The organism is Streptomyces sp. NPDC047061, assembly GCF_040643955.1.
GTDB lineage: Bacteria > Actinomycetota > Actinomycetes > Streptomycetales > Streptomycetaceae > Streptomyces.
In genome coordinates, this window is record NZ_JBEYVI010000025.1 from 113,414 (window position 1) to 168,116 (window position 54,703).

Annotated in this window: 56 protein-coding genes and 3 pseudogenes (2 of these 59 cut by a window edge); 31 read left to right on the forward strand and 28 right to left on the reverse strand. The window is 69.9% G+C overall.

Features of this window, described 5'->3' with window-relative positions; all coding sequences use genetic code 11:
• Both ABZ887_RS30790 and ABZ887_RS30795 read left to right on the forward strand, forming a co-directional pair.
• On the forward strand, positions 1-1,126 hold the 3' portion of the coding sequence (locus tag ABZ887_RS30790) for an alpha/beta hydrolase (protein WP_361296171.1). It extends 92 nt beyond the left edge of the window; 1,126 of the gene's 1,218 nt are visible here — the last part of the coding sequence; its start codon lies beyond the left edge, outside the window; the stop codon is at positions 1,124-1,126.
• A gap of 67 nt (positions 1,127-1,193) precedes the next feature.
• The gene (locus ABZ887_RS30795) at positions 1,194-2,045 is read left to right on the forward strand and encodes a DUF4429 domain-containing protein (protein ID WP_361296174.1); all 852 of its coding nucleotides are present in this window, start codon (positions 1,194-1,196) and stop codon (positions 2,043-2,045) included.
• Positions 2,046-2,155: 110 nt separating this feature from the next.
• Here ABZ887_RS30795 and ABZ887_RS30800 read toward each other — a convergent pair whose 3' ends face one another.
• The gene (locus ABZ887_RS30800; RefSeq protein ID WP_361296177.1) at positions 2,156-2,623 is read right to left on the reverse strand and encodes a MerR family transcriptional regulator; all 468 of its coding nucleotides are present in this window, start codon (positions 2,621-2,623) and stop codon (positions 2,156-2,158) included.
• A 97-nt stretch (positions 2,624-2,720) separates the two neighbouring features.
• Between ABZ887_RS30800 and ABZ887_RS30805 the strand changes: the two genes are divergently transcribed.
• Together ABZ887_RS30805 and ABZ887_RS30810 are read left to right on the forward strand one after the other, a co-directional pair.
• Positions 2,721-3,191, forward strand: a complete 471-nt coding sequence (locus ABZ887_RS30805; RefSeq protein ID WP_361296180.1) for a GNAT family N-acetyltransferase — start codon at positions 2,721-2,723, stop codon at positions 3,189-3,191.
• A 19-nt stretch (positions 3,192-3,210) separates the two neighbouring features.
• Positions 3,211-4,035, forward strand: a complete 825-nt coding sequence (locus ABZ887_RS30810; protein ID WP_361296183.1) for a serine hydrolase domain-containing protein — start codon at positions 3,211-3,213, stop codon at positions 4,033-4,035.
• 177 nt (positions 4,036-4,212) lie between these two features.
• On the opposite strand, the gene ABZ887_RS30815 is transcribed toward ABZ887_RS30810, so the two are convergent.
• Positions 4,213-4,866, reverse strand: a complete 654-nt coding sequence (locus ABZ887_RS30815; RefSeq protein WP_361296342.1) for a pirin family protein — start codon at positions 4,864-4,866, stop codon at positions 4,213-4,215.
• Between the two features lie 88 nt (positions 4,867-4,954).
• On the opposite strand from ABZ887_RS30815, the gene ABZ887_RS30820 reads away from it, so the two are divergent.
• The 5 genes from ABZ887_RS30820 to fabF all read left to right on the forward strand — a co-directional run bounded on the left by ABZ887_RS30820 (position 4,955) and on the right by fabF (position 9,890).
• Entirely contained in the window at positions 4,955-6,145 is a 1,191-nt protein-coding gene (locus ABZ887_RS30820) for a helix-turn-helix domain-containing protein (protein WP_361296345.1), read from the forward strand.
• A gap of 89 nt (positions 6,146-6,234) precedes the next feature.
• Positions 6,235-7,155 (forward strand): ACP S-malonyltransferase, encoded by a 921-nt coding sequence (locus ABZ887_RS30825; RefSeq protein ID WP_361296186.1) that lies wholly within the window; start codon positions 6,235-6,237, stop codon positions 7,153-7,155.
• Positions 7,156-7,172: 17 nt separating this feature from the next.
• Complete coding sequence (locus tag ABZ887_RS30830) at positions 7,173-8,204, forward strand: ketoacyl-ACP synthase III (protein ID WP_361296189.1); 1,032 nt, start codon at positions 7,173-7,175, stop codon at positions 8,202-8,204.
• 89 nt (positions 8,205-8,293) lie between these two features.
• Positions 8,294-8,542, forward strand: a complete 249-nt coding sequence (locus ABZ887_RS30835) for an acyl carrier protein (RefSeq protein ID WP_046425089.1) — start codon at positions 8,294-8,296, stop codon at positions 8,540-8,542.
• Positions 8,543-8,627: 85 nt separating this feature from the next.
• Positions 8,628-9,890 carry a beta-ketoacyl-ACP synthase II gene (gene fabF / locus ABZ887_RS30840; RefSeq protein ID WP_361296192.1) on the forward strand — a complete coding sequence of 421 codons (1,263 nt, stop codon included), beginning with the start codon at positions 8,628-8,630 and terminating at the stop codon, positions 9,888-9,890.
• Between the two features lie 201 nt (positions 9,891-10,091).
• Here the strand turns inward: fabF and ABZ887_RS30845 are convergent, their stop codons facing one another.
• Positions 10,092-10,586 (reverse strand): DUF3145 domain-containing protein, encoded by a 495-nt coding sequence (locus tag ABZ887_RS30845; RefSeq protein ID WP_093503479.1) that lies wholly within the window; start codon positions 10,584-10,586, stop codon positions 10,092-10,094.
• A 253-nt stretch (positions 10,587-10,839) separates the two neighbouring features.
• Between ABZ887_RS30845 and ABZ887_RS30850 the strand changes: the two genes are divergently transcribed.
• The 3 genes from ABZ887_RS30850 (at position 10,840) to ABZ887_RS30860 (ending at position 14,291) form a co-directional block, all read left to right on the forward strand.
• Positions 10,840-11,739 (forward strand): SGNH/GDSL hydrolase family protein, encoded by a 900-nt coding sequence (locus ABZ887_RS30850; RefSeq protein WP_361296196.1) that lies wholly within the window; start codon positions 10,840-10,842, stop codon positions 11,737-11,739.
• A 22-nt stretch (positions 11,740-11,761) separates the two neighbouring features.
• Positions 11,762-12,736 (forward strand): aldose epimerase family protein, encoded by a 975-nt coding sequence (locus ABZ887_RS30855; RefSeq protein WP_361296199.1) that lies wholly within the window; start codon positions 11,762-11,764, stop codon positions 12,734-12,736.
• A 262-nt stretch (positions 12,737-12,998) separates the two neighbouring features.
• Positions 12,999-14,291 carry a pyroglutamyl peptidase gene (locus ABZ887_RS30860; protein ID WP_361296202.1) on the forward strand — a complete coding sequence of 431 codons (1,293 nt, stop codon included), beginning with the start codon at positions 12,999-13,001 and terminating at the stop codon, positions 14,289-14,291.
• Here ABZ887_RS30860 and ABZ887_RS30865 read toward each other — a convergent pair.
• Positions 14,281-15,069 (reverse strand): EI24 domain-containing protein, encoded by a 789-nt coding sequence (locus ABZ887_RS30865; RefSeq protein ID WP_361296205.1) that lies wholly within the window; start codon positions 15,067-15,069, stop codon positions 14,281-14,283. The genes ABZ887_RS30860 and ABZ887_RS30865 overlap by 11 nt on opposite strands.
• Before the next feature lie 185 nt (positions 15,070-15,254).
• Between ABZ887_RS30865 and ABZ887_RS30870 the strand changes: the two genes are divergently transcribed.
• Positions 15,255-16,415, forward strand: a complete 1,161-nt coding sequence (locus ABZ887_RS30870) for a serine hydrolase domain-containing protein (protein WP_361296208.1) — start codon at positions 15,255-15,257, stop codon at positions 16,413-16,415.
• Positions 16,416-16,579: 164 nt separating this feature from the next.
• Here ABZ887_RS30870 and ABZ887_RS30875 read toward each other — a convergent pair whose 3' ends face one another.
• Positions 16,580-17,578 (reverse strand): NADP-dependent oxidoreductase, encoded by a 999-nt coding sequence (locus ABZ887_RS30875; protein WP_361296211.1) that lies wholly within the window; start codon positions 17,576-17,578, stop codon positions 16,580-16,582.
• A 91-nt stretch (positions 17,579-17,669) separates the two neighbouring features.
• Between ABZ887_RS30875 and ABZ887_RS30880 the strand changes: the two genes are divergently transcribed.
• Complete coding sequence (locus ABZ887_RS30880) at positions 17,670-18,119, forward strand: MarR family transcriptional regulator (protein ID WP_361296214.1); 450 nt, start codon at positions 17,670-17,672, stop codon at positions 18,117-18,119.
• A 37-nt stretch (positions 18,120-18,156) separates the two neighbouring features.
• Here the strand turns inward: ABZ887_RS30880 and ABZ887_RS30885 are convergent, their stop codons facing one another.
• Positions 18,157-18,630 (reverse strand): carboxymuconolactone decarboxylase family protein, encoded by a 474-nt coding sequence (locus ABZ887_RS30885; protein ID WP_361296217.1) that lies wholly within the window; start codon positions 18,628-18,630, stop codon positions 18,157-18,159.
• Between the two features lie 176 nt (positions 18,631-18,806).
• Entirely contained in the window at positions 18,807-19,664 is an 858-nt protein-coding gene (locus ABZ887_RS30890) for a hypothetical protein (protein WP_361296220.1), read from the reverse strand.
• 201 nt (positions 19,665-19,865) lie between these two features.
• Between ABZ887_RS30890 and ABZ887_RS30895 the strand changes: the two genes are divergently transcribed.
• The 8 genes from ABZ887_RS30895 (at position 19,866) to ABZ887_RS30930 (ending at position 30,331) form a co-directional block, all read left to right on the forward strand.
• Complete coding sequence (locus tag ABZ887_RS30895; protein WP_361296223.1) at positions 19,866-21,023, forward strand: mandelate racemase/muconate lactonizing enzyme family protein; 1,158 nt, start codon at positions 19,866-19,868, stop codon at positions 21,021-21,023.
• On the forward strand, positions 21,020-22,042 hold the full coding sequence (locus tag ABZ887_RS30900) for an alcohol dehydrogenase catalytic domain-containing protein (protein ID WP_361296226.1): 1,023 nt from the start codon (positions 21,020-21,022) through the stop codon (positions 22,040-22,042). Before ABZ887_RS30895 ends, ABZ887_RS30900 begins: the two co-directional genes overlap by 4 nt.
• Positions 22,043-22,155: 113 nt before the next feature.
• Positions 22,156-23,133: a hypothetical protein gene (locus ABZ887_RS30905; protein ID WP_361296229.1), complete on the forward strand. Its 978-nt coding sequence runs from the start codon at positions 22,156-22,158 to the stop codon at positions 23,131-23,133.
• Between the two features lie 163 nt (positions 23,134-23,296).
• On the forward strand, positions 23,297-24,406 hold the full coding sequence (gene chvE / locus ABZ887_RS30910; RefSeq protein ID WP_361296232.1) for a multiple monosaccharide ABC transporter substrate-binding protein: 1,110 nt from the start codon (positions 23,297-23,299) through the stop codon (positions 24,404-24,406).
• A gap of 44 nt (positions 24,407-24,450) precedes the next feature.
• The gene (gene mmsA / locus ABZ887_RS30915) at positions 24,451-26,001 is read left to right on the forward strand and encodes a multiple monosaccharide ABC transporter ATP-binding protein (protein WP_361296235.1); all 1,551 of its coding nucleotides are present in this window, start codon (positions 24,451-24,453) and stop codon (positions 25,999-26,001) included.
• Positions 25,998-27,242: a multiple monosaccharide ABC transporter permease gene (mmsB, locus tag ABZ887_RS30920; RefSeq protein ID WP_361296238.1), complete on the forward strand. Its 1,245-nt coding sequence runs from the start codon at positions 25,998-26,000 to the stop codon at positions 27,240-27,242. Before mmsA ends, mmsB begins: the two co-directional genes overlap by 4 nt.
• A 52-nt stretch (positions 27,243-27,294) precedes the next feature.
• The gene (locus tag ABZ887_RS30925) at positions 27,295-28,455 is read left to right on the forward strand and encodes an aldose epimerase family protein (protein ID WP_361296241.1); all 1,161 of its coding nucleotides are present in this window, start codon (positions 27,295-27,297) and stop codon (positions 28,453-28,455) included.
• A 217-nt stretch (positions 28,456-28,672) separates the two neighbouring features.
• Positions 28,673-30,331: a histidinol-phosphate transaminase gene (locus ABZ887_RS30930; RefSeq protein ID WP_361296244.1), complete on the forward strand. Its 1,659-nt coding sequence runs from the start codon at positions 28,673-28,675 to the stop codon at positions 30,329-30,331.
• A gap of 333 nt (positions 30,332-30,664) precedes the next feature.
• Here ABZ887_RS30930 and ABZ887_RS30935 read toward each other — a convergent pair whose 3' ends face one another.
• From ABZ887_RS30935 to ABZ887_RS30945, 3 genes are all read right to left on the reverse strand, one after another.
• The gene (locus tag ABZ887_RS30935; protein ID WP_361296247.1) at positions 30,665-31,510 is read right to left on the reverse strand and encodes a hypothetical protein; all 846 of its coding nucleotides are present in this window, start codon (positions 31,508-31,510) and stop codon (positions 30,665-30,667) included.
• A 173-nt stretch (positions 31,511-31,683) separates the two neighbouring features.
• Positions 31,684-31,842 (reverse strand): hypothetical protein, encoded by a 159-nt coding sequence (locus ABZ887_RS30940; RefSeq protein WP_361296250.1) that lies wholly within the window; start codon positions 31,840-31,842, stop codon positions 31,684-31,686.
• Positions 31,843-32,514: 672 nt separating this feature from the next.
• Positions 32,515-33,048, reverse strand: a complete 534-nt coding sequence (locus ABZ887_RS30945) for a hypothetical protein (protein ID WP_361296253.1) — start codon at positions 33,046-33,048, stop codon at positions 32,515-32,517.
• Positions 33,049-33,309: 261 nt separating this feature from the next.
• On the opposite strand from ABZ887_RS30945, the gene ABZ887_RS30950 reads away from it, so the two are divergent.
• Positions 33,310-33,558 carry a hypothetical protein gene (locus ABZ887_RS30950; RefSeq protein ID WP_361296256.1) on the forward strand — a complete coding sequence of 83 codons (249 nt, stop codon included), beginning with the start codon at positions 33,310-33,312 and terminating at the stop codon, positions 33,556-33,558.
• Positions 33,559-33,783: 225 nt separating this feature from the next.
• On the opposite strand, the gene ABZ887_RS30955 is transcribed toward ABZ887_RS30950, so the two are convergent.
• The 7 genes from ABZ887_RS30955 to ABZ887_RS30985 form a co-directional block, all read right to left on the reverse strand.
• Positions 33,784-34,005 carry a hypothetical protein gene (locus ABZ887_RS30955; protein WP_361296258.1) on the reverse strand — a complete coding sequence of 74 codons (222 nt, stop codon included), beginning with the start codon at positions 34,003-34,005 and terminating at the stop codon, positions 33,784-33,786.
• Between the two features lie 270 nt (positions 34,006-34,275).
• Positions 34,276-35,886, reverse strand: a complete 1,611-nt coding sequence (locus ABZ887_RS30960) for a methyltransferase (RefSeq protein WP_361296261.1) — start codon at positions 35,884-35,886, stop codon at positions 34,276-34,278.
• Between the two features lie 61 nt (positions 35,887-35,947).
• Positions 35,948-37,120: a 4-hydroxybenzoate 3-monooxygenase gene (locus ABZ887_RS30965; RefSeq protein WP_361296264.1), complete on the reverse strand. Its 1,173-nt coding sequence runs from the start codon at positions 37,118-37,120 to the stop codon at positions 35,948-35,950.
• A 302-nt stretch (positions 37,121-37,422) separates the two neighbouring features.
• A complete protein-coding gene (locus tag ABZ887_RS30970; protein WP_361296267.1) occupies positions 37,423-38,361 on the reverse strand; it encodes a UTP--glucose-1-phosphate uridylyltransferase in 939 nt (312 codons plus the stop codon).
• Between the two features lie 128 nt (positions 38,362-38,489).
• The gene (locus ABZ887_RS30975; protein WP_361296270.1) at positions 38,490-39,812 is read right to left on the reverse strand and encodes a CoA transferase; all 1,323 of its coding nucleotides are present in this window, start codon (positions 39,810-39,812) and stop codon (positions 38,490-38,492) included.
• 5 nt (positions 39,813-39,817) lie between these two features.
• Entirely contained in the window at positions 39,818-41,044 is a 1,227-nt protein-coding gene (locus ABZ887_RS30980; RefSeq protein ID WP_361296273.1) for an acyl-CoA dehydrogenase family protein, read from the reverse strand.
• Positions 41,045-41,205: 161 nt separating this feature from the next.
• Complete coding sequence (locus tag ABZ887_RS30985) at positions 41,206-41,805, reverse strand: hypothetical protein (RefSeq protein WP_361296276.1); 600 nt, start codon at positions 41,803-41,805, stop codon at positions 41,206-41,208.
• Between the two features lie 107 nt (positions 41,806-41,912).
• On the opposite strand from ABZ887_RS30985, the gene ABZ887_RS30990 reads away from it, so the two are divergent.
• Together ABZ887_RS30990 and ABZ887_RS30995 are read left to right on the forward strand one after the other, a co-directional pair.
• Positions 41,913-42,596: a TetR/AcrR family transcriptional regulator gene (locus ABZ887_RS30990; RefSeq protein WP_361296279.1), complete on the forward strand. Its 684-nt coding sequence runs from the start codon at positions 41,913-41,915 to the stop codon at positions 42,594-42,596.
• Between the two features lie 205 nt (positions 42,597-42,801).
• Entirely contained in the window at positions 42,802-43,560 is a 759-nt protein-coding gene (locus ABZ887_RS30995; protein ID WP_361296282.1) for an intradiol ring-cleavage dioxygenase, read from the forward strand.
• Between the two features lie 40 nt (positions 43,561-43,600).
• On the opposite strand, the pseudogene ABZ887_RS31000 reads toward ABZ887_RS30995, so the two are convergent.
• A pseudogene (locus ABZ887_RS31000) lies at positions 43,601-44,064 on the reverse strand (ATP-binding protein).
• Positions 44,065-44,248: 184 nt separating this feature from the next.
• Between ABZ887_RS31000 and ABZ887_RS31005 the strand changes: the two are divergent.
• Positions 44,249-45,025 carry a helix-turn-helix transcriptional regulator gene (locus tag ABZ887_RS31005; RefSeq protein ID WP_361296285.1) on the forward strand — a complete coding sequence of 259 codons (777 nt, stop codon included), beginning with the start codon at positions 44,249-44,251 and terminating at the stop codon, positions 45,023-45,025.
• On the forward strand, positions 45,022-45,264 hold the full coding sequence (locus ABZ887_RS31010; RefSeq protein WP_361296287.1) for a DUF397 domain-containing protein: 243 nt from the start codon (positions 45,022-45,024) through the stop codon (positions 45,262-45,264). Before ABZ887_RS31005 ends, ABZ887_RS31010 begins: the two co-directional genes overlap by 4 nt.
• An 813-nt stretch (positions 45,265-46,077) precedes the next feature.
• Here ABZ887_RS31010 and ABZ887_RS31015 read toward each other — a convergent pair.
• Positions 46,078-46,470: a nuclear transport factor 2 family protein gene (locus ABZ887_RS31015; protein ID WP_361296290.1), complete on the reverse strand. Its 393-nt coding sequence runs from the start codon at positions 46,468-46,470 to the stop codon at positions 46,078-46,080.
• A 122-nt stretch (positions 46,471-46,592) separates the two neighbouring features.
• Here ABZ887_RS31015 and ABZ887_RS31020 point away from each other — a divergent pair, with 122 nt between their 5' ends.
• Entirely contained in the window at positions 46,593-47,381 is a 789-nt protein-coding gene (locus ABZ887_RS31020) for a helix-turn-helix transcriptional regulator (RefSeq protein ID WP_361296293.1), read from the forward strand.
• Here ABZ887_RS31020 and ABZ887_RS31025 read toward each other — a convergent pair.
• Positions 47,378-47,848, reverse strand: coding sequence for a pyridoxamine 5'-phosphate oxidase family protein (locus ABZ887_RS31025; protein WP_361296296.1), 471 nt, complete (start codon positions 47,846-47,848; stop codon positions 47,378-47,380). The two genes, ABZ887_RS31020 and ABZ887_RS31025, sit on opposite strands and share 4 nt — an antisense overlap.
• A gap of 332 nt (positions 47,849-48,180) precedes the next feature.
• Between ABZ887_RS31025 and ABZ887_RS31030 the strand changes: the two genes are divergently transcribed.
• Complete coding sequence (locus tag ABZ887_RS31030) at positions 48,181-48,408, forward strand: hypothetical protein (RefSeq protein ID WP_361296299.1); 228 nt, start codon at positions 48,181-48,183, stop codon at positions 48,406-48,408.
• Positions 48,409-48,480: 72 nt separating this feature from the next.
• Here ABZ887_RS31030 and ABZ887_RS31035 read toward each other — a convergent pair whose 3' ends face one another.
• Positions 48,481-49,809 carry an MFS transporter gene (locus tag ABZ887_RS31035; protein ID WP_361296303.1) on the reverse strand — a complete coding sequence of 443 codons (1,329 nt, stop codon included), beginning with the start codon at positions 49,807-49,809 and terminating at the stop codon, positions 48,481-48,483.
• Positions 49,810-50,113: 304 nt separating this feature from the next.
• On the opposite strand from ABZ887_RS31035, the gene ABZ887_RS31040 reads away from it, so the two are divergent.
• Positions 50,114-50,599 carry a peptidase inhibitor family I36 protein gene (locus ABZ887_RS31040; RefSeq protein WP_361296306.1) on the forward strand — a complete coding sequence of 162 codons (486 nt, stop codon included), beginning with the start codon at positions 50,114-50,116 and terminating at the stop codon, positions 50,597-50,599.
• A 65-nt stretch (positions 50,600-50,664) separates the two neighbouring features.
• On the opposite strand, the gene ABZ887_RS31045 is transcribed toward ABZ887_RS31040, so the two are convergent.
• The 4 genes from ABZ887_RS31045 to ABZ887_RS31060 form a co-directional block, all read right to left on the reverse strand.
• Entirely contained in the window at positions 50,665-51,729 is a 1,065-nt protein-coding gene (locus ABZ887_RS31045; protein ID WP_361296309.1) for a helix-turn-helix transcriptional regulator, read from the reverse strand.
• Between the two features lie 302 nt (positions 51,730-52,031).
• A complete protein-coding gene (locus ABZ887_RS31050; RefSeq protein WP_361296348.1) occupies positions 52,032-52,313 on the reverse strand; it encodes a transposase in 282 nt (93 codons plus the stop codon).
• A 109-nt stretch (positions 52,314-52,422) separates the two neighbouring features.
• Positions 52,423-52,605: a hypothetical protein gene (locus ABZ887_RS31055; RefSeq protein WP_361296312.1), complete on the reverse strand. Its 183-nt coding sequence runs from the start codon at positions 52,603-52,605 to the stop codon at positions 52,423-52,425.
• Positions 52,606-52,616: 11 nt separating this feature from the next.
• Positions 52,617-52,877: a hypothetical protein gene (locus ABZ887_RS31060; protein WP_361296315.1), complete on the reverse strand. Its 261-nt coding sequence runs from the start codon at positions 52,875-52,877 to the stop codon at positions 52,617-52,619.
• Between the two features lie 703 nt (positions 52,878-53,580).
• On the opposite strand from ABZ887_RS31060, the pseudogene ABZ887_RS31065 reads away from it, so the two are divergent.
• Positions 53,581-53,758: pseudogene (locus ABZ887_RS31065) on the forward strand (IS1380 family transposase); the annotation flags it as partial.
• A gap of 116 nt (positions 53,759-53,874) precedes the next feature.
• On the opposite strand, the gene ABZ887_RS31070 reads toward ABZ887_RS31065, so the two are convergent.
• The 3 genes and pseudogenes from ABZ887_RS31070 to ABZ887_RS31080 form a co-directional block, all read right to left on the reverse strand.
• Complete coding sequence (locus tag ABZ887_RS31070; protein ID WP_361296318.1) at positions 53,875-54,333, reverse strand: SMI1/KNR4 family protein; 459 nt, start codon at positions 54,331-54,333, stop codon at positions 53,875-53,877.
• Positions 54,334-54,462: 129 nt separating this feature from the next.
• Positions 54,463-54,594: pseudogene (locus ABZ887_RS31075) on the reverse strand (IS5/IS1182 family transposase); the annotation flags it as partial.
• A 98-nt stretch (positions 54,595-54,692) separates the two neighbouring features.
• Positions 54,693-54,703 carry part of the coding region annotated (locus ABZ887_RS31080; RefSeq protein ID WP_361296321.1) for a group II intron reverse transcriptase/maturase on the reverse strand (this coding region is incomplete at its 5' end). 834 nt of the annotated region lie beyond the right edge of the window, so 11 of the 845 annotated nt are shown.

A 54,703-nucleotide genomic window follows, 5' to 3' on the forward strand; every position in this document is an offset into this window, starting at 1 on the left:
GACCGCCCTGCGCGCACACCGCGAGACCACCGCGCTGCAGGCCTCCCTCGCCAAGTGGGAGCACGGCAGCGTGCACGGCCTGCACCTGCCGGACCCGGAGGCGTCGCCCGCGCTCCTCACCCGGTTCTTCGCGTCGCTCACCACGCAGGAGCGCGACCGGCTCGTGCACCGCTACCCGCTCGCCGTGGGCAACATGAACGGCGCGCCGGTCGAACTGCGCTACCGCGCCAACGACATCGCCCTCGACCAGCAGCGCGTCGTCGAGAAGAAACGCATGCACGACCCACGGCTCAGCGCGGCCGGGCAACAGGACGCGGGCCGTCGTATGCACCGCTACGAGGCGCTGCTGGCGAAGGGTCGGCAGATCCTCGCCTTCGATCCGGACGGCAGCGGCCGGGTCGCGGAGTTGTTCGGCGACCTCGACAGGGCCGAGCGGATCTCCGTCGTCGTCCCCGGCGTCGACACCGACCTGCTCACCTTCCAGAAGACGTACCGCCAGTACACCGCGCCGGTCGGCATGGCCAGGGCGCTGTACCGGGCGGAGCGCACGGCGAGCCCCACGACCCGCACGGCGGTGATCGCCTGGGCCGACTACACCGCGCCCGACGGCCTCGGCGTGGGCGCGGCGACCGGGATGGCCGCCGAGCAGGGCGCCGTACGCCTCAACGCGCTGCTGCGCGCGCTGCCCGGCGACGCGCCGGTGTCGATGTTCTGCCACAGCTACGGCTCGGTGGTCTGCGGGGTGGCCGCGCACGCCATGCCGGACCGGGTGGCCGACATAGCGGTGGCCGCGAGCCCCGGGATGCGCGTCGAGAACGCCTCCCACCTGGGCACCTCGGCCCGGGTGTGGGCGATGCGGGACGCCTCGGACTGGATCCAGGACGTCCCCTATCTGGAGCTCGGCGGACTCGGCCACGGCGCCGACCCCGTCTCCTCCGCCTTCGGCGCCCGGGTGCTGTCGGCGCGCGACGCCCAGGGACACGCCGGTTACTTCGAGCCGGGCACGGACAGCCTGCGCAACCTCGCGGACGTCGGGGTCGGCGCATACGGCGCGGTGACCTGCGCCCACGACGATGACGGGTGCCGGGCGGGTTTGTCCGGCACGTTGATGGCCGGACGCGCGTAGAGACAGCAGGAAGTGCGGTATGCGCGGGGATGGGACTGGGAAGCACGTGCCGCATACGATGAGCCGCATGGGTGACGTACTGGCCGGATTTCATGCCGCCTGGGAGTTCGAGTCCGACTCCGTGCTCATCCGCTACGAACGGGGGATTCGAACACCCAAGCTGTTCCAGAGTCTGGGTGAACGCCGGGTGCCGCTCGCCGCGCTGGAGGGCGTGACGCTCACGCCGGGGAAGCGGGGCACGGTCGTGCTGAGGGCCGAACCGCGCCCCGGTGCCGACCCGCTCATCGAGGCGGCGGCCGGGCAGCTGAAGGACGGCAGCGACCCGTACCGGCTGGTGCTCCCGGCCGAGCGGGCGACCCTCGCCGAGTACTACGCCGACGAACTGCGCCCGCTGCTCACCGCGTCCGGCCCGGCGGAAAGGTTTCTCGTCGCCGCGCCCGAGGGTCCCCGGCAGTTCAAGGCCTACGACGGGAAGGCGACGTTCGACGGCAGCGCCGTGCACTTCCGGTGGTCGTGGACGGGCGCCTCCACGGCGAAGTGGAAGGCCGGCGACCAGAGCTTCGCGATCGCCGACCTGTCGGGGGTGGAGTGGCGGTCGCCGGAGGTCTTCGAGGGGCATCTGCGACTGCTGCGGCGCGACCTCGCGGGGGCGACGCCGACGGTCCCGGCGGACCAGGATCCGGCGACGGTGGTGTTCGGGCTGGGATACGGCCCGGTGCACGAGTCACTGCCGTTCGCGGCGGCGGTCCTGGAGGCGGTCCGGGCCAAGGGGGCCGCTGCGGTGCCGGCGCCGGCGGGGCGGCGGGATCCCGCCGACATCGCCGAGCGGATCCGGCATCTGGGGGAGCTGCATCGGGCGGGACTGGTCACCAATGAGGAGTTCGCCGCGAAGAAGGCGGAGTTGTTGGCGGAGCTTTAGCGGTTCTTTCGGGTGCGGGTGCGTGGGGGCTGGTCGCGCCCACGCGGCGGCAGCCGCACATTAAATACAGCCCCGCGCCCCTTACGGGGCGCCTATTGTGAGGGGCGTTTTCAGCTGCCGCCCGTCTCGTAGAAACTGATCTTTCGGTCCAGCACCGACAGGGTGTCGTGCAGTTCGGCGATCCTCGACACGACGTCTCTCCTCGTCTGCTCCAGCAGCTCGCGGCGCTCGGGGTACGTCGTCTCGCCCTCTCGTACCAGTTCCGCGTAGCGCACCATGTCCGCCACCGGCATGCCCGTCAGGCGGAGCTTGGTCACGAAGTCCAGCCAGTCCAGGTCGCGGTTGCTGTAGCGGCGCTGGCCGGTGTGGGAGCGGTCGATGTGGGACATCAGGCCGATCCGCTCGTACCAGCGCAGGGTGTGGGCCGTCAGGCCGGTGAAGGCGACGACCTCGCTGATCGTGTAGCGGTCCTGGCCCTCCGGACGCGGATGCCGCCGGGGTGGGGCGGAACAGACGTCGGCGGGTGTGCGGTCGGGCTGCTCGGTGGGGGCCGCGGTCGTGGTCTGCATCACCGTCATGCGCCAACGCTATGACCTTGGAGTGCACTCGAAGCAAGCGGAACCCGGTAAGAAATACGCGCGACGGGCAGGGTGGGCGGTGGCTAGCGTGCGGCGCATGAGTCTCGTACGCCGTGCCACGGCCGAGGACGCGACGGAAGTGCTGCGTCTGCGCCAGGTGATGATCGACGCGCTGCCCGGTGGGGACGGCTCCACAGAATGGCACGCCCAGGCGCGGCCGGAACTGGCGCGGAGGCTGGGCGCGCCGGACGGGGACTTCGCCGCGTTCGTCGTCGACCATCCGGACCGGCCGGGGACGCTGGCCGCGCTGGCCGCCGGGACCGTCGACTACCGGATCGGGAAGGCGCACAACCCGCACGGCCGCTCCGGGTACGTCTTCAGCGTGGCCACCGACCCGGACGCCCGGCGGCGCGGGTACGCGCGCGCGTGCATGGAGGAGCTGCTGGCGTGGTTCCGTGAGCGGGGTGCGGGCCAGGTGATGCTGACGGCGTCCGCCGAGGCCGAGCCCCTCTACGCCGCGCTGGGCTTCGTCCACAAGCCGGACCCCACGATGACCCTGGTGCTCTGAGCCGCTTAGGGTCGTGGGCATGTCCTTGAACAGCCTCGCGTCGATCGAGAACTGGCCCGTCCCCACCGCCGCGGCGGGTGCCGTACGCGCCGACGGGACGGTCCTCGGTGCGCACGGGCCGGTCGGGCACCGCTTCCCGCTGGCCTCCGTCACCAAGCCGCTCGCAGCGTACGCGGTGCTCGTCGCGTACGAGGAGGGGGCGGTCGAACTCGACGAACCGGCGGGGCCGGAGGGGGCGACCGTACGGCATCTGCTCGCGCACACCTCGGGGCTGGCCTTCGACGAGCACCGGGTGACGGCGCCGCCCGGGGAGCGGCGGCTGTACTCCAACGCCGGGTTCGAGGTGCTCGGGGACCATGTCGCCAAGGCGACGGAGATGCCGTTCGCCGAGTACGCCCGGCAGGCGGTGCTGGAGCCGCTGGGCATGACGGCGACGTCGCTGGAGGGCTCGCCGGCGAAGGACGGCGTGTCGTCGGTGTCGGACCTGCTGCGCTTCGCGGCGGAGTTGCAGGCGCCGAGGGTGCTGGATCCGCGGACGGTGGCGGAGGCGACGCTGACCGTCCAGTACCCGGGGACGAAGGGGGTGCTGCCGGGGTACGGGCACCAGAACCCGAACGACTGGGGGCTGGGCTTCGAGATCCGGGACGGCAAGGCTCCGCACTGGACGGGTTCCTCGTCCTCGCCGCGGACGTTCGGGCACTTCGGGCAGGCGGGGACGTTCCTGTGGGTGGACCCGGACGCGGGGCTGGCGTGTGTCGCGCTGACGGACAGGGCGTTCGGGCCCTGGGCGGTCGAGGCGTGGCCGACGTTCACGGACGCGGTCCTGACGGAGCTGCGCGGCTGAGGGGGCTGGGGCCGGGGGGTGGGGACGCTTACCGGCGCTGGCAGGGTGCCGCTGCGCCCACCCGTGCCGCCCTGCGGCACGCCTGCCCGCAGCTGAGTAGCCGTGAAGCGCCCCGTCAGGGGCGCGGGGAACTGCGCGAGCAACCCCCACCGGCCCGCGGCCGGACAACGACCGTCGTTACCCCGCCATTTCCCACAGCAACAACTCCGCCTCCGTGATCCCCGACGCGTCCAGGTCCTTCGCGTCAGCGATCCGTACGGAGTCTCCCGGCCCCAACGCCTCCCCACCGACCCGCACTTCCCCCCGCACCACGTGGACGTACACATACGCCCCGTCCGGCACCGCCGTCCGCTCCCCCGCCGTCAGGCGGCGGACGTGCAGCATCGCGGCGGCCTCCGGGACCGCGTACGGGGTCGAGTCGGCGATGCCGCGGACGATCTCGTACGACGGCTCGCCGCCGGGACGTACCGGGGCCAGCCACATCTGGACGAAGGTGAGGGGCAGTTCGCCGTCGTTGCGCTCCACGTGGCGCACGCCCCCCGCCGAACTCAGGCGCTGTACGTCCCCGTGCCGGACCACCGTCTCGTTGCCCGCCGAGTCGCGGTGCGTGAGCTCGCCCTCGACCACCCACGTCACGATCTCGGTGTGGCTGTGCGGGTGCTCGTCGAAGCCGGCGCCGGGGGGCAGGTGCTCCTCGTTGCAGGCGATGACCGCCCCGAAGCGCAGGTTGTCGGGGTCGTAGTGCGGGCCGAAGGAGAAGGCGTGCGACGACTCGATCCCGGTCGCCGGGTCGCCTCCCGGGTAGCGCTGCGCCGCGCGCCGTACGTCCATCACGGAACCACGGTAGACCGCAGTCGGCACCCGGCGGCGCACGCTCCCGTCCGGATAAGGCAGTCTTGTCCCCGTGCCCGAACCCGTAATGCGCAAGTCCGACCCCTCGGCTCGTCAGGTCCACCCGCACTCCGCGACCCTGAAGCGGCTGGAGAAGTCGTCCGGCAGCCTCGCCGCCCAGGCCATCGCACGCATGGACGAGACCCTGTCGTGGTACCGGGCCATGCCCCCGGAGAACCGCTCCTGGATCGGGCTCGTCGCCCAGGCGGGTATCGCGGCGTTCACCGAGTGGTTCCGGCACCCGGACGCCCCGCAGGCGATCTCGACGGACGTGTTCGGGACCGCGCCGCGGGAGCTGACCCGGGCGATCACCCTGCGGCAGACCGTGGAGATGGTGCGCACCACCATCGAGGTCATGGAGAGCGCGATCGACGAGGTCGCGGCGCCGGGCGACGAGGGCGTGCTGCGCGAGGCGCTGCTCGTGTACGCCCGGGAGATCGCCTTCGCCACCGCCCAGGTGTACGCCCAGGCCGCCGAGGCACGCGGTGCCTGGGACGCCCGGCTGGAGTCGCTGGTGGTCAATGCCGTGCTGAGCGGAGAGGCCGACGAGGGCGCGGTGAGCAGGGCCGCGGCCCTGGGGTGGAACTCGCCCGACCATGTGTGCGTGGTGCTCGGGACCGCGCCCGAGGGGGACAGCGAGCTGACCGTCGAGGCGATCCGGCGGGCCTCCCGGCACGCCAAGCTCCAGGTGCTGACCGGGGTGCTCGGGGACCGGCTCGTCGTCATCGCGGGCGGCAACGACAATCCGCTGGCCGTGGCCAAGTCGCTGATCGGGCCGTACGCCGCGGGACCGGTCGTCGCGGGGCCGGTGGTGCCGGATCTGCTGGCCGCCACGCGGTCCGCGCAGGCCGCCGCCGCGGGGCTCAAGGCCTGTTCCGCCTGGCAGGACGCGCCGCGGCCGGTGCTGGCGGACGATCTCCTTCCGGAGCGCGCCATCGCGGGCGATCCGAGCGCGCGCGAGCAGTTGGTGGAGGAGATCTACAGACCACTGGAAGAAGCCGGTTCGGCGCTGCTGGAAACGCTGAGCGTCTATCTGGAACAGGCGAGCAGCCTGGAAGGCGCGGCCCGGATGCTCTTCGTTCACCCGAACACCGTGCGCTACCGGCTCCGACGTGTGACTGACGTCACCGGATGGTCGCCGTCCGATGTACGATCCGCCTTCACACTGCGGATCGCGCTGATCCTGGGGCGTCTGGTCGATGGAGATCTCCAGCCATAGGATTTTGTCGAGGGTCCACAAAACCCCCTCGTGTTCTTCGTCCCTGTCCCCACGGGCGGCCGTGGCCGTCCCCAAGAGAGAGTGTGAGAGTGCTCGTACTCGTCGCTCCCGGCCAGGGCGCCCAGACCCCTGGCTTCCTGACCCCCTGGCTCGACCTTCCCGGTGTCGAGGGCCGTCTGCGTGCCTGGTCGGACGCCATCGGTCTCGACCTGGTGCACTACGGCACGGACGCCGACGCGGACGAGATCCGGGACACCGCGATCGCCCAGCCGCTGCTCGTAGCCGCCGGACTCGTCTCCGGTGCGGCACTCGGTGACATGGCGAACATCGCCCCAGGTGCGGTCGCCGGGCACAGCGTCGGTGAGATCACCGCCGCCGCCTTCGCGGGCGTCCTGGACGACACCGCCGCGCTGACCCTGGTGCGCAGGCGCGGGCTCGCGATGGCCGAGGCCGCCGCGATCACCGAGACCGGCATGTCGGCGCTGCTCGGCGGCGACCCGGAGGTCTCCGTCGCGCACCTGGAGAAGCTCGGTCTGACCCCGGCGAACATCAACGGCGCGGGCCAGATCGTCGCGGCGGGCACCCTGGAGCAGCTCGCGGCACTCAGCGAGGACAAGCCCGAGGGCGTCCGCAAGGTCGTCGCCCTCAAGGTCGCCGGCGCCTTCCACACGCACCACATGGGCCCGGCCGTCGAGAAGCTGGCCGAGGCCGCCGGGGAACTCGCCCCGCTCGACCCGAAGTTCACCTACGTCTCGAACAAGGACGGGCAGAGCGTCGCGTCCGGCGCCGAGATCGTGGAGCGCCTGGTCGGCCAGGTCGCCAACCCGGTCCGCTGGGACCTGTGCATGGAGACCTTCAAGGAGCTCGGCGTCACCGCCCTCCTGGAGGTGTGCCCCGGCGGCACCCTGACCGGCCTCGCCAAGCGCGCCCTGCCCGGCGTGCAGACGCTGGCCCTGAAGACCCCCGACGACCTCGACGCGGCCCGCGAGCTCATCGCCGAGCACAGCTGAGTTAGGAGCCCACTGCGATGTCGAAGATCAAGCCCAGCAAGGGTGCCCCGTACGCGCGCATCCTCGGTGTCGGCGGCTACCGCCCGACCCGCGTGGTGCCGAACGAGGTGATCCTCGAGACGATCGACTCCTCCGACGAGTGGATCCGGTCGCGCTCGGGCATCGAGACCCGGCACTGGGCGGGCCCGGACGAGACCGTGGCCGCGATGTCGATCGAGGCCTCCGGCAAGGCGATCGCCGATGCGGGTATCTCCGCCGAGCAGATCGGCGCCGTGGTCGTCTCGACCGTCTCGCACTTCAGCCAGACCCCGGCCGTAGCCACCGAGATCGCCGACAAGCTCGGCACGAACAAGGCGGCCGCCTTCGACATCTCCGCCGGCTGCGCGGGCTTCGGCTACGGCCTGACGCTCGCCAAGGGCATGGTGGTGGAAGGTTCCGCCGAGTACGTGCTCGTGATCGGCGTGGAGCGGCTCAGCGACCTCACCGACCTGGAGGACCGGGCCACCGCCTTCCTGTTCGGCGACGGCGCGGGCGCGGTCGTGGTCGGCCCCTCGCAGGAGCCGGCGATCGGCCCGACGGTCTGGGGCTCCGAGGGCGACAAGTCCGAGACCATCAAGCAGACCGTGCCGTGGGACCGTTTCCGGATCGGCGACGTGTCCGAGCTTCCGCTCGACAGCCAGGGCAACGTCAAGTTCCCGGCGATCACGCAGGAGGGCCAGGCGGTGTTCCGCTGGGCCGTGTTCGAGATGGCGAAGGTCGCCAAGGAGGCGCTGGACGCCGCCGGACTCACTGCGGACGACCTGGACGTCTTCATCCCGCACCAGGCCAATGTGCGGATCATCGACTCGATGGTGAAGACTCTCAAGCTGCCGGAGCATGTCACGGTCGCCCGTGACATCCGCACCACCGGCAACACCTCGGCCGCCTCGATCCCGCTCGCTATGGAGCGGCTCCTGGCGACCGGCGAGGCGAAGAGCGGCGACACCGCGCTCGTCATCGGGTTCGGGGCGGGTCTCGTCTACGCCGCCACTGTCGTTACCCTCCCCTAGGCACTCCGTGCCGGATCATGCATCCGGTGCGGGACGCCGCCAGCACCACCGCAGCAACCGTCTGGAACATCTAAGAAGGAGCGCCTGACATGGCCGCCACTCAGGAAGAGATCGTCGAAGGTCTCGCCGAGATCGTGAACGAGATCGCCGGCATCCCGGTTGAGGACGTCCAGCTGGACAAGTCCTTCACCGACGACCTGGACGTCGACTCGCTGTCCATGGTCGAGGTCGTCGTCGCCGCCGAAGAGCGCTTCGACGTCAAGATCCCGGACGAGGACGTCAAGAACCTCAAGACCGTCGGCGACGCGACCGACTACATCCTCAAGCACCAGGCCTGAGGCGATTAACTAGCCTCCGGCTGCAATGCCCCGCCACCCGGCGGTGGCGCCGTCGAATCCCGTATCCGTTGGAGAAAGAATTCCCGTGAGCCCGACCAATCGCACCGTGGTCGTCACCGGTATCGGCGCAACCACACCGCTGGGTGGCGACGCAGCTTCGTTCTGGGAGGCCCTGGTCGCCGGCAAGTCCGGCGTCCGCCTCCTGGAGCAGGACTGGGCGGCCGAGCTGCCCGTCCGTATCGCGGCGCAGATCGCCGTCGAACCGGGCGAGATCATCCCCCGTCCGCAGGCCCGCAAGCTGGACCGGTCCGCGCAGTTCGCGCTGATCGCCGCCAAGGAGGCCTGGAAGGACGCCGGTTTCACCGCCAAGGCCGGTGAGGACGCGTCCGCCGACCCCGACCGGGTCGGCGCCGTCATCGCCTCCGGCATCGGCGGTGTCACGACCCTGCTGGACCAGTACGACGTGCTCAAGGAGAAGGGCGTACGCCGTGTCTCCCCGCACACCGTGCCGATGCTGATGCCCAACTCGCCGGCCGCCAACGTCGGTATCGAGCTGGGTGCGCGGGCCGGTGTGCACACGCCCGTGTCGGCCTGCGCCTCCGGCGCCGAGGCCATCGGGTACGCCATCGAGATGATCCGCACCGGCCGTGCGGACGTCGTCGTGGCCGGCGGCACGGAGGCCGCGGTGCACCCGCTGCCGATCGCCGCGTTCGGCAACATGATGGCGATGTCCAAGAACAACGACGACCCCGAGGGTGCGTCGCGTCCCTACGACTCCGGCCGTGACGGCTTCGTCCTCGGTGAGGGCGCGGGCGTGATCGTCCTGGAGTCCGAGGAGCACGCGAAGGCGCGCGGGGCGCGCATCTACGCCGAGGCGGTCGGCCAGGGCATCTCGGCCGACGCGCACCACATCACGCAGCCGGAGCCCTCGGGCAACGGCATCGCGCACGCGCTGCAGAACCTGCTGGACAGCACGGATCTGAAGCCGGCCGAGATCGTGCACGTCAACGCGCACGCGACGTCGACGCCGCAGGGTGACGTGGCCGAGATCAAGGCGCTGCGGAAGGTGTTCGGCGACGACGTCGACCACATGGCGATCTCCGCGACCAAGTCGATGACCGGTCACCTGCTGGGTGGTGCCGGCGGTATCGAGACCGTCGCGTCGATCCTGGCCCTGGTGAACCGGACGGCTCCGCCGACCATCAACCTCGACGACCTCGACCCCGAGGTCAACGCGGACGTGGTGCGGGGTGAGGCCCGGCAGCTGCCCGAGGGGCGGATCGCCGCGCTGAACGACTCGTTCGGCTTCGGCGGACACAACGTGGTGCTCGCGTTCAGGACCGTGTGAGAAACGTTGCGCTAACGCTTGTGGCCCGGACTCCCTTGGATGGAGTTCGGGCCACAGTGCGTTTCGTTGTCGGCCGACGGCCCGGTGGGGGCTGGTCGCGCAGTTCCCCGCGCCCCTAACGGGGCGCGGCCGAGCGCCCTGCTTTTAGGGGCGCGGGGAACTGCGCGACCAGCCACGACGGCGCCGCAGATGACACGGTGCTCAGACCACCTGGTGGAGCCACCGCACCGGCGCGCCCTCGCCCGCGTAGCGGAACGGCTCCAGTTCGTCGTCCCACGGCTTGCCGAGCAGCTTGGCGATCTCGGCCTCCAGGGCCGTCTCCCCGCGCTGTGAGCGGGTCAGGGCGGCCCTCAGGCGGTCCTCCGGGATGAGGATGTCGCCGTGGATGCCGGTGACCGCGTGGAAGATGCCGAGGTCGGGGGTGCAGCTGTAGCGCTCGCCCTCGGCCTTCGCGCAGGGCTCGGCCGTGACCTCGAAGCGGAGCAGGTGCCAGCCGCGCAGCGCGGACGCCAGTTTGGAGGCGGTGCCGACCTCGCCCTGCCAGGAGAACTCGGAGCGCCAGGTGCCGGGTGCGGCCGGCTGGCGGATCCAGTCGAGGTTGACGCGCGTGCCGAGCACCCCGGCGACGGCCCACTCGACGTGCGGGCACAGCGCGCGCGGCGCGGAGTGCACGTACAGAACTCCACGTGTCGTCACCGGAACCTCCGGGCAGAGCGGGACATCTTGCTGACTGGCTGGCGGCAGTGGCACGACGGCCGCGTTGATGGCGAGGCTACCGTGCGGTGGCGCAAGGAGTGTGACGTACCGTCGGTCCCACTGCCAGGAAACCCCCGCCATTCACCCAGGGGGACGCTTGTACGGGGGTCGTCCGTTGCAGCGCGCGGGGCGGGAACTCCCGTGCGTTGTTATGAAGGGGGACGAACAGGACGACGGAGAGGACCGACGGGGTATGCGCAAGCAGCGACGCCGGCGTTCGCGTGCCCTGGCAGGCGCCGTCGCCGTCACCGCCGCGCTGGGGGTGGCCGGGTGCGATGCCCTGGGGGGTTCCTCGGGCGCGGCCGGGAGCGGGAAGACCCGGGCCGCCCGGACCGTGCAGGTGTGGGACCGCAGCCCGGCCTCGATCGCGGCCGTCGGCGACTCCATCACGCGCGGTTTCGACGCCTGCACGGTGCTCTCGGACTGCCCGGAGGTGTCCTGGGCGACCGGCACCAGCGACCAGGTGGACAGTCTGGCGGTACGGCTGCTGGGCCGGGCGAAGGCGGCCGACCACAGCTGGAACTACGCGGAGACCGGTGCCCGGATGGCCGACCTGCCGGGGCAGATGGCCGACGCGGTCGCGCGCAGGCCGCAGTTGGTGACGGTGATGGCGGGGGCGAACGACGCGTGTCGTACGTCGGTGCGGGCGATGACCTCGGTGGCGGACTTCCGCAGCGAGTTCGAGGACGCGCTGGGCACCCTGCGCAAGGCGCTGCCGAAGACCCAGGTGTACGTGTCCAGCGTGCCGAACCTGAAGCGGCTGTGGTCCGAGGGGCGGACCAATCCGCTGGGCAAGCAGGTGTGGAAGCTGGGCATCTGCCCGTCCATGCTGGCCGACGCGGACGATCTGACCAGTGCGGCGACCGTGCGCCGGGACAAGGTGCAGCAGCGGGTCGAGGAGTACAACAAGGTGCTGGAGGAGGTCTGCGCCAAGGACCGGCGGTGCCGGTTCGACGGCGGGGCGGTGTACGCGTACCGCTTCGGGACCGACCAGTTGAGCCACTGGGACTGGTTCCATCCGAGCACCGACGGCCAGTCGAAGCTCGCGGCGATCGCCTACCGGACCATCACCGCCAAGGAGCCGGTGGACTAGACCCTTGGCTTAGGGTTTCCCCATGAGCGAACTTTTCGGCACACTTCCCGACGGCACCGCGGTGCACCGCTGGACGCTGGAGCGCGCGGGGACCCGGGTGCGGGTGCTGACGTACGGCGGGATCGTGCAGTCGGTCGAGGTCCCGGACCGGGGAGGGCGGCCGGCGGACGTGGTGCTGGGGTTCGCGGGTCTGGACGGCTACCTGGAGAACCCCGGGCCGTACCTCGGTGCCCTGGTCGGCCGGTACGCCAACCGCATCGCGCACGCCCGCTTCCCGCTGGACGGCGTGACCTACGCCCTGGAGCCGAACAACGGGCCCAACTCCCTGCACGGCGGCGCCCGCGGCTTCGACAAGCGGGTGTGGGAGGCGGTGGCCGTCGAGCACGGGGTGCGGCTGTCGCGGGTGAGTCCGCACGGGGAGGAGGGGTTCCCGGGCCGGCTGGCGGTCACCGTGACGTACACGCTGGACTCCTCCGGCGCGCTGCACATCTCCTACGAGGCGGTCACCGACGCGCCGACCGTCGTGAACCTCACCAACCACAGCTACTTCAACCTGGCGGGCTCCGGGAACGCGGGCGGCCACGAGCTGCGGATCGCGGCCTCGCGCTACACCCCCGTCGACGGGGACCTGATCCCGACGGGAGAGCCGGCGGACGTCTCCGGCTCCCGTTTCGACTTCCGTACGGCCCGCAAGGTCGGCTCCGGCTACGACCACAACCTCGTCCTCGACAAGGGCGTGACCGCGGCTCCCGTGGAGATCGCCGAGCTGCACGACCCGGCGTCCGGCCGCACCCTCACCGTGGCGACCACTGAACCCGGCGTCCAGCTGTACACCGCCGAGCACCTGTCCGCGCCCTTCGCCCCCGGCGACGGTGTCGCCCTGGAGACCCAGCACTTCCCGGACTCCCCCAACCGCCCCGGGTTCCCGAGCACGCGGCTGGACCCGGGCGGGACCTACCGCTCGGAGACGGTGTACGGCTTCGGGGTGCGCGACTGACGCCACCGGCACGCAAGCCCCGGTCCAGGGGTCAGGTCCCGGACCGGGGCTGCTCAAGGGGGACTCGTCCCGCCTCCGACCTTAGCCGTGGCTGTGCGCCGACGGCCGATCATCGGGCGCCGCGCCGCGATCTCGTACGAACCCTTCACAAACACCCACGGGTCCGCGGGGGCGGTTCATGGTGTAGACCACATCGCGGCTCACACGCGATACTGCGGCCGTCCGGCACCACGCACCCCACTGCGACGGAAGGCCAACTCCCTTGAGTTCCCTACGTGTTCGGATCGGCGTTCTCGGAATCGTGCTGCTGGCCGGGGCGCTCGCGCCCACCGCGGCGCAGGCCACGGCCGCCCCCTCCCCCACCGTCGAGGAGCAGCGGCTGGACCAGGCGGTGCCGCAGGAGATACTCCGGCGGTCCGGGTTCGACGACGTGGCACCGGAGTTCGCACGGGCGCTGCAGAGCGCGCACTCCTACGCCGAGGCCCGGCAGGTCGTGCAGCGGCAGGGGTCGGTGCTGTGGCGGCGGGCCGTGGAGCGGGCGCAGGGACGGGGGCCGGCCGAATCAAAAGGGCGCGAAGCGCTTCCTTACAAGGGTGGTGGCGGGCGACGGGTGGGCCTGAGCCGGGACGACGACCGGCCGCTGTACTGGGCGCGGCTCGGGATGACCCGCCAGGTGCGCACCTGGGAGCCCGGGTTCGGGGTGAGCGAGCGGCAGCGGGCGGCCCTGCTGAACGCGTTGGAGCGGACCTCGCGCGGGCAGACCGACATCCGGTATCCGGGGAAGGGCCTCCGGCGGATCCTCGTCACCGGGTTCGACCCGTTCACGCTGGACCGGGACATCCGGATCTCCAATCCGTCCGGGGCGAGCGCGCTGGCCCTCGACGGGACGGTGATCGAGACCGACGAGGGGCCCGCGCGGGTCGAGACGGCCGTGTTCCCGGTGCGCTGGGCCGACTTCGCGGCGGGCACGGTGGAGCGGACCCTGCGGCCGTACCTGCCGAAGGTGGACCTGTTCACGACGGTGAGCCAGGGGCGGGTCGGGCGGTTCGACGTGGAGCGGACGAACGGGGCCTGGCGGGGCGGGTTCCCCGACAACGACAACATCGGCCGGACCGAGACCGTCCCGGTCACCGACCCGGCCTCGCAGCCGCAGTGGACGACCACCACCCTCCCGTACGCCGCGATCGCGGCGGCGGACACGGGGCGTTTCCCGGTGTACGACCACACCGAGGTGACCGAGATACCCGCGGGCGGGACCGACCCCGTCGTACGGGCGGACGGGCCGACCGCCGGGTCGACGGCGCGGGCCGGAGGGGGCGGGAACTACCTCTCCAACGAGATCGCCTACCGGGCCACCCTGCTGCGCGACCGCCTCGGGCTGCACGACACGCTGCCCGGCGGGCATGTGCACACCCCCGTGCTGCAGTTCGGTGCCGGGAACACCACGGAGGTGACCGACCCTGAGTTCGTGCGGAACCGGGTGGACATCATCGACCAGGTGCGGGCGATCCTGACCGTGGCGGCGGACGCGTCCTTCAGGCCGCTCAGGAAGTGACGGGGTCGCCGGCCCGCTCGTCCTCCTCGGCCGTCTCCTCGCCCAGCAGGTCACGGGCGAGGAAGGTGGCGCCCGCGACCGCGCCCGGCATCAGGAACACCGCGACGAACGGGACCAGGAAGGCCAGGCCCAGCGGGGTGCCGAAGCCCCACACCAGGGTCCTGCGGGAGCGCAGCAGGGCGAGCCGGGCGCGCAGGTCGACGCCCCGGCGCTGGAGGGCGACGGCGGCGAGTTCCTCGGTGAGGAAGAAGCCGGTCACGAGGAAGCCGGCGACGGGCACGGCGGTCTGCCCGACGAGGGGCAGGAAGCCGAGGGCGAAGAGCAGCAGGCCCCAGAGGCAGGCCCGGACCAGGATGCGCAGGCTGTCCCGGGCCGAGATCCACAGCTCGCGCCAGAACGGCAGCCCGGACTCGGGCGCGGTGCCGTCGGGCGAGACGTCCGCGTCGACCTTCTCGGAGAGGTTCTCGTAGAACGGCTGGCCGATCAGCAGCGTCACCGCGGTGAAGGTGACGACGGCCAGCAGGAGGCCGAGAGCGAACAGGACGGCGGTGAGGAGGCCGCGGAAGAGGCCGCGCCAGGGGCTGGACCAGTCGTCGGCGAACGGGGTGGCCCAGCCGACGAAGTCCTGCCCCCATATCGCGAGGGCGACCAGGGCCGCTATGTAGAGGACCAGGGTGATCAGGCCGGGCAGCAGACCGAAACCGAACTGCTTGCCGTGCCGGCCGACCCATCGCTGGCCCTTGAGGAGATATCCGAAACCCGCCCCGAGATCACGCATGGCGAAAACTTTACCGGGGGCCGGGCGGGGCACCGTGGGGCCGGGTACGCCCCCTGTGCCGCTGTTGAGTCGAACGGGTACGTCCCGCCGTACCGATCTCAGGAACCGGCAGACTAGTTCGCCCAGGTGGGTAGGGCGTTGTTCACAGTGGGAGCTGCCCCCGGCGGCTCGGTTGAGGAGAACGGATGACGCAGGAGATCACCGTCCAGGGCACGGTCGCGGAGGGCTTCGAGGCGGTGCGCGAGGAGTTCGCCGCCTTCGTCGCCGGCGAACCGGCCGACTACGAGGGGCAGTTGTGCGCGTACGTCCGCGGCCGGCGGGTCGTCGACCTGTGGGCGGGCGAGGGGGCCGGCGGGGACTCCCTGTACGGCGTGTTCTCGTCCACCAAGGGGGCGGCGCACCTGGTCGTGGCGATGCTGGTGCAGGACGGCACGCTGGAACTGGACCGCAAGGTCACCTACTACTGGCCGGAGTTCGGCGCCGAGGGCAAGGGCACGCTGACCCTGCGGGACCTGCTCGCGCACCGGGCGGGCCTGGTCGGCACCGACACCGGGTTCAGCCCGCAGGAGCTGACCGACGACCGGGCGATGGCCGAACGCCTCGCCGACCAGCGGCCGTTCTGGCGTCCCGGCACGGCCTTCGGCTACCACGCCCTGGTGATCGGGGCGCTCACCGGCGAGGTGGTACGGCGCGCGACCGGCCGTACGCTCCAGGACGTGTACGAGGAGCGGGTCCGGGCACCGTACGGCCTCGACTTCTTCCTGGGCCTGCCGGCCGCCCACGAGCCGCGCTTCCGCACGACCCTGCCGATGCGGCCGACACCGGAGCAGCAGTCCCTGCTCGACTCCCTCCCGTCCGGCCCGCAGACGCTCGCCGGGATCGCCTTCAACGAGCACAGCGCCGAACCCACGGACCTGACGGCCCTCCCCAACGACCGGCTGCTCCGCGCCAAGGGCCCGGCGTCCTTCGGCGGGGTGGCGTCGGCGCGCGGCCTGGCCAGCATGTACGCGGCCCTGCTCAGCGAGATCGACGGCAAGGCCCCGCTGCTGAAGGAGGACACGGTGGCGGAGTTCGGCCAGTTCCACTCGGTGGGGTACGACCTGGTGACCCGCACCCACCGGTCGTACGGCCTGGGCTTCCAGGCGACGGCGGACACCTGGCACCCGTTCCTGGGCGCGGGCACGATCGGCCACAGCGGAGCAGCGGGCTCCCAGGCCTTCGCCGACCCGAGGAGCGGGGTCGCCTACGGCTACACACGGCGACGGTTCGCGTTCCCCGGCGGGGCCGCGCCGGAGAACGACCGCTTGGCGAAGGCCGTGCACGAGGCAGCACGTGAAACGCGCTGAGCGCCACCCACCCAAGGGGCGCGGGGAACTGCGCGACCAGCCACGAAGCACCCGCACCCGGCACTGATCCGGCACCGGGCAGACAAGAGGCCGCACCCCACGTCCAAGGGTGCGGCCTCCGTACAGCGCAACGAGCACGGCAGGGCCGGCGTCACGCGGCAGCGTCAGAGCTTGACGATCATCTTGCCGGTGTTGTCGCCGCGCAGGACCCCGAGGAACGCCTCCACGTTGTTCTCGATGCCCTCGACGACCGTCTCCCTGTACTTCAGCTGCCCGGAGGCCACCCACGGGCCGACCTCGGCGACGAACTGCGGCTGCAGGTCGTAGTGGTCGCCGACCAGGAAGCCCTCGATCCGGCCGCGGGTCTGGATGAGACGGGCGAGGTTCCTCGGGCCGGGGACGGGCTCGGTGCTGTTGTAGCCGGAGATCATGCCGCAGACCGCGATCCGGCCGTCCCGGTTCAGCCGGCCGATCGCGGCCTCCAGGTGGTCGCCGCCGACGTTGTCGAAGTAGACGTCCACACCGTCGGGCGCGGCGGCCCGGAGCTGCTCGCTGACCGAGCCGTTCCGGTAGTTGAAGGCGGCGTCGAAGCCGTACTCCTCGACCAGCAGCTTGACCTTCTCGTCGGAGCCGGCCGAGCCGATCACCCGCGAGGCGCCCTTGAGCTTGGCGATCTGGCCGACCTGGCTGCCGACCGCGCCGGCCGCGCCGGAGACGAAGACGGAGTCACCCTCCTTGAAGGAGGCGGTGCGCAGCAGGCCCGCGTAGGCGGTGAGGCCGGTCATGCCGAGGACACCGAGATACGTCGACAGGGGCGCGGCGTCGGCGTCGACCTTGACGGCGTTCTTCGCGTCCACGACCGCGTACTCGCGCCAGCCGAGGAAGTGCAGGACGTGGTCGCCGGCCGCGAGACCCTCGGCGTTCGACTCGACGACCTCGCCGACCGCGCCGCCCTGCATGGCCTTGCCCAGCTCGAAGGGCGCGATGTACGACTTCGCGGCACTCATCCGGCCGCGCATGTACGGGTCGACGGAGAGGTACTTGTTCCGCACGAGCACCTGCCCCTCGCCCGGCGTGGGCACCTCCGTCTCGACCAGGGCGAAGTCCTCGGGCTTCGGCCAGCCGACGGGACGGCTCTGGAGGTGCCACTCGCGGTTGATCATGACGTGCGCCTTTCCGAAATTACTTCAGTACCTGAAACAACCATGCTCCTGAATATTTCAGGATGTCAAGTAACGCGGTACCCTGGAGTGCATGTCCTCCACACGGTCCACCCCCGCGCAGACCCGCCGCCCCGACGCCCTGACCCTGGAGGTCGTCGAGCTCATCGGGGACGTCGTGGCCCGTTTCTACGCGGACTACGAGGAGGCGGCGGGCGAGCACACGCTCACCGGGGCGCAGGCGCGGCTGCTCAGCCTGCTGTCGCTGGAGCCGCTGCCGATGCGGAAGCTGGCACAGAAGCTGAAGTGCGAGCCGTCCAACGTGACCGGGATCGTGGACCGGCTGGAGGCCCGCGGGCTCGTGGAGCGGCGGCCCGACCCGGCCGACCGCCGGGTGAAGCTGGCCGCGGCGACGGACGAGGGCCGCCGGGTCGCCCGTGACCTGCGCGAGGGGCTGCGCTTCGCGCGCGAGCCGCTGGCCGGGCTGTCGGACGAGGAGCGGCTGTCGCTGCGGGATCTGCTGCGCAGCATGCTGGACGCCTAGGAGGCCGGCACCGACCGGCGCCGGCCTTCCGAGGGGGTTACGCGAACTGGCCGGGGCGGTAGTCGCCGGCCGGGATCTGCAAGGTGACGTTCAGCCGGTTGAAGGCGTTGATGACGGCGATGGTCGCGACGATCGCGATGAGCTGGTCGTCGTCGTAGTGCTTGGCGGCGTTCTCCCAGACCTCGTCCGGCACGCCGCCCGCCGCGTCGGCGATGCGGGTGCCCTGCTCGGCGAGTTCCAGGGCCGCGCGCTCGGCCTCGGTGAACACGGTGGCCTCGCGCCAGGCGCCGACCATGTGGAGGCGCTGCTGGGTCTCGCCGGCCGCAGCCGCGTCCTTGGTGTGCATGTCGAGGCAGTAGCCGCAGCCGTTGATCTGGCTCGCGCGGATCTTCACGAGCTCCAGGGTGGCCGCGGGTACGCCTGCCTCCGCGGTGACCGCGCCTGCGGCGACGAAGTGCTTGATCAGCTTGTTGGCGACGGGGCTGGCGAAGAGGTTCAGACGGGCTTCCATGGTGTGCTCCCTGTGGTGTCTCTCAGTGGGTTACACACCTACGACGGGGTGGACTCGTCGAATGTGACAGGTTTGCTGGATTTGCTTTGGTAGTCGTTCGGGTGCCAGCCGGTGGGGGCGGGTCGCGCCCACGCGGCGGAGCCGCAAATCGACACAGCCCCGCGCCCCTTACGGGGCTACGTGCACCACCACAGGAACCGGTTGCACGTCTCGCTCGGGGACGGGTCCGGGGTCGGGTCCGAGGTCGTCGGGTCCGACGTCGGTGTCGAGGCCGCCGTGGTCGTCGGGGTCGTCGCCGGGGAGGTGACCGTGCCCGAGCCCGTTGTCGCCGACTGTGCCGACGTGTCCTTGGGGGACGCCGACGGGGAGTCGGACGCCTTGTCCTTCGAGGAGGAGGGGGACGGCGAGACGGAGGGGTCGGCCGAGGCGGAGTCCGCCGCGCCCGTGGCGCCGGACGTGTCGTCCAGGGGCTGGGCCGTCGTACCCGGGGACGACGTCGACGTGCCGCCGTCGGTCGTGCTGCCGCCGCCCGCGGCCGCGTCCGGGGTCGTGAACGGTATGGCGTCCGTGCCGAGTTCGGCGAGGCTCAGGCCGCCCGCCGCCAGCACGCACGCCGCGGCCACCAACAGGACTCTGCGGCGCCGCCGCCGATGGGCCGCGGCCTTGCGGTCGCGACGGCTCCCGTCGGGGCCGGACGGCTCCTCGGGATCCTCGGCACCGCTCTCGGCGGCCTGCACCCGGCTCCGGCCGCCGCGCCCGCGCGCCGCCCGTCGCCGCTCGGCCCGGCCACCCGCCGGCGGTTCGCCGTCCGCGTCGTCGGCGTCGGCCGTGTCGCCCGCGTCATCCGGGGCGCCCTGGGGGGCGTAGCCGCCGTCCGCGGACTCCGGTTCCGCGTACGGCGCTTCACCGGGCGTGACCGGTACGGTGGTGGTCGCTTCCCGCGCGGACGCGCGTAGCGTCTCGGCGGCGGTGCCGCACCCCGGGCAGGCGAGGGCGCCGTTGAGGTGCCGTCGGCACGGGTGGCAGTAGTCCATGACGCGGGAAGACTAAGTTCCCCACGGGTCACATAACCAGCCACCCCTGTGAAGGTTCTGTGGGGGACCGAAAAACCTATCGCAAGCCTTGCCGAAACCGTTACCTGTTCGACCCATTGACACCCCTGCCGCCCCGTCCTTACTGTCACGCCAGCATTTCGAACGTGTGACGAAATCTCGAACAGCTGAGGGGCAACTGCCGTGCGCATCACCGGAATCAGCACACACGTGGTCGGGACGCCGTGGCGCAACCTGACGTACGTCCAGGTGCACACCGACGAAGGGATCACGGGAGTCGGCGAGACCCGGATGCTCGGTCACACCGACGCGCTGATCGGCTACCTCCGGGAGGCCGAGGCCAACCACATTCTCGGTTCGGACCCGTTCGCCGTGGAAGACCTCGTGCGCCGGATGAAGTACGGCGACTACGGCCGGGCGGGTGAGATCGTCATGTCCGGGATCGCCGTCGTCGAGATGGCCTGCTGGGACATCAAGGGCAAGGCGCTGGGCGTGCCGGTGTGGCAGCTGCTCGGCGGGAAGGTCACCGACAAGGTCAAGGCGTACGCCAACGGCTGGTACACCACCGAGCGGACGCCGGAGGCGTACCACAAGGCCGCCCAGCAGGTCATGGAGCGCGGGTACAAGGCGCTGAAGATCGACCCGTTCGGCACCGGGCACTTCGAGCTGGACCACGAGCAGACCCTGTACGCCGTGTCGCTCATCGAGGCCGTGCGGGACGCCATCGGGCCGGACGCCGAGCTGATGCTGGAGATGCACGGACGTTTCTCGCCCTCGACCGCGGTCCGGCTCGCGCACGAGCTCGCGCCCTTCAAGCCGGCCTGGCTGGAGGAGCCCTGCCCGCCGGAGAACCTGAAGGCGCTGGAGAAGGTCGCCGCCAAGGTGGACATCCCGGTCGCCACCGGTGAGCGCATCCACGACCGCATCGAGTTCCGCGAGCTCTTCGAGAGCCAGGCCGTGGACGTCATCCAGCCGGACGTCGGCCATATCGGTGGTATCTGGGAGACCCGGAAGCTCGCCGCCACCGCCGAGACGCACTACGTCCTGGTCGCCCCGCACAACGTCGGCGGGTCCGTGCTGACCGCCGCCTCCCTCCAGGTCGGGTTCACCTCCCCGAACTTCAAGATCCTGGAGCACTTCAACGACTTCGCCGACGCCGAGATCAAGAAGGTCGTCAAGGGCGCGCCGGAGGTCGTGGACGGGTACTTCCACCTGTCCGACGCGCCGGGGCTCGGGGTCGAGTTCGACGCCGACGCGGCCGCCGAGTTCCCGCAGCAGCAGGCCCGGTTCGACCTGTGGGCCGAGGGCTGGGAGCAGCGCAAGCCCAAGGGGACCAAGTGAGCGCCGGCGCCGCCTCCGGTTCCCAGGTCGTCGTCGAGGCGCCGGGGGCCCACCGGGTCGAGGACCACACGCCCCGCGAGCCCGGTCCCGGCGAGGCGCTGGTCGCCGTGCACGCGGTCGGGATTTGCGGAAGCGACCGCGAGGTGTACCAGGGGAACCGGCCCGAGGGATATGTGCGCTACCCGTTGACGCCGGGGCACGAGTGGTCGGGAACCGTGTCGGAGGTGGGCCCCGGGGTGCCGGTCTCGCTCGTCGGCCGCAAGGTCGTCGGTGAGGGCTTCCGCAACTGCCAGGTGTGCGACCGCTGCCACGCCGGCGAGACCACCCTGTGCACCGACGGCTACGAGGAGACCGGCTTCACCCAGCCGGGCGCCATGGCCGCCACCCTCACCCTCCCGGCCCGCCTGCTGCACGCCCTGCCGGACGACGCCGACCTCACGGCGGCCGCGCTCCTGGAGCCCGCCGCCTGTATCGCGGCGGCCGCGCTGAAGGGCAACGCCCAGCCGGGCGAGCGGGTCGCGGTGGTCGGCACCGGCACGCTGGGCATGTTCGCCGTGCAGTTCCTGCGCGCGATCTCGCCGAGTGAACTGCTGGTGGTCGGGACCCGGAACGACCGGGAGGCCCTCTCCCGGCAGTTCGGGGCCACCGACTTCCGCACCAAGGACCAGGAGTTGCCCGACGACTTCGACGTCGTCATCGAGACCGCCGGGTCCGCGTCCGCCGCGCGCACCGCCGCCTCCCTGCTCAGGCGCGGCGGACGCCTGGTCCTGACCGGTATCCCGGCCGCCGGTGCCGACGGCCTGGACCCGACCGACCTCGTCGTACGGCAGCTGGAGGTGCACACCGTCTTCGGGGCACCGCCGGACGCCTGGGCGCACACGGTACGGGTCTTCGGGGCCGGTCTCCTCGATCCGCTGCCCCTGATCACGCACGAGCTGCCGCTGACCGAGTTCCCGCAGGCCATCGAGCTGGTGGGGGCCGGTGATCCGAAGGTGGGCAAGGTGCTGCTCCGCCCCTAGTCGTACGTCGGCCGCGGCGTGCCCTGACCTCGCCGTGGCCGGCGTGCCACCAAGCCTTTTCTCTGCCCCGAGCCGCGAACCTTGTCCGAAATACCGAACACGAAGGACAGCTTGTGACGACCGACGCTTCCGTTACGGCGGCCCGCCGACCCGGTGAGCAGGCGCTCGCCGCTCTCGGCCTGGGCGCGCCCGCCCTCGACCCCGCCGACGCCTCCGCGCACAGCTTCCCGGGCGGCGGCAAGTGGCGCACCGAGATCCCCTCCTGCGAGGGCCCCGAGGCGCTGGCCGTCGTCCTCAAGGAGTCCTCGCGCCTGGACGTGCCGATCCACCGGATCAGCCAGGGCAGCGGCGTGTGGATGCTCACCGACGCCGAGATCACCGAGATGGTCGACGCGACCGACGAACGGGACATCGAGCTCTGCCTGTTCACCGGCCCGCGCGGCACCTGGGACATCGGCGGCTCGGTGCGCTCCGACTCGCGGGGGGCCGGGCTGCGCGCCCGCGGCCACGACGCCGTCGCCGGGTGCGTCGAGGACGCGGTCCGGGCGACCGAGCTGGGCGTCAAGTGCCTGCTCGTCGCCGACGAGGGCGTGCTGTGGACGCTGCACCGGGCCCGGCAGGCCGGGATCATCCCGGCGGACACCACGCTGAAGGTGTCCGCGCTGATCGGACCGGTCAACCCGGCCTCGTACTCGGTCTTCGAGCACCTCGGCGCCGACTCCGTCAACGTGCCGAGCGACCTGACGCTCGATCACCTCACCGAGATCCGCCGGGTGTCGGGCGCCCCCATGGACATGTACATCGAGGCCCCCGACGACCTCGGCGGCTACATCCGGATGTACGAGGTCGCCGAGCTGATCCGGCGCGGTGCGCCGATCTACCTGAAGTTCGGGCTGTCCAGGGCGCCCGGCATCTACCCGTGGGGCACGCATCTGCGGGACGTGACGCTGGACACCGCGCGGGAGCGGGTGCGGCGGGGGCGGCTCGCCCTGGACCTGCTCGCCCGGCACGGGGCGGACGGGGGGATGGCGCCGCTGGGGTCGCGGTTGCCGGGTTCTCTCCGCCGGTTCCCCGTCGAGGGTGCCGCCTGACGAACGTTGGGGACTGCGGGTCCGTTGTGGCTGGTCGCGCCCACGCGGCGGAGCCGCAAATCAACTGCAGCCCCGCGCCCCTTACGGGGCGCTGCCCCTCGGGGCGCTTCAAACCGACCTTGCTTGACACATCTCAACGACGAGAAGAACAGGGACGATCACCATGCGCACTCGTAGAAGCGCCCTCACCCTCATAGCCGGGGCCGCCTCGCTCGCTCTGACCCTGTCCGCGTGCGGCCAGAGCAGTGAGGGCGGCAGCAAGGAGGAAGGCAGCAGCGCCAAGGGCGGCACCATCGGTATCGCGATGCCGACCAAGTCGTCCGAGCGCTGGATCGCGGACGGCAAGAACGTCGTCAAGGACCTGGAGTCCAAGGGCTACAAGACCAAGCTGGTCTACGGCGAGGACGACCCGGACCAGCAGGTCTCGCAGATCGAGAACCTGATCACGCAGGGCGTCAAGGGCCTGATCATCGCGGCCATCGACAACAAGTCCCTGAACAACGTGCTCCAGGAGGCCGCGGACGCCAACATCCCGGTCATCGCCTACGACCGGCTGATCCTCGGCACGAAGAACGTCGACTACTACGCGTCCTTCGACAACACGAAGGTCGGTGTCGAGCAGGGCACGTACATCGTGCACAAGCTGGGCCTGGACAGCGGCAAGAAGGGCCCGTTCAACATCGAGCTGTTCGCCGGCTCCAACGACGACAACAACACCAAGTACTTCTTCCAGGGCGCGATGAGCGTGCTCCAGCCGTACATCGACAAGAAGCAGCTGGTGGTCAAGTCCGGCCAGACCGCGCTGAACAAGGTCACCACCCTGCGCTGGGACGGTGCGACCGCTCAGTCCCGGATGGAGGACATCCTCACCTCCTCCTACAAGTCCGCCAAGGTCGACGCGGTGCTCTCGCCGTACGACGGCATCTCGATCGGCATCATCGCCGCGCTGAAGTCGGACGGCTACGGCTCCGGCAGCCAGCCGCTGCCCGTCATCACCGGGCAGGACGCCGAGCTGGCCTCGGTGAAGTCGATCATCGCGGGCGAGCAGACGCAGACCGTCTACAAGGACACCCGGCAGCTCGCCAAGGTCGCCGCGACCATGGTCGACGACGTCCTGAACAAGAAGACGCCGGAGACGAACGACACCAAGACGTACGACAACGGCTCCAAGGTCGTCCCCGCCTACCTGCTGCAGCCGGTGAGCGTCGACAAGTCCAACTACGAGGAAGTCCTCGTCAAGGGCGGCTACTACACCGACGCCGAGCTCAAGTGACCTCTGTCCCCCACTAGTTGTCCTACTGATTGGAAGGCACGACCATGGCGGGACCCGTCCTGGAAATGCGCTCGATCGTCAAGACCTTTCCCGGCGTCAAGGCGCTGTCGGACGTCTCACTGACCGTCCGCCAGGGCGAGGTCCACGCCATCTGCGGGGAGAACGGCGCCGGCAAGTCGACCCTGATGAAGGTCCTCTCCGGCGTCCACCCGCACGGCAGTTACGAGGGGGACATCCTCTTCGAGGGCGAGCTCTGCAGGTTCGGTGACATCCGGGCCAGCGAGCACCGCGGCATCGTCATCATCCACCAGGAGCTGGCGCTGTCGCCGTACCTCTCGCTGGCGGAGAACATCTTTCTCGGCAACGAACACGCCAAGGGCGGCTTCATCGACTGGCGGGAGACCCTGCGGCACGCCACCGAGCTGCTTCGCCGGGTCGGTCTCGACGACCACCCGGAGACCCGCGTCACCGACATCGGCGTGGGCAAGCAGCAGCTGGTGGAGATCGCGAAGGCGCTGTCGAAGAAGGTGAAGCTGCTCATCCTGGACGAGCCGACGGCCGCGCTGAACGACGAGGACAGCGGCAAACTCCTCGATCTCATCCTGGAGTTGAAGAACCAGGGCATCACCTCGATCATCATCTCGCACAAGCTCAACGAGATCCGCCGGGTCGCCGACTCGGTGACGATCATCCGGGACGGCCACTCCATCGAGACCCTCGACGTGAAGTCGAAGGAGACGACGGAGGAGCGGATCATCTCCGGCATGGTGGGCCGCGACCTGGACCACCGCTTCCCCGAGCGGAGCGCTTACGAGGGCGAGGCGGACGCGGCGCCGGCCCTGGAGGTCCGCAACTGGACCGTGCGACACCCGATCGACCAGGAGCGCAAGGTCGTCGACGACGTGTCGATCCATGTCCGGCGCGGCGAGATCGTCGGCATCGCGGGGCTGATGGGCGCGGGCCGCACCGAACTCGCGATGAGCGTCTTCGGGCGGACGTACGGCCGCTACGCGGGCGGCTCGGTCCTCAAGGACGGCACGGAGATCCGTACCAAGTCGGTCGCGGAGGCGGTCGGGCACGGCATCGCGTACGTCACCGAGGACCGCAAGCACTACGGCCTCAACCTCATCGACACCATCAACCGCAACATCTCGCTGACCGCGCTGAACAAGGTCGCCCGGCGCGGGATCGTGGACGAGCACGAGGAGCGGCAGGTCTCCGAGGGCTACCGCACGTCCATGAACATCAAGGCGCCGACGGTCTTCGAGCCGGTGGGCAAGCTGTCCGGCGGCAACCAGCAGAAGGTCGTCCTCAGCAAGTGGATCTTCGCGGGTCCGGACGTGCTGATCCTCGACGAACCGACCCGCGGGATCGACGTCGGCGCCAAGTACGAGATCTACACGGTCATCGACCAGCTCGCCGCCCAGGGCAAGGCGGTGGTCTTCATCTCCTCCGAGCTGCCCGAACTGCTCGGCATGTGCGACCGCATCTACACCATGGCCGCGGGCCGCCTGACCGGTGAGGTGCCCAGGTCCGAGGCCACGCAGGAAGTGCTGATGCGCCATATGACGAAGGACAAAGAGGTATCGCGATGAGCACGGATGTCACCGCCAAGAGCCCGGCCCCCGTGCCGCCGGGCTGGCGCGCCCCCGACGAGGACGGCGGGCTGCTCCAGCTGGTGCTGAACGGCCTGCGCCGCAACATGCGCCAGTACGGCATGCTGATCGCGCTCGGTCTGATCGTCGCCCTGTTCGCCGTCTGGACCAATGGTGACCTGCTGCTGCCGCGCAACGTCTCCAACCTGGTCCTGCAGAACAGCTACATCCTGATCCTCGCCATCGGCATGATGATGGTGATCATCGCCGGGCACATCGACCTGTCGGTCGGCTCGCTGACCGCGTTCGTGGGCGCCTTCGCCGCCGTGCTGACGGTCAACCACGGCGTGCCGTGGCCGGTCGCGCTGATCCTGTGCCTGGCGATGGGCGCGGTGGCCGGCTCCCTGCAAGGGTTCCTGATCGCCTACCTCGGCATACCGTCGTTCATCGTCACCCTGGCCGGGATGCTGCTCTTCCGCGGTCTCACCGAGATCCTGCTCCAGGGCCAGACCATCGGCCCGTTCCCGGACGGCCTGCAGAAGCTGGGCAACGGCTTCCTGCCCGAGGTGGGCCCGGACACCAACTACCACAACATCACGCTGCTGCTGGGCCTCGCGCTGGCCGGCGCCGTGGTCTGGCAGGAGTTCCGCGACCGGCGCCGCCAGCAGGAGTTCGCCCTGGAGGTGCCGCCCACCCGGCTGTTCCTGCTCAAGCTGACCGCGCTGGTCGCCGCGATCCTCGTCCTCACCATGCTGCTCGCCAGCTACAAGGGCGCCCCGATCATCCTGATCGTCCTGGGCGCGCTGGTCGTCGGCTACGGCTACGTGATGCGCAACGCGGTCTTCGGCCGGCACATCTACGCGATCGGCGGCAACCTGCCGGCGGCCAAGCTGTCCGGCGTCAAGGACAAGAAGGTCTCCTTCTACGTCTTCCTGAACATGGGCGTGCTCGCGGCCCTGGCCGGCCTGGTGGTAGCGGCCCGGCTGAACGCGGCCTCGCCGAAGGCGGGCGACGGCTTCGAACTGGAGGCGATCGCCTCCTCGTTCATCGGCGGCGCCTCCATGAGCGGCGGTGTCGGCACCATCCTCGGTGCCATCATCGGCGGCCTCGTCCTCGGCGTGCTGAACAACGGCATGAACCTCCTCAGCGTCGGCACCGACTGGCAACAGGTCATCAAGGGCCTCGCCCTCCTCGCGGCGGTCGGCTTCGACGTGTGGAACAAGCGCAAGTCCGGTTCGTAAGTCAGCTCGGGCCCCGCCGGAAGGCGGGGCCCCACCTTTGTGGGAGCCGCACATGGAACTGAACAGACGCACGGTCATCGCAGGAGCCGCGGCAGCGGGCATCGCCGCCACCGCCCTCGGCAGCGGCACCGCCGAGGCCGCCACCGGTTCGGGAGGCAGGAAGCCGGTGAAGGAGTCCTTCGGGAAGCTCGCCGACGGCACGAAGATCTACCGCTGGTCGCTGGAGAACGGCGGCACCCGGCTGAAGGTCCTCAACTGGGGCGGTGTCGTCCAGACCCTGGAGATCCCGGACCGCCGCGGCCACTACGCCAACGTCTCCCTGGGCTTCGACAACATCGACGACTACGTCGCCAAGACCCCGTACTTCGGCGCCCTGATCGGCCGCTACGGCAACCGCATCGCCAAGGGCCAGTTCACCCTCGACGGCAAGAGCTACCAGCTCTCCGTCAACGACGGTGTGAACAGCCTGCACGGCGGCACCCAGGGCTTCGACAAGCACGTCTGGGACGTCGAGCCGTTCGTGAAGGGCTCCGACGTCGGCCTCGTCCTGCACTACACCAGCGTCGACGGCGAGATGGGCTACCCCGGCACGCTCAAGACGAAGGTGACGTACACCCTCACCAGGCGCGGCGAATGGATCATCGACTACGAGGCCACCACCGACAAGGCCACGGTCGTCAACCTCACCAGCCACGTCTACTGGAACCTCGCCGGCGAGGGCAGCGGGACCATCGAGGACCACGAGCTGACCATCGCCGCGGGCAAGTACACGCCGACCGACTCCGGGCTGATCCCCACCGGTGAGCTGGCCACCGTCCGCGGCACCCCGTTCGACTTCCGCGAGACGAAGACGATCGGGCGGGACATCCGGGCCGGGCACGTCCAGCAGGTGCAGGCCAAGGGCTTCGACCACAACTGGGCGCTGGACAAGGGCATCACCGCGAAGCCCGAGCACGTGGCCACGCTGCGCGACCCGCGCTCCGGCCGCACACTGAAGATCGCCACCGACCAGCCGGGGCTGCAGTTCTACTCCGGGAACTTCCTCGACGGGACGCTGACGGGGACGGGCGGGCGGACGTACCGGCAGGGTGACGCGCTGTGCCTGGAGACACAGCACTTCCCCGACTCGCCGAACCACGCCAATTTCCCGTCCACGGTGCTCCGGCCGGGGCAGGTCTACAGGACGCGGACGGTTCACACGTTCGACGCCTGAGGCGCATGTGAGGCGCGTGTGAGGCGCGTGGGCGCGGCTGGTAAGGGGCCGGTCGCGTCCACGCCGGGGAAGAAACGTAAACTCACACTTTTTTCACACGCGTTGAACAGCGCCCCGTGCGCATCCGTATTCAAGGGCGGCCCGTGCTCCCCCGCGCGGGCCGCCCAAGACGACGGGCCCGGACGTCCCCAACGGGCCCGCCTCATACGGAGGTTCAATGGCCGGCAGCGTCACCTCGTTGTTCCGTAGCGGTGCTCACAGCCCGTCGATGGCGGCGCTGACCCGTGAGGGAGGCGAGGGAACCGGTCCGGTCGACTTCTGCATTCCCTGCAACCCCTACTTCCCCACCCCGGCCATGATGGAAACGATGGCGGCCCGGCTGAAGGACATCATCACCTTCTACCCGAGCAGCGCCGACACCATCACCGCCGAGCTGTGCCAGCTCCTCCAGCTCCCGCCGCAGGCCGTGGCCATGGGCAACGGCTCCACCGAGCTGATCACCTGGATCGACCACCTGCTGGTCCGCGAGTCCCTCGCCATCCCCGTCCCCACCTTCGGCCGCTGGACCGACCAGCCGATGGAGACCGGCAAGCGCGTCGACATGTTCCCGCTCCAGGAGTCCAACGGCTTCGCCCTGGACCTCGCGCAGTACGCCGACTTCATCCGCAAGCGGGGCACCAAGGTCGCCGTCATCTGCAACCCCAACAACCCCGACGGCGGCTTCCTGCACAAGCAGGCGCTGGTGCAGTTCATGGACGCGATGGCCGACCTGGACCTGATCGTCATCGACGAGTCGTTCCTGGAGTTCGCGGACGCCGAGGCCGAGCCCAGCGTCGTCCAGGAGGCCATGCTCCGGCCGAACGTCATCGTGCTGCGCAGCCTCGGCAAGAACTTCGGCCTGCACGGCATCCGCTTCGGCTACATGGTCGCCAACCCCTCGCTGGCCGGCAAGGTCCGCTCGATGCTCCCGAAGTGGAACCTCAACGCCTTCGCCGAGTACGTCGTCTTCATGCTCAAGGAGCACGGCGCCGAGTACGCGCAGAGCCTGCTGCAGGTGCGCCGTGACCGTCTGGAGATGGCCAGCCAGCTGTCCCTGCTGCCCGGCCTGACGGTCTACCCCTCGCAGGGCAACTTCCTCTTCGTGCGCCTTCCCGTCGGCGCCGAGGGCACCGTGGTGCGGGACCGGATGCTCACCGAGCACCGGATCCTGGTCCGCGAGTGCGGCAACAAGATCGGTTCTTCCAGCCGCTTCCTGCGTCTCGTGGTGCGCCCCGAGGTGGACGTGCGTCGCCTGGTGTCCGCCATGGAACAGGTGCTCTACGGGACCAGGAGGGGAGCCGCCGTGCCCGAGCTGAGCACCGGGACCAGCTACAGCTCGGGTACGGCGGCGGTGGACCGGCTGGTGAGCGAGACCAACGGGGCGGGCATGCAGCTCGCGCAGGCAGTCGGCGCGATGCCCGTACCGGGGCTCGCCGCCGCTCCCGCCGTCGGCGTCGGCATGCCGCTCCCCGTCGCCGCGCAGCAGGGCGGCGTCGGGATGCCGATGCCGGCGGCAGCCATGCAGATGCAACAGCCCCAGCAACAGCCGATGATGGCGCCGGTGGCTCAGATGTCACCCCTGGCCCAGATGGCCCAGATGGCCCAGGCGCCCGCACCGGCTCCGATGCCCATACAGATGCAGACCCCGGTCCCGGCACCCGCTCCGGCCGGACCCACGCCGCCCGGGGTACCGGCGAGGGGTGGTCTCACCGCCGCGCAGGTACGCGGGATGACGGCGCCCGCACCCCCCGTCCCGGACCTGGCCCCGGCCCCGGCCACCGGCTGGCCGAACGCGCAGAGCTGGCCGAACGCGGCGGGGATGGGACAGGTCGGCTAGCACGCCGGCTGAGGATCGGGAACCGGCGGACGTCTCCGGAAAGTCCGAGCGTCCGTCCAGCCACCCGCGGAGCCGTTCGGCCGGTGCGAGATCTTCGGGAAACAGCGCGTGTCCGCGTTCGGGGCACTGGGGGTCGGCTCGGGCGTCGGATGCCCTACCACCCTCTCGTAGGCGGCGACGTCCTCCGCGGACGCCAGGCCGGCAGCTCACGGCCGGCCGCCCGTGCACGCACCGCCAGGACGATGCGCCCGGAGCCTGCATAGCTTGGGCTTTCCAGGGGCCCTGTCATCCGGCCTCCAGCCTCGCGGCCGGCAACTTCAGGGTGAGACGGGCTCATTGGTAGCTGCTCAGCTGCTCGTCGATCTCACGCCGGTACACCCGCAGCCGGGCGGCGAGCAGTTCGTGCTCGGCAGCAGTGCCGATCTCGCCGCGACTGAACCTGTTCGTGTAGTACCGCGCAATGGCCTGGCCGGCCCACCAGGGGTTGGTCGCCCATGCCCCGGACAGCTCGAACGAGTCGTAGAACGGTTCACGCTTCGCGGGGAGCCGCACGCCGTACGGCTTCAGCCCGCGCTGTAGCACGGCGTCCCACGAGTAGACCGGTAACCCGACGCGCATCCGCCGGTCCGGCCAAATGGCGTAGCCGGGCTTGAACGAGCCCCATGCCACTTGCACCGATCCGAAGAACCCGCGAGCCGTGACACCGTCGGACGTCACCTCCACGAGCGGACGGGGAGTGCCCCTGCAGAGAAACACGACATGCAGGACAGCATCGGGCACGATGACCAGGGCCAGTCCCAGAACCACCCACTCGGTCAATCCCAAGGAGGCTTCCCGCGCCTCGGTGATGGGGTAGCCCACCGCGAAGGTGCACATCAGCACAAGGCCGACAGCGCGTGTCGTCGCGCGGTCCGGGAGCAGGACGAATGCGCGCCCCTCATCGACGACGAACGCCCGCGGGCGTGCAGCGCCCCGCCGCCAGGTGTAGACCGACGCCCTCCAGAGCATCAACACCCCTGCGGTCGCAGGCACGTACAAGCAGCCCAGAACGACACCGGTCGACGGCTGCGGAACGGTACACACCACCACGACGCACGTCACCGCTGCCGCGATCGCGCCGGCCACGGCGATCCGCGCGAACGGGAGATTCGGCCCTGCCGGACTTCCGCTCGGCTCCATCGGCCAAGTCTCACACGAGCTGCGCCCGGGGAAAACACCCAGCCGAAGGAATGCGGTCCGCCATGGTGAAGTCGCTCGCCACGGGGCTGGTCTTGCTTCGCATGCGACACCAACTACCCCCGAAAACAAGGATGTTGTGACCCGGCCCTCGCGCTGTGGGTGACTGCGCCGGCTCACGGCGTGACCGTGAACGCTTCGCCGTCCGGCTTGCCCACCTGACGCCCCAGCGCCTCGCCGACAACCCTCCCCTGCACCGGACCGTCGGCGGACAGGGCGACCTCGTCGGGAGTCTCGCTGCGATCCGGGATCAGCTGTACCGCCCGTCCCGCCATCCGGGCGATAGCCGGAGGACGCGTAGTGCCGGAAGCAACCGTTGTGCCCTGACGGCGACCTCTACCCGCGCATCAAATGCGGTCGCTCGTCCGGGAATTCACCTCAACGAGGGACAGATATATGCATATCTGTCCGGTCTGGTTCTCGTGATGGACTGCGCTCGGGCACTCTCCTTGCATGACCAAGCGCGTCGCCTCGCAGAAGACCCCGGCCACGCCGTCCGCTCCTGAGACAGCCCAAGGGCAACCAGCCCTTGAAATTCGTTGCGGTGGCCTGCACTTGACCATCCAGCGCATTCCCGCATGGGCCGTCACAATCACGCCCACAGCCATCGGAGCTGGTATCGCTTGGTGGACGGGCCGGTGACCGATGCCGGCCACTCACCTGAATGACAACGCACCAACGCTCTCAGCTTGGGAAGTTGATGTGTTTCGGCGGTAGTTGGGGCGTTGACCTGGATGAACCGTGAGTGTCCGCCTACGCTCTGCGGCGTGTTGGGGCGGTCTGCTGTCCCGGCAAGGAGAGCACGCGACCGCGGGGGGTGACTCAGAAGAGAACCCCGGGCCACGCCGGTCCGGGAGCTCGTGAAGCTTCGGCATCCCCTCTCCAAAACCACTGAGCCCCCTCGGTATGGGCGATCCCTGCTCGCAGCGGCTCGCCGACCACCTTGGCTACTGGCGAACCTTCCCCAAAGCGAGCTGTACGAGACGCAACGCCACCTGAACCGCCGCGTCGTTGCGCAGCGGGCAATTGACGACGTATTGGTGCCCCGCGCGAACGTTGCGAAAGCTGATGGCCGGGTCGCTGACGTCGGCCACATCCTCCCTCGTCAAGCGCAGGGTGAGACCACCGTTGGTCGCTTTCACATAGGCAACGGCTCCGAACCGACGGACACCGGCGTCTCGAACCATGACGTAATCGGTACGACCGTCACGGGTTCGCTCGGACTCGCCCGGACCGATTTCCACGTTGCCGAGGGCAACAGCGCCGCGCAGAAAATCCAGCACACGCGTGGCAATCTCCGCGCTGCGGGCACGGCCGTTCACCAGCTCGGCGATCTGCGCCCAGTCCAGCAATCCGCCCGCACTCTCACCAGACGGGTCGGGATCGATGTCCCCTGGTGCCCCCGCGTCCGGGTCCTCCTCGCTCTGAGTAAGCCGCAAGAACTCGGCAATCTCCTGCGGCGTCCCGTCGATCAGTCGCATGACCCCTCCTTGTTGCACACGCTCCCCACTTACTGACGCTTCAGGCTACTCACACATACTCATGCAAGCAACCAACTACGCACAGAAGAGTCGTTCGAAGTATGCGTGAGTAAATAGACGCGCGCGGAAATGTCTAGAGCCGGGCTGTGTCACGGATGTTGGCGCCATCGGGTGCCCTGAGACTCTCCGCCTCGGAGCGGGGCTGTCGCCGTGGCGGAGGAAGCCGTCGGGTTCCCTCTGCCTCCTCTCCTGCGGCGGCGCTTGTACGTCGAGGTCACCAACGGCGGATTCGGCCCGAACGAAGGAATCCTGGGAGTGAGTGGCGGGTCCGCGCAGCGCAACTTTGCGGACATCGCCGAGCTGTATCAGGACGGCCCTGATCCGTCCGGCTGCATCCCGGCCGGCCTGGTGCTGATCTACGACTGGGGCTGCGCCATCTGGTCCGTGGTCGACTTCCGCGATTCTGCGGGCGTCATGTGGTGCAACCATCAAGGAGGGGTGGCCGGATAGGGCCCCCGGACGTCTGGGTCCCGGGATGCCGAATGGCTCCGCACCCACCCCCTCGCAACCTTCCGATCCGTAGGCAGACGGTCTCGGACTTCCACGGTGTTGTGCTGCGAGAGCAGTACGTCCTGTCGGCGAGAGCCGTGTCCGGAGCGATCTCGTAGGGCGGCTCTCTCTTTTGACTCACTTCTCGCGGACATGCGACAGCCCGACGCGCCTTGGCCGAAGCCGCTAGTGCTGTCCTTTCCGGCGCACCCTGGACCTGATGCAGGGGACCACCGAGACCGCGACCATGAGCATGACCGTGTCTTCGGCCAGGGTCTCCAGCGCGTTCGTGACGGAGTGTCCGAAGGCGACAGCGGTCGCGAAGTGGGCGATCGCAACGGTGAAGAGCATGAGGGTGAATCGCAACAGCGTGAACCCCTGGCTCTTCTCGTCCGGCTCAGCTGTCATCTCCACCTCCTCCGCCAGCACCTCACTGAGAGGTGGAGGATACGTGGGAACTGGGATTCCGCCTTCTTGGTCGCGCTCCCGAGGGCCCCGCCGGCGAATGCGGCGACAACGAAGTTGCTGATCGGCTCCGGATCTCGCCGCACAGGGCGGAGTGTCCGGACGGCCGTCGCGCACGCGGCCTTGAACGGTCCGGAGGAAGCGGTCCGTGGCGGGTTGCCCCACCGCGGACCGATCGGCCCCGTCCCCGGAACCGCGCCCCGCAAGGAGTGCTCAGCCTCGCACGGCGTGCAGAAGTGACGCTCCCAGAGGCAACGTGTGGCAGGCCACCGGCCTGAAGCCCGCCTGCTCCAGTAGGCGGCCGTAGTGGGCCTCTTCGCGTTCCCGGCCGCCCACGTTGCACAGCATGTGGATGTCCCAGGCCGCCGCCGTGTCGCCGGGGAGCAGGCGTTCCACGATCAGCAGGCGGCTGCCCTCGCGCATCGCCTGCGCGCAGCGGCGCAGGATGGTCAGGCAGCGTTCGTCGTCCCAGTCGTGCAGGACGCGGGACAGGAGGTAGACGTCGCCGCCGGCGGGGACGGAGTCGGTGAAGTCGCCCGCGGTGAAGGTGCAGCGGCCGGGCAGGTCGGACAGTTCCGACCGGGCCGCCGCCAGGGCCTCGGGGCGTTCCAGCAGGACACCTTCGATGTGGGCGTGGGCCCGGAGGACCCGGCCGAGCAGGGCGCCGTTGCCGCCGCCGACGTCGACCACGCGCCGTACGCCGGAGAAGTCGACGAGGTCCGGTACCGGTGTGAACATCTCCGCGCTCGCCGCCATCGCCCGGTGGAAGAGGTCGCCCAGCTCGGGGCGGGCGGCGAAGTAGCGGAAGTGGTGCTCACCGTAACGGTGGGCGAAAGCTTCCTTCCCGGTGCTGACGGCGTACGGGAGCCCGGCGAAGGAGTCGTAGAACGGGCCGCCGTAGAGCAGTGCGAGGGGGTGGAGGGAGTGGTCCGTGCCCGTGCGCAGGGGGTCGCCGAGGGCGGTGAGGTGGTGGGTGCCGTCGGGGGACGAGGTGAGCAGGCCCAGGGTGGCGAGGTAGCGGAGGAGGCGGCGGAGAGCGTCCGGGTCGGTGTGGGTGAGGGTGGCGAGGGTGGTGGTGTCCAGAGCCGGGTGGGCGGCCAGGTGGTCGGCGATGCCCAGTTCGGCCATGGTGCGGACGGCCTGGGTGGCCCAGGCGCCGGTCATCACGCCGAGGAGGGCGAGGGTGGGGTCGGGGAGGGGTTCCTGGCGGCCGGGGAGGCGGAGTTCGAAGCGGCGGTGGGCGGCGGTGCGGAAGTAGAGGACGGTGATGTTCTCGTGGTTGTTGTAGCCGCCGCCGTCCGGGACCGCGCCGCCGCGTTCCGTCAGCAGGGTGCGCAGTCCGGCGGGGATCACCCGGCCCGGTGCGGTCACCGCGAAGGCGTGGTGGGACTCGTGGCCGTGGGTCCGTTCGTCGGCGGCGACCGTCTCCAGCGGGGAGCCGGGCGGCACGGGCAGCGCGAAGATCTCCACGGTCCGCCCGGCCACGGGCACGTGCACGATCCCGACCGGGCTGTCGCCGACGGCGGCGCCGTAGCGCCGGGCCAGCCGCCCGCGCACCACCACGCTCGGTGTGACGGGACCCGGGTCGAGGCCGGCGCCGCGCAGGTCGTCGCGGAGCCCGTCGAGGGAGGCGGGGAAGACCAGTACGGCGGTGTGGTCGTAGCCGAGATGGCGGGCGACGTCGGTCCGCTCGTCGGCCGTCAGGCCGGGCAGCAGCTCGGCGAGGACCTGGTCCGTGTCGTGGTCGCGGACGTGGTCGGCCGCGCGCCGGATGCGTACCAGGTCGGTTTCCGTCAGACATGCCTGTACGACGGAGAGGTTCATGAAAGGTTCCCGATGATCGTGGGGCAGGGAGAACCGGGGACGGCCGTGCCGGCCCCGGGGGTCAGATGCCGGTGTAGTTCTCGGCGAAGAAGTCCTGGTGCGTGCGCGAGGTGCGCAGGCTCTCCAGGCGGGCGTACTGGAGCGCACGCCCGTAGCGGGCCTCGTCGTCCTCGCCGGCCGGGCCGTGCAGCAGGCCGCTCATCCAGTGCGAGAACTCGTGGGCCCGCCAGACGCGGGGCAGGCAGTCGGCGGCGTACCGGGCGAGGCCCGTGAAGTCGCCGTGGGCCAGTGCCCCTTCGAGGGCACGGGCCAGCAACTCGGCCTGGAGTACGGCGAGGTTGGCGCCCTTGGCGGCCGAGGGGCTGATGAGTCCGGCCGCGTCGCCGGCCAGCCACAGCCGGCCGGCGCCCGGGGACTCCAGGACGTCGGAGCGCAGGTCGACGACCGCCTTCTCCAGGACGGGGCCGTCGCGCAGCGGCCCGAACTCGTCCGTCCGCAGCCGGGTCGCGAGCTCCGTCCAGATCCGGTCCTCGCTCCAGTCGGCGGGATCGGTGCCGCGCGGACACTGGAGGTAGTAGCGGGTGACGGTGGCGGTCCGTGCCATGTGGCCGGCGAACCCGCGCTCGTGCAGGGCGTATCCGACCGCCTCCAGGCTGGGCGGGGCGGCGACCAGCACGGCCAGCCAGGAGACCCCGTGGTCCCGGCGGGCGGTGCGGGTACCGCGGGCCGTCAGCGCGGCGCGGCCGATCCCCCGGTGCCCGTCGCAGCCGGCGACATACTGGCCGGTGACGTCCGCGCCGTCACGCACCCGTACCCGGGCCGCCGAGACCTCATCGGCCACTTCCGCCGCCTCGGTGCCGAACCGGATCTCCCCGCCGCGCCGCAGGTACTCGGCGATCAGGTCCCGTACGAGTTCCTGCTGGAGGTAGACGGTGTGCGGCTCGCCGAGGCCCGACTTGCCGTAGTCCAGGGTGAATTCGCCGCGGTCGCTGCGGAACAGACAGGTGGTGTGGGTCTTTCCGCGGGCCAGCAGGCCGGTCGCCAGGCCGTTCTCGGTCAACACGCGGACGGAGTGGGCGGCGAGGAATCCGGCCCGGGCCCGGCCCTCCACCGCGGCCCGGTCGCGCCGCTCCAGGATCACGCAGTCGATGCCCCGGTCCAGCAGCAGGTTCCCCAGGACGAGCCCTGCCGGGCCGGCGCCGACGATCACTACACCGACCTGTGCTGTTGTCATTCCCCGCCCCTGGAGTTGCCCTCTGTCCAGAAGGTTTCATATCAGCACAATCCGGCGCAGACGCCAAAGAAGCGGACTAATTACCCCTAAAGGGTTGCCGAGGGGGGCGTGAGCTGCCGAGGACGCGCGGAAAAAGGCGTGGAAACGGCGCGGTGCCCGTCCGCATCGAATGCGAACGGGCACCGGATCGAGCGCCGGGCAGGCCTTGCACCTGCATTTCCCCGCAGGAAGCGGAGCGTCTTTCCTTGGACCACCAACGCAGCACCAGCCACCGTGAGTTGCGGCGACCAGCTCTGTAACGATCATACCGTACGCGGTGCGTGGCCCTGCCCCTCGTCCCGCCCGTCGCCCTCGTCGAGCTTGCTGACCAGACCGCGCAGCACGGGCCCGTACTCGGGGTGGGCGAGGGCGAAGGCCATCTGGGCGACGAGGTAGTCGGCCGGATTGCCGGTGTCGTACCAACGGCCTTGGATGACCTGCCCGTACACGGCCCGGCTGGTGGCGTAGGCGTTGATGGCGTCGGTCAGGTACACCTCGCCGGTGCGGTGCTCGTACCAGCGGCGGGTCTGCTCGCGCAGCTCGTCGATGATGCCGGGGGTGACGACGTAGCCGCCGATGGCCGCGTACGGCGACGGCGCGTCGGCCGGCGCGGGCTTCTCGACCAGGCCGGTGATCCGCAGCTGGCCGTCGCCGAGGTCCTCCTTGACTATCGGCACGCCGTAGCGCTGGGAGTCGGCGGGGTCCATCGGCAGCAGGGCCAGCACCGGGCAGCCGGTCTGCTCGTAGGCGCGGATCAGCTGCTGGGCGCGGGGCACCTCGGCGACGAACACGTCGTCGGGCCAGAGCACGAGGACGGGTTCGTCGCCGAAGGAGCGGGCGGCGTTCAGCACGGGCGTGCCGTTGCCGTACGGGCCGTACTGGTCGAGGTAGGTGATGTGGCCCTTGCGGGCCAGTTCGGCGACCTCCTCGACGGCGTCCGCGTAGGCGGTCTTGCCGTCCTGGCGCAGCTGCTCGACGAGTGCCGGATTCGGCCTGAAGTGGTCCTGGATCAGGCTCTTGCCGCCCGAGACGACGATGGTGATGTCGGTGATGCCCGAGTCCACCAGCTCGCGCACGGTGTGCTCGATCACCGGTTTGTCGCCGACCGGGAGCATCTCCTTCGGCGTGGCCTTGGTCAGGGGCAGCAGGCGGGAGCCCAGTCCGGCGGCCGGGATCACGGCCCTGCGGATCGTCGGGGACATCAGGTCTCTCTCGGTCGAACGGCACGGGGTACGCGGACGCTACCAACGGACTTTGTGCCGCCCGGGAAACACCGGCCGTCCGGCTCCCTTCGTCGAGACGATTTCCAGGCGAAGCCGGGATGAAGGGTTCAGCGCGGCGGCTCCGTCTCCGGGGCGTCGGGGACCGCTCCCCCGGCGTGCAGTTCGGCGATCTCGGCGGGGCCGAATCCCAGCTCGGCGAGGATCTCGTCGTTGTGCTCGCCCAGGTCCGGCGCCCGTTTCGCCGGCACCTTCGGCACCCCGCGGAGGTTGACCGGGCTGCCGACGGTCTCCGTCAGCCCGCCGACTCCCGCCAGCGGCACGACGATGCCGTTCTCGCGCAGCTGCGGGTCCCGCGCGGCCTCTTCCGGCGTCTGGATGAGGCTGTAGGTGATGCGTTCCCGGTCCAGCGCGTCCTTCCAGTGGGCGAAGGGCCGCGATCGGAACGCGGTGTCGAGCAGTTCGGCCAGCGCGGTGGAGTGCTCGACCAGCCCCTGCAGGTCCAGGAACCGGGAGTCCTCGAGGAGTTCGGGGTGCCCGACGGCGCGTGCCAGTCCCTGCCAGCGCGCGGGTGAGGCGACCAGCATGAGCCACTCGCCGTCCGCGGTCCGGTAGGGGTTGTTCAGCGGGTTCGCCGGTGCCTTCCGGTCGTGCAGCTCGAAGGGGGTGCCGTCGGCGAGGGCGGCGGCCACGAGGGTTCCGGTGGCCCAGACGCCCGTGGCGAGCAGTGACGTGCCGACGTCGGCCCCTTGCCCCGTTCGCTCGCGGCGGTAGAGGGCGGTCGTGATCGCCGCGTAGACGGCGATCGCCGTCGTGTAGTCGCCGCTGCCCCGGACCGGCACGGTCGGCGGGGCGCCCGCGTCGCGGGTGGAGGCGAGCAGGCCGCTGCGCGACCAGTAGGCGGTCAGGTCGAAGCCCGGCTGCCGGGCGTCGGGACCGGTGTCCCCGAAGCCGGTGAGGTCGGCGTAGACGACCCTCGGGTTCCAGCCGGAGACCTCCGCGTAGCCGAGGTGCAGCTTCTCGCGCGTGCCGTGCGGGAAGTTGGTGATCACCACGTCGGCCCACTCGACGAGCCGCTTGAGGACCTCGACGGCCGCCGGTGACTTCAGGTCCAGCACCATGCCGCGCTTGTTGCGGTTGGCGAGGTGCCAGCTGTAGTTCGCCCGCGCCCGCGGACTGGGCGGCACGGAACTGAGCCGCCGCTGCGGGTCGCCCGTCCCCGGCGGCTCGATCTTGATGACGTCCGCTCCGAAGTCGGAGAGCATGGTGGCCGCGGCCGGCGCCGCGATGAACGAGGACGCGTCGAGGACCTTCAGGCCGCTGAAGACGGATTCGGTGGTCACGGATTCGGTGGCCACGGAGTGGGTGGCGCCGGATTCGGGGGGCACGGATTCGGGGGCGCCGGATTCGGGTGTCGCGGATTCGGGGGTCATCGGCGTCACTTCACGAAGGCGCTCAGGCCGTCGGTGACGGCGCGGCCCACGATCAGGGTCTGGATCTCCCGGGTGCCCTCGTACGAGTAGAGGGCCTCGGCGTCGGCGACGAAGCGGCCGACCTTGTAGTCGAGGATGATGCCGTTGCCGGCCAGCAGCTCCCGGGCCCAGCCGACGTTCTCCCGCATCCGCACGGTGCAGTAGGCCTTCGCCAGGGCGGAGTGTTCGTCCCGGTAGATCCCGGCGTCCTGCAACTGGGCCAGGCGCGTCACCATCCCGCACGAGGCCGTGGCGTTGCCGAGCATCTTCACCAGCAGGTCCTGGACGAGCTGGAAGCCTCCGATGGGCCGCCCGAACTGCTCGCGTTCCTTGGCGTACTGCAACGCGATCTCGTACGCGCCGAACATCGTCCCCACGGCCTGCCAGGCCACCCCGCTGCGCGTCTGGCGCAGGATGCCCGCGGTGTCCTTGAACGAGTTCGCGTTCTGCAGCCGGTTGGCCTCCGGAACGCGGCAGCCGTCGAGCACGATGTCGGCGTTCTGCACGATCCGCAGCGCCATCTTGTTCTCGATCTTCGTCGCGGTGAACCCGGGGGTGTCCTTCTCGACGACGAAGCCCAGCACGTGGTTGGTCTCGGTGTCCCGCGCCCAGATCACGACCAGGTCGGCGAAGGTCGCGTTGCCGATCCACCTCTTGGCCCCGTCGAGGACCCAGCCGTCGCCGTCGCGGCGCGCGGTCGTCCGCAGGCCGCCGGCCACGTCGGAACCCCCGTGCGGCTCGGTCAGCCCGAAGGCTCCGATCTTCTCGAAACGGCTCATCGCCGGCAGCCACCGCCGCTTCTGCTCCTCGGAGCCGCAGGCGAGGATCGAGCCCATGGCGAGCCCCGTGTGCACGCCGGAGAAGGTCGCCAAGGACGCGTCGGCGTGCGCGAATTCCAGCGCGAGGAATCCCGAGAGGAGATTGCTCGGCCTGGATTCCGCGGAGTCCGGGTCGGCCCAGTCCACCAGCCCGAGCCCGCCGAATCCGGCCACCAGCTGAAAGGGGAACTCGGCCCGGGCCCAGTAGTCGTCGACGAGGGGAGCGGCCTGCGTGGCGAGGAATTCGCGGACGCGCTCGATCTTCTCCCGCTCGCTGTCCGTCAGCATTTCCTCGAAGGAGTAGAAGTCGGCGGGAAGCAGCCCTTTCCCCAGGTAGGGACCGGACGGCATGGGCAGGAGCGGGGTGGCACCCATGGGAATGTTCCTCCAGCACTGCGGGACAACGCTCGGTTCTCCGGCGCGATTAGACCCGGATCCCGCGCCGATTCCCGCGAGCCCTCGCCGTTCAGGGGGTGCCCTCGTCGCGGCGAACTACCCTAATGGCCCCTTCGCGCCCGGGTCCTCGGTCGACACGGTCAGTCCCTGGGGGTGGAGCGGGACAGGCGGATCGCCGAGACGAGGAAGAAGATCCCGCCGAGCGTGGCGTAGCCGGCGAGGGCGGTCAGCGAGGGGTCGTCCTGTGAGGCGCTTCGGACGAAGGACGCGCCGGCCAGCACCGAGATGCCGCCGCTGACGATCATGGCCCACTGGCCGCCCATCGGCCGGCGCGCGACGCCGACGAGGAGCTGGACCAGGCCGGAGACGACCGCCCACGCGCCCCAGACGCGCAGCACGTCGGCGACGCCCGCGGTACTGGCGACCGCGACGCCGACGGCGGCGAGCGCGCTGACGGCCATGTTGGCGTACAGGCCCCTGACCGGCCCGGTGACGCGCGCCGACCTGGCGTCGACGACGGCCGCGGCCACGTCGAAGGCGGGATAGAGGAACAGCAGCACCTTGACCCCGGCGGTGAGATCGGAGCCGGACACCAGCAGGAGCACCGCCCACACGGCGGCGAAGACGAAGCGGACGACGTACAACCGGCGCAGGGCGGGCGTGGCGCCGGCGTGCTCGGTGGAGGCGGCGGAGGAAGCGGCGGAGCGCCGGAGTGCGGGACGGACGGCCGGACGGATCACGGGAAACCCCATCTCGAAGTAGAGAGAACGTTCTCTCTTGCCTGCAGCCTGGCACACCCCTTCCGTCGAAAACAAGAGAGAACGTTCTACCTGCTACGATGAGTGATATGACGCAGACGGAACCCGGCACCGGCGGGAGAGTCTCCAAGGCCCGAGAGCGGCTCCTGAGGACCGCCGGGCAGCTCTTCTACACCGAGGGCATCCACACGGTGGGGGTCGACCGTCTGGTCGCCGAGGCGAAGGTCACCAACGCCACCTTCTACCGCCACTTCCGCAGCAAGGAAGACCTGGCCGTCGCCTACATCGGAAGCGTCGACCAGGCGATCCGCACCCAGATCGGCCTCCTGACGGCCGCGGACGTGCCGACCGACGGCATCCTGCGGGGCATCGGTGCGTCCCTGGTCGAGCAGATCCGCTCGCCCGGCTACCGCGGATGCGCCTTCCTCAACGCGGCAGCGGAGTTCCCCGCTCCCGACCACCCGGTCCACCGGGCCGTCGTGCAGCACCGCGCGTGGTTCCTGCAGACGATCACCGGGCTGTTCGCCGAGATCACGGAGGCGTCCGCGGAGCACGCCGGGCGGCACTTCGTCATGCTCCGCGACGGCGCGATGAGCGCCGGCTACCTCGGCGACCCCGTCATGGCCGGCGAGACCCTGCTGCGCGGCATCGAAGGACTGCTGCGGGTCCACACCGCCCGCGGGCTCGACGAGGGCGCCGCCGCCGCGCCCGACCAGGCGCCTTCGGCAGCCGCGACGGTCTCCGACATGGAGTGCTCGCCGCCCGGCGCGTAGCGGTCGAGTCACGACCGGCCCCGGCGAGCGCCCGGGCCAGGGGGTCGGCAACGGCTCGATCAGCGCCCACAAGTCGTCGTCCACGTTCCATGGCCGAGTCGAACGGCGATCGCCGATTCCGCTGTCTCAACTCAAGACTTGACGGTAGCTCACTTTACGGAACTGACAGCTTGCCGACAGGCACCCTTCCTACGGTGCCGTGTTCATGACAGACACCTCAGATGGCGCCCGCTCCGTCGGCCGCCGTACCGTACTCGTCGCCACCGGGACGACCGCCGCTGCCCTGGCCGTAGGTGCAGCGGTCTCGACCGAGGCCCCCGCGGCAGCCGCCGCCCCCGACCTCCAGCCGGCCGCCGCGGCGGCGGTCTGCACCCTCACGGAGGAACTGACCGAGGGCCCCTACTACCTCGACGGCGCGCTGGTCCGCACCGACATCACCGAGGGCAAGGCGGGCATCTCGCTCAAGCTGGCCCTCACCGTCGTCAACTCCGCCTGCACCGTCATCCCCAACGCCCTCGTCGAGGTCTGGCACACCGACGCGCTCGGCGAGTACTCCGGCTACGTCGGCAACAACGGCCACAGCGAGGCCGACGACGGCACCTTCCTGCGCGGCGGCGTCCTCACCAACTCCAGCGGCGTCGCCAACATCACCACCATCTACCCGGGCTGGTACCGGGGCCGCTGCATCCACATCCACGTGAAGGTCCACACGGGCGTCACCCTGACCTCCAACGGCTCCTTCACCGGCGGTACGACCGTGCACACCGGCCAGCTCTTCATCAACGAGACCATCACCACGGCAGTCGCCAAGGTCTCGCCCTACTCGACCAACACGACCACCCGCACCACCCTCGCCCAGGACTCGATCTACGACGACGGGGGCGCCACGTCCGGCCTCATGACCGTCACCGGCTCCACCACCGCCGGCTACACCGGCACGCTCACCCTGGGCGTCTCCACCTGACGACACCCGGGTCCCGGGGGCACGTCCCCCGGGGCCCGGCTCAGGGTCTGCGACGAAGCGGCAGGTCCACCTCGGCCCGTACGGTCTTGCCCGGTGCGCCGTCGCAGTCCCGTTCCAGCACCTCCCACCGATCGGCCAGCGCGGCCACGAGCACGAGCCCGCGCCCACCGGCGTCCAGCGGCCCCGACGGCCGCAGGTCCCGGGGGCCGGGCGGCCGCCGTTCGGTCCGGTGTCGCTGACCTCGACCCGCACGCTCCCGGTCACCACCGAGAGCCGCAGCTCGAAGTCCCGCCCCGGCACCCGCCCGTGCGTCACGGTGTTCGCAGCCAGCTCGGCGACGATCACCTCCACCTTGTCGATCACCTCCGCCACCGCGAACCGGCCACCCCACGCGTGGAGTTGGGCGACGGCGAGATGCCTCGCGAGCCGGGCACCCCGCGGGGTGCCACTGAGCCGCTGGGCGAGTGTTCGACTGACGGTGACGGTGGTGGGGGGAGCGTCCATGCCCCCAATCTGGCGCCCGGCACGGGCAGTTCTCCAGGTGGGAGCCGCGTACGCCGCCCCCGCGTACGCGGTCACCGACTGGACCGTACCGGTGACTCGCCGTCACCATGGGTGCCGGGAGGTGGCCTACGTGGGCGATGGAGCGGAGCCGGAGTCGTCGGACAGTCTGCGGACCTTCGGGGCGGTGGTCCAGGCCCTGCGCGAACACGCGGGGCTGAGCAGGGAGGAGTTCGGCGAACGGGTGCGGTTCTCGAAACACACGGTGGCATCGGTGGAGCTGGGCCGCCGCATGCCGGACGAGTCCTTCGTGGAGGCGGCGGAGGAGGCCCTCGGCAACACGGGGGCGTTACGGCGGGCGGCGGGGCATGTGGCCCGGCAGCCGGGGTTGGCGGCTTGGTTTCGGCGGTGGGCGCGGATGGAGGCCTCGGCGATCAACCTCTACACCTACGAATGCCGAGTGGTGCCAGGCCTGTTGCAGACGGAGGCGTACGCGCGGGCAGTGTCGCTCAGCGTGCCGCCGATCCCCAACGACCAGGAACTGGAGGACCGGGTGGCCGCCCGAGTCGCCAGGCAGGAACTGCTGTCCACCCGGCGGGAGCGACCGTGCGCGTTCAGCTTCATCATCGAACAGGCCGTGTTGGAGCGACGGACGGGCGGCGACGCCGTCACACGAGAGTTGCTCGACCATCTGCTGGAGGTGATCGACCGCCACCGGAACGTGGAGGTCCAGATCATGCCCCTGCTTCAGCCCGTGCACGCCGGCCTGGATGGCCCGTTGCAGCTGCTTGAGACCCCCGAGAATCAGTGGTTCGCTTATTCGGAAGGACAGAACAACGGCCGCCTCATCGCCGATCCGAAAGAGATCAGCGTCCTCCACCAGCGGTATGGAAAACTGCGCTCGCAGGCCCGGCCCCTTCGGGACTCCAGGGCCCTGTTGGAGCAGATGCGAGGAGCGCTATGAGCACGTCCGAACTGACCTGGTTCAAGAGCAGCCACAGCAGCGGCAGCGAGGGCGACTGCGTCGAGGTAGCCCTCCATTGGCGCAAGTCCAGCTACAGCAGCGGCAGTCAGGGCGACTGCGTCGAAGTAGCCACCTGCCCCACCACCATCCACATCCGCGACTCCAAGAACCGCCGGGGCCCCCAACTCGCCCTCTCCCCCGCCACCTGGGCCGGTTTCCTCACGTACGCCGGAAAGTGACCGTGGGGCCGCCCGCTTCTCCTTCATGGTCGTGCCTCCGCGACCCGAGTCAAGGGCGCTGCGCGTCGCCTGCGGCGATGGGCCTGCGGCCCACCCTTGACACGGCTCGCTCCGGCACGGGGTAGAAGCGAGCGGGCAGCCCGGAGAAAGTGGCCGGCTCAGGCCCGTCGGCCCCTCACGTCGGCTGCGTTCTCGCCGCGTGCTTCGGGGCGCGACCGCGCCTCGCCTGCACGCCGGGACGGCCAAGCGGCGACCCCCCGGTGGGAACGGGAGACGGAAGCGCCTGTCGGGGCTTTCCCCCGACGGGACAGCATGTGGAGGATTCGTGTCTGCGGGTGGGGCGTGGCCTCCCGCTATCGCCCGGAATCCACCGCCGCCTGGCCACTGCCTCTGACACAAATCCGCCAATGACCGGTCGCCGCCCACCACCCGTCCCCCGGCACCCGGCCTCCGGCACCTCCCGGCGGCCGAGTTGGGCTCTGTTGGATGTCTGTCTGATGAGACGTCCGTGCCGGGGTGCAGCCGCCGAGCACTCCCGGCGTGCAGGCGAGGCGCTGTCGCGACCGTCGGCCGACGGTGCGGACGCGGCGTACGGCTGCCGCGGACCCCGGCCGGGCCACCGCCTTTCCGGGCCGCTCGCTCGCTTCTTCCCCGTGCTGGAGCGGGCCGTGTCAAGGGTCGGCCGCAGGCCGATCGCCGCAGGCGACGCGGAACGCAGTGGAGCGCCCTTGACTCGGCCCGTGGAAGCACGACCCTGGCCGGAAGCGGGCGGCCCCGACGGCCACGCCTCCGACAGGGGCCCGCGTCACGCGGCTAGTCGTGCGCCCCGGGGTCGAAGCCCTCGGGCGCACGGTCGAGGAAGACCGTGACGGAGCTGATCCGGCCGTCGCCGTCGAGGTGCAGCACGTCGGTTCCGGTGGCGAAGGAGGTGCCGGCGTCGTCGCCGGTGAGGATCTCCCACCGGAGCCGGGCGCGCTCGTGGTGGACCTGCGGCTGCTCGCGCAGGCGGAGCGTGACCCGGCCCATGTGGGCGGCGAACTGGTTGCGGAAGTCGATCAGCGCCTGGGTCCCGGTGAGGACCCCGATCTGGGCGCGGTACTCGACGTCGTCGGCGAAGGCGGCCGCCGCGTGTGCGCGCTGTTCCTGCTCGGTCCCGGTGTTCCAGAACCGTACGTAGTCGTCGAGCCGTTCGGCGGTCTCGGTCATGGTGGCTGTCCTCTCGCGGTGAACTGCGTGGCCCTGCCCAGAATGTGAGGGTGCGTGGCGCGTGCTGTCGATGACCTGCGAGGTCATTGCCGTGGCGCGCGCCGCCGGGCAGCCTGGGGTGCATGACGACGACCACCACCGAGCCGGTCGGGGTGCTGGTGCGGCGCTGGCGTGAGCGGCGGCGGCGTTCGCAGCTGGACGTGTCGCTCGCCGCCGAGTTGTCGACCCGGCACCTGAGCTGCATCGAGACCGGGCGGGCGCGACCGAGCCGGGACATGGTCCGGCGGCTGTGCGACGAACTCGACGTGCCGCTGCGGGAGCGCAACGCGCTCTATCTGGCGGCCGGTTACGCCCCGGTGCACCGCGAGCGCGCCTACGCCGACCTGGGTGCGGCGCGCGCGGCGGTGGAGGCCGTCCTCGCGGGGCACGAGCCGAATCCGGCGCTCGCCGTCAACGTGCGGTGGGAGCTGCTGGCCGCGAACCGTGCGATGGGGCTGTTCCTCGGCGACGTCGCGCCGGACGTGACCGGTCCGCCGCTCAACGTGCTGCGGGCGACCCTGCACCCGGACGGCCTGTCCGGACGCATCCGGAACCTCGCGCAGTGGCGCGCGCACGTGCTCCGCCGGGTCCGCCGCCAGCTGGACCGGACGTCGGCCGCGGGGCTCGCCGAACTCCTCACGGAACTGGAGAGCTACCCGTCCCCCGAGCCGGACGAGCCCCGGGACACCGGATCACCCCACGACGACCTGGTGGTCCCCCTGCGCCTCTCCTCCGACCACGGCGACCTCGCCCTCCTCTACACCACCACGGTCTTCGGCTCCCCACGGGACGTGACCCTGGACGAGATCGCCGTCGAGACCTTCTTCCCGGCGGACGCGCACACGGCTGCGGTGCTGCGGGCGATGACCTAGACCAGCCACTTCCCGTCACGCATCAGGGTCCGCCCGGCCAGCTCGGGAACGGTTCCCCATGCCTGCAGCACCTGCGGGGCGACCTGGAAGAAGACATACGACGGGTGGTCCTTGCGCGGGTCCCAGCCGTCCTTGGCGGCGAAGGCGTCGCCCACCCCGTCCGGCAGCTCCTCGCGGGTCAGCATGCGCGCGGTGCCGTGGACCAGGACCACGTCCCGGGTATGGCCGAAGGAGAGCCGGACCCGGCCCGAGGCACGGAGGTTGCGCCCGGTCGGGTTGGTGTCGCGGGTGGCCAGCCACACGCTCTCGCCGTCCCACCAGAAGGCAAGCGGAACGAGGCACGGCTCACCGGTGCCGTCGGCCGTGGCGACCCATACGTCGTTGTCCCGCGCGAGCCGCTCCAGGGCCTCGCGCTTGCGCTGCTCCTGGCTTCGGGGTTCGCTGCGGCGAGAGTCAACTGATGCCATACGGCGAGGCTATGACGTCACGCGTCCGGTCACATCCGGCGGCGGGACTAGGGCGCGAGGCGTAGGCCCGTACTCGTACCGCGTGCCGAACAGCTCGCCGAACAGCCGATGGGACACAGTTCGCAGCCAAGCCTCTCCTCGTACTCCGTCACGAGCGACCGTGCGACCCGTCGCGTTGAAGAGACCCCAGAGACCCAGGGCGATTGCGGCGACCCGGACGCGGCCCGCGCGGCCTGGGCGGAGGGGCTGGACATCTTCGAGCGGCTCGGCCACGCCGACGCCGAGTGTCTTCGCACCAGATTGCGTCAGCTCGACGAGCCGACCGGCTCTCCATGCGGGCTGCGCTCGCATGCCGCCCTGGGCTGGGCGCCCCCTTCGCGTTCCAGACCACCCTGAAGTCGGAGTACCTGTCCGACCTCACCGGTGAGCGCGCGATGCTGCTCGCGGGCGTCCACGGCATTGTCGAGATGCGCCCCTCGGTCGACATCTTCGTCGCACAGCCGTTCGGCCCGACCGTGTGTCCCTGCCGACGCCGTCACCGAGCGGCCCCGGGAGGCTGAACTCCTCGGCCTCTTCGTGGCCACGTCCGGCTGCACCCGGCGACAGCAGGCAGGCGTGGCGCGCGCCCGCGTTCACGCACTGTCGGGCGCGGACAGGGCCGCCACCTTCCGGGTCGACCGGAGCCACAGCAGACCGGGCCACAGCCCGGCCACCGCCGCTGCGGCTCCCATGAAGGACAGGGCGAAGACCGGGCTCTGCCACTGTGCGAGCAGTCCGGCGCCTCCGGTGCCGACGCCCTGGGCGGTGAGGTTCATGGCCGACGCCACGCCCATGCCCTGGGCACGACGGTCGTCCGGCAGCAGTTCGACCAGCGTGGAGACGGAGACCACCACCTGGATGCACCACAGCGCGTTGCTGACGGCGAAGGACACCATGGCCAGATAGATCCCGCCGCCCTGGATCGCGACGGCGACAAGCGGAAGGCCGGTGGTGAAGCACAGCAGTGGCAGGTGGTCCGCGTAGCGGTGGGCCGGCACGAACCGGTGGAACGCCCACAGGCCGGCCACCGCGCCCACACCCGTGCTGGCCAGCAGGACGCCCACCCAGACCGATCCGAGGCCGAGGGCGCTGACGTAGGGCGCGGCCACCGCCTCGGGGGCGATGTAGAAGAACCCGAGTGCTGTGCTCAGGAAGATCGCCCGTCGGCGAGGCTCGGCCCACAGGACGGTCAGACCGGCTGCGACGGATCCTCTTCCCTCCGGTGTCCCGGCAGCCGGGCGCGACTTGACGAAGCACCAGTAGAGCCCGAACGACGCGACGAAGGTGGTGGCGTCAAAAGCGAGACACGCCCGCGGAGTGAAAACCGAGGACACCACACCGCCGAAGGCGAAGCCGAAGATCTGAGCCGCCTGCATGGTGATCTGCCGGACAGACATGCCGATCGGATACTGCTCGGCGCTGAGAATCTCGCGCAGCAGGGCAAGATGGGCCGCTCTGTACGGTCCACCCAGAAACGACATGACCGACACGAGCAGGCAAAGAACACCGAGCGGAACATCTGGAATCACCATGGCCCCGGCGGCGATGGCCCGACAGATGTCCACCGTCATCAGGACACTGCGACGGGGCCGCCGGTCCGCCAGGTGGGAGAGCGTAAGCGCCCCGACAACGCTCGGCACGTAGGTCAGCGCATAGGTGAGGCCGGTCAGGGCCGCAGAGTCCGTGCGGTCGAACACCAGGATTGCCAGCGCGACCCGGGCCAACTGGTCCCCGAAGAACGAAACCAGTTCGGCCAGCCAGGTGGCGCGGAACTCAGTCGAAGAGAAAAGGGACCGTGGGGTGGGTTTGCCATGCACGGCGGGCGGTACCCTCGATTCTTCCATTTGCGCCCTCAGGAGGCCTGACGGGAGGAATGCCGGAACGCACTGGTGCGTCCATCGGCCGGTCGATGGACGGGACAATGACGATGCACGGCCAGGAAGGCGGACCGGCGCATGCCCGCGCCGATGGGTACGGACATGCGCCGGCCTTTCTTCCTTGCTGGTTCTTCTACCAATAGGGCTTCAGCATGGCTGTTCTCCCTTCCTGACGTTTACATTGATCATTGCATCAAATGAGGGCAGGAAAGTATTGAACAACCACGCCATGCCGTGGCATACGCGCGCCACCGGTGGCGCCGCGCAGGCCAGACCGTGTCCAGGTTGGCACGTTCGCACCATCGACGGGCATGGATGTTCTAGCACCCCAAGGTGGAATTGGTGGATAATGCAGCATGCGACCGGCAGGGCAAATTCTCCGCTGCAAAACAAAGAGATGAGGATCCCGAACAAGATGCGAGCAGCTGCAGTGATTCCGGCAATAGCTTTGGCTCTGGCAAGTGCAGGGTTAATGGGGCCGACGGCCAGTGCCGCCACATCCTGCCCGTCGGATGAGGTTTGCCTCTACAAGGACATCAACTTCGCGGGGCCGATGTGCGTGTTTCCCAAGATCACGTTGAGTAACGGCGTCAAGATGTCGTGCGTAAATGACCTGGCGGGCAAGAAGTTCTCGGACGGAACTCCGGCGGACAACCAGGCTTCCTCGGTCAAGAACAACACGGACAGCGCGTTGATTCTGAACCAGCATGCCGAAACCGCCGGAATCTATTCGGTTGTCCGCGGCGGCGGGTCGGTCGCCGACCTGCGGGTGGCGCCGGCTCCGGCCACGAGCGGAACCGTCGATCTCAACGACAGGGTTTCTCGCGCCTGCTGACAGCGAAACTCGCCGCCTGCGGCGACCTCCTCGACGAGGGTTGCTCCGGACCCTCGTCGATCAGATCAGGAGTCGCCAATTCTTCTGTTCCTCAGATATGCCCCGGGGGTTGACCCGTAGTAGGCTTTGAAATGCCGAATAAAGTGACTCGAATCCGAAAAATGCCAGCGCGCGGCCAACGCGGAAATATCTTTCAGCGTTTCGGTTCCCACTAGTTCGTCGTGAGCTTGTTGGAGACGCCTCCTACGCGCGAATGCCATCATCGATTCACCTGACACCGAAAATGATCGGTGCAGTGTCCGGAGTGAGACACCAATACGCTGAGCGACCATCCGAGGTGAGAGATCGCGGCTGTCCAGATGACGCTCGATGACATTTATCGCAGCCGCAACAGTCATACTCGCGTGAGCATCCGACTCCATGCCCCAGCAATCGGACATGATTCCCGAGACGAGTGCGGCGAAAGCATCCCGAAGGGTGATTCGTATGGATTTCGAGACGCCCAGGTGATCGACACTCTCGTCAATCATCTCAATGAATTTCAGGAGAAACGTAACTTCCGGCATGCCGGCATCTGCCACGTACGCGCGATCAAGCACTCTTACCGAACTGACACGAGGGACCACCAGGTGTCTGGGAACGGATATGACGTGCGCCGAAAAGGAGGCGGAGCAAGAAAACTCCCATGACAGTTTGGTGTCGCGAATGAACATCTGGCCCGGCTTGACAGTATATTCTCCCCCTTCGCCGACAAATGAGATCCAGCCCGCCTTGACCACATCGGCCACGATCGGATCATCGGCCGTACTGCCGCAGGACACCCCATTCATTGCGCCGCAGTAAATCCGGGCATGCAGCAGACCGTCGATTACGTGACCTTGAGCGTCGAAACGGAACCCGTCAGGATTGGCAGATCTCGGAACAGAAACTCCCGTCAGGTGCGATAAGGGTGCCAACTCATCGTCACTCAGAGTCTGAGCCCCCCTCTCGATTTCCTGAGCAGTGAGTGTTACGAAGTTTCTGAACTTGACATCGCCGGCCGGCCGATCGTCGCCGCCGGACGGGGGGAAGCCCGGCAGGCGCCCGGGGGCCTGCGAACTCCCGCCGGGAGACAGGTGGGAACGCGTCATCGTATTTCCCCTGCTGATGCTCACACGGTGGTTGGAGGACTGGTGCTCACGGGTGCGAGGATGCGCCGCACTGTACGGAAACGGCGTGGACGCTGCCTGATCGAGGAAACCGGCCGCGTGACCATGGAACCGGGCGCGTGTGCACGGCCCGTTGACATCCACTGCAGGGCCCGTTGACGTCCACTGCACGGCCCGTTGACGTCCGCCTCGAGGCACAGCTTGCGATACGACCCGGAGGACACGGGCCGCGGGTCCGTAGGGCAGGGCGATTGCATGGTTCGTTGATCGTGCGTTGGCGCAGGTCAGTTGAGTCGGAGGACGGCGAGTGGCCGCTCGTAGGGGCGGAGGGCTGTCGTGCGGAGTCCGGCGGCGATGTTGGTGTGGCCGGCGGCGCGGAGCTGGTTGATGGCGAAGCTGCGGAGGGTGGCCGCGTTCTCCGGGCCGCGTCCGGTACGGATCTTGGAGGCGTCCTCACGGAAGGCTGTGTCCCGGACGAAGTGGAGCCTGTCTTCGATCACCCAGTGCGCGCTCAGGATCGTTGCGATCCGTTCCGGGGATGCCTGGCGGCTGGTCAGGTCGGTGATGGCGTAGACGGTCTCGCGGCTCTGCTTGCCGGTCTTGGTGTCGGTGCGGTGGCGTACGACCTTGGCGACCTGGGTGGCGTGGGGGAAGTCGACGCCAAGGTCGGTGCGGTCAGCACCTGCACGACGCGGGTCTCCTTGCGGCCGTGGCCGGTGGTGCGCGGGCGTGGTCGCGCCGGGTGTGCAGTACGTCGCCGGTCACGGTGACTCCTCGCAGGTCATAGAGGTCCAGGAGGGCGGCGAAGCAGGTGATCTCGTTCGTCTTCTCCGGGACCCTGAGCTGGGTGACGGTCATGCCTGTGCCGGTCATCGCGGCCGGCAGACGGGCGGCCGGGGTGCTGCCCAGACGCGAGCCGCGGGCGCTCTTGCCGTCGATCGCGGGGTGTCGGTGCCGGCCGGGTCGTGGCCGAGGAGGTCGGCCAGGCCGCCGGGGCAGGTGTCCTTGATGACCCGGCGGATCGTCTCGCCGCTGGGCGGGATCCGCACGGCCAGAGCCGTCGCGGTGCGGGCACCGAGCCGGGCCGGAACGTCCTGCGGGGCGTCAGCGGCCCACGCATCGATCGCCACGAAGCTCCTCGTCCCGCTCACCACGGCGGAGCAACGATCGCAGCACTGCCACGAAGGGGTGGCGCTTTCCGCGCCGGCACCGCGGATCGGCCGGCGTGACCAGCCGCTCGGCCGGCGCACCCGTCACGCGGTGCTGACGGGTGGGCGACTCGACCAGGCAGACGGTGGCAGACTGACGGCACATCGAAGCTCCGTCGGGCGCAGGCGACTTGGGAAGGTCACCCCCGCAACGGAGCTTCGTTGCGTGTGGTCGCGCATCCATCCACCATCGTCACGCTGCTGTGACCCGCGCACTCACAAGATCCCCGGGACTTCGCAATCGCCCTGCCCAGAGACCAGGCACACATACGTCCCGTCCGACTGCCGGGTGTCGAGGGTAGTCGGATTGAAGACCGCTACATTCCGCCATGAATTCTCGAACGGAGCCGGCAACAGTGTACCCATCAGTCGACCATGCATCCATATCATCCTGTAGATCGATGTGCCGCCCGGGGAACCATCCAATACCTTCCATGAAGTCAATCAGGCCGACATCCTTGACGGGCAATTCGAGCAACCCCATTAATCCGCCGCCTCTCGTGCGCCACCGCCGCCCGGACCCAGGAGACCTAGCATTCCCTGTCGATGCCGGGCAACGCCAAGTCAGTCATGGGACTGGGAGACCGGCCGCTGATGAAACGCCACGGCCCACCCGGATCCCCATACGGGCCCCCGTACCCGGCTGTGGGAACCCCGACGACTCCGCCTGCGGCTGTTCTCCACCGTCGCCCAACTCATCACCATCGAACGCCGCATTCTCCGCCTCGCCAAGCACTGGCCATGGACCCATGTGATCACCGCTGCACTTGCAACGGCTCGAAGCCCTTCCGAACCCCGGCTGACCGGCAGCGTCCCAACCCTACGAACAGCACCACCCCGGAGCTGGGCCACCAGCACGTCCACAGCCGGAGATCTCCGCTCTCACAACGGCTAACAAAATGGGCGCTGGGGCCTGCGCTTACAGGTGTCCCGGATCGCCGTCGGCGTTGAACCTTGTCAGGGAGCGCTCCAGCAACTCCAGGAACTGTCGTAGGTCATCGGCCACCTTGTCGAGCTCCGGTTCGTCCAGCGACGCCGTCCGCGTCCGGTAAACGGCCCCATCGGGCCCCGCGACATAGATCAGGCCGCCGCCGTTCGAGCCGATGACCAGGCCATGGGCCTTTTGGTCCGTACCGACGTCGACAACGCCGTACTCCTGGAGCCGCATCAGGACGTCACCGGCCGGATCGAGGAAGTAGCCGCTGCCGACGTCCGCCCAGGTGACATCGCCGATGCTCTCGTAGAAGGTGACCAGGTCAGCTGGTGTAGGGGTGACTTGGGCGAGCGTGCGAGCCGCGGCTTGATCGTCCTGGTCGGCCGGCCGGACCTGGTTGGTCCCAGGTGGGAAGCCGTGCCGATGCTCGAACCCGCCTGTCATGGCCGTGAGAGTCCCGGAGACTCTGTCTGTCCACGAGGCCAGCCAGGCAGGCGAAAGCGATCGGTCACTCACGAGGCCGGATCATGGCATGAGCCACGGACATCCATAGGGTGCCCAGCGGTTCCAGTGTCAGCGCAATGCCCTGAGTTGCCGATCGGTGATGAGACAGCAGGCGAGTCTGAGGAAGGCTTCGTGGATGTCGGCTCGCCGTTCCCAGCGGATGCGCAGGCGCCGGAAGCCGTGCAGCCAGGACGTTGGGTCGGCCGCGTGGCGAGGTGTCTGCCGTGGCAGTTCCTTTTCCTCGCGGCCTCCCGCCGAACCGGGCTTGACGCTTTCGCTATCACCCGGCTCTCCAGTGATCACGGCGTGA

Excerpts from the sequence above, each read along its gene's own strand:
- ABZ887_RS31070 (WP_361296318.1), bottom strand. The coding sequence starts at position 54,333 with ATGACAGGCGGGTTCGAGCATCGGCACGGCTTCCCACCTGGGACCAAC.
- ABZ887_RS30980 (WP_361296273.1), bottom strand. The coding sequence starts at position 41,044 with ATGGGTGCCACCCCGCTCCTGCCCATGCCGTCCGGTCCCTACCTGGGG.
- ABZ887_RS30835 (WP_046425089.1), top strand. The coding sequence starts at position 8,294 with ATGGCCGCCACTCAGGAAGAGATCGTCGAAGGTCTCGCCGAGATCGTG.
- ABZ887_RS30850 (WP_361296196.1), top strand. The coding sequence starts at position 10,840 with ATGCGCAAGCAGCGACGCCGGCGTTCGCGTGCCCTGGCAGGCGCCGTC.
- ABZ887_RS30810 (WP_361296183.1), top strand. The coding sequence starts at position 3,211 with ATGTCCTTGAACAGCCTCGCGTCGATCGAGAACTGGCCCGTCCCCACC.
- ABZ887_RS30870 (WP_361296208.1), top strand. The coding sequence starts at position 15,255 with ATGACGCAGGAGATCACCGTCCAGGGCACGGTCGCGGAGGGCTTCGAG.
- ABZ887_RS31010 (WP_361296287.1), top strand. The coding sequence starts at position 45,022 with ATGAGCACGTCCGAACTGACCTGGTTCAAGAGCAGCCACAGCAGCGGC.
- ABZ887_RS30865 (WP_361296205.1), bottom strand. The coding sequence starts at position 15,069 with ATGCGTGATCTCGGGGCGGGTTTCGGATATCTCCTCAAGGGCCAGCGA.
- ABZ887_RS31040 (WP_361296306.1), top strand. The coding sequence starts at position 50,114 with ATGCAGCATGCGACCGGCAGGGCAAATTCTCCGCTGCAAAACAAAGAG.
- ABZ887_RS31025 (WP_361296296.1), bottom strand. The coding sequence starts at position 47,848 with ATGGCATCAGTTGACTCTCGCCGCAGCGAACCCCGAAGCCAGGAGCAG.
- ABZ887_RS30855 (WP_361296199.1), top strand. The coding sequence starts at position 11,762 with ATGAGCGAACTTTTCGGCACACTTCCCGACGGCACCGCGGTGCACCGC.
- ABZ887_RS31055 (WP_361296312.1), bottom strand. The coding sequence starts at position 52,605 with ATGACCGTCACCCAGCTCAGGGTCCCGGAGAAGACGAACGAGATCACC.
- ABZ887_RS30925 (WP_361296241.1), top strand. The coding sequence starts at position 27,295 with ATGGAACTGAACAGACGCACGGTCATCGCAGGAGCCGCGGCAGCGGGC.
- ABZ887_RS30805 (WP_361296180.1), top strand. The coding sequence starts at position 2,721 with ATGAGTCTCGTACGCCGTGCCACGGCCGAGGACGCGACGGAAGTGCTG.
- ABZ887_RS30880 (WP_361296214.1), top strand. The coding sequence starts at position 17,670 with ATGTCCTCCACACGGTCCACCCCCGCGCAGACCCGCCGCCCCGACGCC.
- ABZ887_RS30830 (WP_361296189.1), top strand. The coding sequence starts at position 7,173 with ATGTCGAAGATCAAGCCCAGCAAGGGTGCCCCGTACGCGCGCATCCTC.
- mmsB (WP_361296238.1), top strand. The coding sequence starts at position 25,998 with ATGAGCACGGATGTCACCGCCAAGAGCCCGGCCCCCGTGCCGCCGGGC.
- ABZ887_RS31015 (WP_361296290.1), bottom strand. The coding sequence starts at position 46,470 with ATGACCGAGACCGCCGAACGGCTCGACGACTACGTACGGTTCTGGAAC.
- ABZ887_RS30995 (WP_361296282.1), top strand. The coding sequence starts at position 42,802 with ATGACAGACACCTCAGATGGCGCCCGCTCCGTCGGCCGCCGTACCGTA.
- ABZ887_RS30890 (WP_361296220.1), bottom strand. The coding sequence starts at position 19,664 with ATGGACTACTGCCACCCGTGCCGACGGCACCTCAACGGCGCCCTCGCC.
- ABZ887_RS30885 (WP_361296217.1), bottom strand. The coding sequence starts at position 18,630 with ATGGAAGCCCGTCTGAACCTCTTCGCCAGCCCCGTCGCCAACAAGCTG.
- ABZ887_RS30930 (WP_361296244.1), top strand. The coding sequence starts at position 28,673 with ATGGCCGGCAGCGTCACCTCGTTGTTCCGTAGCGGTGCTCACAGCCCG.
- ABZ887_RS30875 (WP_361296211.1), bottom strand. The coding sequence starts at position 17,578 with ATGATCAACCGCGAGTGGCACCTCCAGAGCCGTCCCGTCGGCTGGCCG.
- mmsA (WP_361296235.1), top strand. The coding sequence starts at position 24,451 with ATGGCGGGACCCGTCCTGGAAATGCGCTCGATCGTCAAGACCTTTCCC.
- ABZ887_RS30940 (WP_361296250.1), bottom strand. The coding sequence starts at position 31,842 with ATGGCGGGACGGGCGGTACAGCTGATCCCGGATCGCAGCGAGACTCCC.
- ABZ887_RS30800 (WP_361296177.1), bottom strand. The coding sequence starts at position 2,623 with ATGACGGTGATGCAGACCACGACCGCGGCCCCCACCGAGCAGCCCGAC.
- ABZ887_RS30935 (WP_361296247.1), bottom strand. The coding sequence starts at position 31,510 with ATGGAGCCGAGCGGAAGTCCGGCAGGGCCGAATCTCCCGTTCGCGCGG.
- ABZ887_RS30945 (WP_361296253.1), bottom strand. The coding sequence starts at position 33,048 with ATGCGACTGATCGACGGGACGCCGCAGGAGATTGCCGAGTTCTTGCGG.
- ABZ887_RS30990 (WP_361296279.1), top strand. The coding sequence starts at position 41,913 with ATGACGCAGACGGAACCCGGCACCGGCGGGAGAGTCTCCAAGGCCCGA.
- ABZ887_RS30970 (WP_361296267.1), bottom strand. The coding sequence starts at position 38,361 with ATGTCCCCGACGATCCGCAGGGCCGTGATCCCGGCCGCCGGACTGGGC.
- ABZ887_RS30965 (WP_361296264.1), bottom strand. The coding sequence starts at position 37,120 with ATGACAACAGCACAGGTCGGTGTAGTGATCGTCGGCGCCGGCCCGGCA.
- ABZ887_RS30795 (WP_361296174.1), top strand. The coding sequence starts at position 1,194 with ATGGGTGACGTACTGGCCGGATTTCATGCCGCCTGGGAGTTCGAGTCC.
- ABZ887_RS30960 (WP_361296261.1), bottom strand. The coding sequence starts at position 35,886 with ATGAACCTCTCCGTCGTACAGGCATGTCTGACGGAAACCGACCTGGTA.
- ABZ887_RS30975 (WP_361296270.1), bottom strand. The coding sequence starts at position 39,812 with ATGACCCCCGAATCCGCGACACCCGAATCCGGCGCCCCCGAATCCGTG.
- ABZ887_RS30815 (WP_361296342.1), bottom strand. The coding sequence starts at position 4,866 with ATGGACGTACGGCGCGCGGCGCAGCGCTACCCGGGAGGCGACCCGGCG.
- ABZ887_RS31045 (WP_361296309.1), bottom strand. The coding sequence starts at position 51,729 with ATGACGCGTTCCCACCTGTCTCCCGGCGGGAGTTCGCAGGCCCCCGGG.
- ABZ887_RS30820 (WP_361296345.1), top strand. The coding sequence starts at position 4,955 with ATGCGCAAGTCCGACCCCTCGGCTCGTCAGGTCCACCCGCACTCCGCG.
- ABZ887_RS30955 (WP_361296258.1), bottom strand. The coding sequence starts at position 34,005 with ATGACAGCTGAGCCGGACGAGAAGAGCCAGGGGTTCACGCTGTTGCGA.
- ABZ887_RS31030 (WP_361296299.1), top strand. The coding sequence starts at position 48,181 with ATGCGGGCTGCGCTCGCATGCCGCCCTGGGCTGGGCGCCCCCTTCGCG.
- ABZ887_RS31020 (WP_361296293.1), top strand. The coding sequence starts at position 46,593 with ATGACGACGACCACCACCGAGCCGGTCGGGGTGCTGGTGCGGCGCTGG.
- chvE (WP_361296232.1), top strand. The coding sequence starts at position 23,297 with ATGCGCACTCGTAGAAGCGCCCTCACCCTCATAGCCGGGGCCGCCTCG.